The 56,076-nt window shown below is 69.1% G+C and carries 57 protein-coding genes and 1 tRNA gene (2 of these 58 only partly in view); 19 read left to right on the forward strand and 39 right to left on the reverse strand.

What is annotated here, in order from left to right; translation table 11 throughout:
• The 9 genes from ASG04_RS09170 to ASG04_RS09210 all read right to left on the reverse strand — a co-directional run.
• Positions 1–82, reverse strand: partial view of an HAD family hydrolase gene (locus tag ASG04_RS09170; RefSeq protein WP_056122798.1) — the 5' portion only. Its footprint begins 617 nt before the window's first position; the window shows 82 of its 699 coding nt (coding positions 1–82); its start codon is at positions 80–82; its stop codon lies off the left edge, out of view.
• An 81-nt stretch (positions 83–163) separates the two neighbouring features.
• The gene (locus ASG04_RS09175; protein WP_056122801.1) at positions 164–1,033 is read right to left on the reverse strand and encodes an SMP-30/gluconolactonase/LRE family protein; all 870 of its coding nucleotides are present in this window, start codon (positions 1,031–1,033) and stop codon (positions 164–166) included.
• A gap of 67 nt (positions 1,034–1,100) precedes the next feature.
• Positions 1,101–2,039: an ABC transporter substrate-binding protein gene (locus ASG04_RS09180; RefSeq protein WP_056122804.1), complete on the reverse strand. Its 939-nt coding sequence runs from the start codon at positions 2,037–2,039 to the stop codon at positions 1,101–1,103.
• Positions 2,039–2,818 (reverse strand): ABC transporter permease, encoded by a 780-nt coding sequence (locus ASG04_RS09185; protein WP_082518029.1) that lies wholly within the window; start codon positions 2,816–2,818, stop codon positions 2,039–2,041. The genes ASG04_RS09180 and ASG04_RS09185 overlap by 1 nt, the downstream gene beginning before the upstream one ends.
• Positions 2,819–2,820: 2 nt before the next feature.
• Positions 2,821–3,441, reverse strand: coding sequence for an ABC transporter permease (locus tag ASG04_RS09190; RefSeq protein ID WP_321164485.1), 621 nt, complete (start codon positions 3,439–3,441; stop codon positions 2,821–2,823).
• Positions 3,442–3,648: 207 nt separating this feature from the next.
• Positions 3,649–5,076 carry a glycoside hydrolase family 32 protein gene (locus ASG04_RS09195; RefSeq protein WP_056122809.1) on the reverse strand — a complete coding sequence of 476 codons (1,428 nt, stop codon included), beginning with the start codon at positions 5,074–5,076 and terminating at the stop codon, positions 3,649–3,651.
• Complete coding sequence (locus ASG04_RS09200) at positions 5,073–5,981, reverse strand: carbohydrate ABC transporter permease (protein WP_082517920.1); 909 nt, start codon at positions 5,979–5,981, stop codon at positions 5,073–5,075. The genes ASG04_RS09195 and ASG04_RS09200 overlap by 4 nt, the downstream gene beginning before the upstream one ends.
• Complete coding sequence (locus ASG04_RS09205; RefSeq protein ID WP_056122812.1) at positions 5,978–6,925, reverse strand: carbohydrate ABC transporter permease; 948 nt, start codon at positions 6,923–6,925, stop codon at positions 5,978–5,980. Before ASG04_RS09205 ends, ASG04_RS09200 begins: the two co-directional genes overlap by 4 nt.
• Positions 6,925–8,331, reverse strand: coding sequence for an ABC transporter substrate-binding protein (locus ASG04_RS09210; protein ID WP_056122814.1), 1,407 nt, complete (start codon positions 8,329–8,331; stop codon positions 6,925–6,927). The genes ASG04_RS09205 and ASG04_RS09210 overlap by 1 nt, the downstream gene beginning before the upstream one ends.
• 135 nt (positions 8,332–8,466) lie before the next feature.
• On the opposite strand from ASG04_RS09210, the gene ASG04_RS09215 reads away from it, so the two are divergent.
• Positions 8,467–9,522 (forward strand): LacI family DNA-binding transcriptional regulator, encoded by a 1,056-nt coding sequence (locus ASG04_RS09215; RefSeq protein WP_056122816.1) that lies wholly within the window; start codon positions 8,467–8,469, stop codon positions 9,520–9,522.
• On the forward strand, positions 9,519–10,991 hold the full coding sequence (locus ASG04_RS09220; RefSeq protein ID WP_056122819.1) for a glycoside hydrolase family 32 protein: 1,473 nt from the start codon (positions 9,519–9,521) through the stop codon (positions 10,989–10,991). Before ASG04_RS09215 ends, ASG04_RS09220 begins: the two co-directional genes overlap by 4 nt.
• Positions 10,992–11,004: 13 nt before the next feature.
• On the opposite strand, the gene ASG04_RS09225 is transcribed toward ASG04_RS09220, so the two are convergent.
• From ASG04_RS09225 to ASG04_RS09265, 11 genes are all read right to left on the reverse strand, one after another.
• Complete coding sequence (locus ASG04_RS09225) at positions 11,005–11,367, reverse strand: hypothetical protein (protein ID WP_156463592.1); 363 nt, start codon at positions 11,365–11,367, stop codon at positions 11,005–11,007.
• A gap of 270 nt (positions 11,368–11,637) precedes the next feature.
• On the reverse strand, positions 11,638–12,219 hold the full coding sequence (locus tag ASG04_RS09230; RefSeq protein WP_056122825.1) for a hypothetical protein: 582 nt from the start codon (positions 12,217–12,219) through the stop codon (positions 11,638–11,640).
• An 11-nt stretch (positions 12,220–12,230) separates the two neighbouring features.
• Positions 12,231–12,962, reverse strand: a complete 732-nt coding sequence (locus tag ASG04_RS17385) for a hypothetical protein (RefSeq protein ID WP_156463593.1) — start codon at positions 12,960–12,962, stop codon at positions 12,231–12,233.
• A 69-nt stretch (positions 12,963–13,031) separates the two neighbouring features.
• On the reverse strand, positions 13,032–13,268 hold the full coding sequence (locus tag ASG04_RS18080; RefSeq protein WP_156463635.1) for an SHOCT domain-containing protein: 237 nt from the start codon (positions 13,266–13,268) through the stop codon (positions 13,032–13,034).
• Positions 13,204–13,569 carry a hypothetical protein gene (locus tag ASG04_RS09240; protein ID WP_056122834.1) on the reverse strand — a complete coding sequence of 122 codons (366 nt, stop codon included), beginning with the start codon at positions 13,567–13,569 and terminating at the stop codon, positions 13,204–13,206. Before ASG04_RS09240 ends, ASG04_RS18080 begins: the two co-directional genes overlap by 65 nt.
• Before the next feature lie 145 nt (positions 13,570–13,714).
• Positions 13,715–13,918 (reverse strand): LacI family DNA-binding transcriptional regulator, encoded by a 204-nt coding sequence (locus ASG04_RS17090; RefSeq protein ID WP_082517921.1) that lies wholly within the window; start codon positions 13,916–13,918, stop codon positions 13,715–13,717.
• Positions 13,919–14,072: 154 nt separating this feature from the next.
• Positions 14,073–15,977 carry a glycoside hydrolase family 127 protein gene (locus ASG04_RS09245; protein ID WP_056122836.1) on the reverse strand — a complete coding sequence of 635 codons (1,905 nt, stop codon included), beginning with the start codon at positions 15,975–15,977 and terminating at the stop codon, positions 14,073–14,075.
• A gap of 101 nt (positions 15,978–16,078) precedes the next feature.
• On the reverse strand, positions 16,079–19,966 hold the full coding sequence (locus tag ASG04_RS09250) for a DUF5695 domain-containing protein (RefSeq protein ID WP_156463594.1): 3,888 nt from the start codon (positions 19,964–19,966) through the stop codon (positions 16,079–16,081).
• A gap of 28 nt (positions 19,967–19,994) precedes the next feature.
• Positions 19,995–20,897: a carbohydrate ABC transporter permease gene (locus ASG04_RS09255; protein WP_082517922.1), complete on the reverse strand. Its 903-nt coding sequence runs from the start codon at positions 20,895–20,897 to the stop codon at positions 19,995–19,997.
• Positions 20,894–21,670 carry a carbohydrate ABC transporter permease gene (locus ASG04_RS09260; RefSeq protein ID WP_056122845.1) on the reverse strand — a complete coding sequence of 259 codons (777 nt, stop codon included), beginning with the start codon at positions 21,668–21,670 and terminating at the stop codon, positions 20,894–20,896. Before ASG04_RS09260 ends, ASG04_RS09255 begins: the two co-directional genes overlap by 4 nt.
• A 184-nt stretch (positions 21,671–21,854) precedes the next feature.
• Positions 21,855–23,117, reverse strand: coding sequence for an extracellular solute-binding protein (locus ASG04_RS09265; protein WP_056122848.1), 1,263 nt, complete (start codon positions 23,115–23,117; stop codon positions 21,855–21,857).
• 193 nt (positions 23,118–23,310) lie between these two features.
• Here ASG04_RS09265 and ASG04_RS09270 point away from each other — a divergent pair, with 193 nt between their 5' ends.
• The 3 genes from ASG04_RS09270 (at position 23,311) to ASG04_RS09280 (ending at position 26,259) form a co-directional block, all read left to right on the forward strand.
• The gene (locus ASG04_RS09270) at positions 23,311–24,825 is read left to right on the forward strand and encodes an alpha-N-arabinofuranosidase (protein WP_082517924.1); all 1,515 of its coding nucleotides are present in this window, start codon (positions 23,311–23,313) and stop codon (positions 24,823–24,825) included.
• Complete coding sequence (locus tag ASG04_RS09275) at positions 24,822–25,868, forward strand: LacI family DNA-binding transcriptional regulator (protein WP_235515497.1); 1,047 nt, start codon at positions 24,822–24,824, stop codon at positions 25,866–25,868. Before ASG04_RS09270 ends, ASG04_RS09275 begins: the two co-directional genes overlap by 4 nt.
• A 136-nt stretch (positions 25,869–26,004) precedes the next feature.
• Complete coding sequence (locus tag ASG04_RS09280) at positions 26,005–26,259, forward strand: hypothetical protein (protein ID WP_056122854.1); 255 nt, start codon at positions 26,005–26,007, stop codon at positions 26,257–26,259.
• 240 nt (positions 26,260–26,499) lie between these two features.
• Here ASG04_RS09280 and ASG04_RS09285 read toward each other — a convergent pair.
• Positions 26,500–26,571: transfer RNA gene (locus ASG04_RS09285), tRNA-Gln, on the reverse strand.
• Between the two features lie 78 nt (positions 26,572–26,649).
• Between ASG04_RS09285 and ASG04_RS09290 the strand changes: the two genes are divergently transcribed.
• From ASG04_RS09290 to ASG04_RS09300, 4 genes are all read left to right on the forward strand, one after another.
• Positions 26,650–27,144, forward strand: coding sequence for a MarR family winged helix-turn-helix transcriptional regulator (locus tag ASG04_RS09290; protein ID WP_056122857.1), 495 nt, complete (start codon positions 26,650–26,652; stop codon positions 27,142–27,144).
• Positions 27,145–27,368: 224 nt separating this feature from the next.
• Entirely contained in the window at positions 27,369–28,571 is a 1,203-nt protein-coding gene (locus tag ASG04_RS09295; protein ID WP_235515498.1) for a D-alanyl-D-alanine carboxypeptidase/D-alanyl-D-alanine-endopeptidase, read from the forward strand.
• The gene (locus tag ASG04_RS17985) at positions 28,492–28,719 is read left to right on the forward strand and encodes a hypothetical protein (RefSeq protein ID WP_268750890.1); all 228 of its coding nucleotides are present in this window, start codon (positions 28,492–28,494) and stop codon (positions 28,717–28,719) included. The genes ASG04_RS09295 and ASG04_RS17985 overlap by 80 nt, the downstream gene beginning before the upstream one ends.
• A gap of 23 nt (positions 28,720–28,742) precedes the next feature.
• The gene (locus tag ASG04_RS09300) at positions 28,743–29,192 is read left to right on the forward strand and encodes a VOC family protein (protein ID WP_056122859.1); all 450 of its coding nucleotides are present in this window, start codon (positions 28,743–28,745) and stop codon (positions 29,190–29,192) included.
• Here the strand turns inward: ASG04_RS09300 and ASG04_RS09305 are convergent.
• The 6 genes from ASG04_RS09305 to glp form a co-directional block, all read right to left on the reverse strand.
• Positions 29,189–31,069: an ABC-F family ATP-binding cassette domain-containing protein gene (locus tag ASG04_RS09305; protein WP_056122863.1), complete on the reverse strand. Its 1,881-nt coding sequence runs from the start codon at positions 31,067–31,069 to the stop codon at positions 29,189–29,191. The two genes, ASG04_RS09300 and ASG04_RS09305, sit on opposite strands and share 4 nt — an antisense overlap.
• Before the next feature lie 235 nt (positions 31,070–31,304).
• On the reverse strand, positions 31,305–31,700 hold the full coding sequence (locus tag ASG04_RS09310) for a PLDc N-terminal domain-containing protein (protein WP_056122866.1): 396 nt from the start codon (positions 31,698–31,700) through the stop codon (positions 31,305–31,307).
• Positions 31,701–31,745: 45 nt separating this feature from the next.
• Positions 31,746–32,186, reverse strand: coding sequence for a molybdenum cofactor biosynthesis protein MoaE (locus ASG04_RS17705; protein WP_056122869.1), 441 nt, complete (start codon positions 32,184–32,186; stop codon positions 31,746–31,748).
• Positions 32,183–32,695, reverse strand: coding sequence for a molybdopterin-binding protein (locus tag ASG04_RS17710; RefSeq protein ID WP_056122873.1), 513 nt, complete (start codon positions 32,693–32,695; stop codon positions 32,183–32,185). Before ASG04_RS17710 ends, ASG04_RS17705 begins: the two co-directional genes overlap by 4 nt.
• Complete coding sequence (moaC, locus tag ASG04_RS09325) at positions 32,692–33,204, reverse strand: cyclic pyranopterin monophosphate synthase MoaC (RefSeq protein ID WP_056122876.1); 513 nt, start codon at positions 33,202–33,204, stop codon at positions 32,692–32,694. Before moaC ends, ASG04_RS17710 begins: the two co-directional genes overlap by 4 nt.
• A complete protein-coding gene (glp, locus tag ASG04_RS09330) occupies positions 33,201–34,460 on the reverse strand; it encodes a gephyrin-like molybdotransferase Glp (protein WP_056122880.1) in 1,260 nt (419 codons plus the stop codon). The genes moaC and glp overlap by 4 nt, the downstream gene beginning before the upstream one ends.
• A gap of 97 nt (positions 34,461–34,557) precedes the next feature.
• Here glp and ASG04_RS09335 point away from each other — a divergent pair, with 97 nt between their 5' ends.
• The 6 genes from ASG04_RS09335 to ASG04_RS09360 all read left to right on the forward strand — a co-directional run bounded on the left by ASG04_RS09335 (position 34,558) and on the right by ASG04_RS09360 (position 39,193).
• Entirely contained in the window at positions 34,558–35,451 is an 894-nt protein-coding gene (locus ASG04_RS09335; RefSeq protein WP_056122881.1) for an MTAP family purine nucleoside phosphorylase, read from the forward strand.
• The gene (locus tag ASG04_RS09340; RefSeq protein ID WP_056122885.1) at positions 35,448–36,518 is read left to right on the forward strand and encodes an NAD-dependent epimerase/dehydratase family protein; all 1,071 of its coding nucleotides are present in this window, start codon (positions 35,448–35,450) and stop codon (positions 36,516–36,518) included. Before ASG04_RS09335 ends, ASG04_RS09340 begins: the two co-directional genes overlap by 4 nt.
• A gap of 215 nt (positions 36,519–36,733) precedes the next feature.
• On the forward strand, positions 36,734–37,507 hold the full coding sequence (locus tag ASG04_RS09345) for a glycosyltransferase family 2 protein (RefSeq protein ID WP_321164486.1): 774 nt from the start codon (positions 36,734–36,736) through the stop codon (positions 37,505–37,507).
• Positions 37,504–38,154: a DUF2064 domain-containing protein gene (locus tag ASG04_RS09350; RefSeq protein ID WP_056122891.1), complete on the forward strand. Its 651-nt coding sequence runs from the start codon at positions 37,504–37,506 to the stop codon at positions 38,152–38,154. The genes ASG04_RS09345 and ASG04_RS09350 overlap by 4 nt, the downstream gene beginning before the upstream one ends.
• Positions 38,151–38,819, forward strand: a complete 669-nt coding sequence (locus tag ASG04_RS09355; protein WP_056122893.1) for a class I SAM-dependent methyltransferase — start codon at positions 38,151–38,153, stop codon at positions 38,817–38,819. Before ASG04_RS09350 ends, ASG04_RS09355 begins: the two co-directional genes overlap by 4 nt.
• Before the next feature lie 128 nt (positions 38,820–38,947).
• Positions 38,948–39,193, forward strand: a complete 246-nt coding sequence (locus ASG04_RS09360) for a hypothetical protein (RefSeq protein ID WP_156463595.1) — start codon at positions 38,948–38,950, stop codon at positions 39,191–39,193.
• Between the two features lie 10 nt (positions 39,194–39,203).
• On the opposite strand, the gene ASG04_RS09365 is transcribed toward ASG04_RS09360, so the two are convergent.
• From ASG04_RS09365 to ASG04_RS09390, 6 genes are all read right to left on the reverse strand, one after another.
• Positions 39,204–39,797 (reverse strand): contact-dependent growth inhibition system immunity protein, encoded by a 594-nt coding sequence (locus ASG04_RS09365; RefSeq protein ID WP_056122900.1) that lies wholly within the window; start codon positions 39,795–39,797, stop codon positions 39,204–39,206.
• 240 nt (positions 39,798–40,037) lie between these two features.
• Positions 40,038–40,493, reverse strand: coding sequence for a hypothetical protein (locus ASG04_RS09370; protein ID WP_056122902.1), 456 nt, complete (start codon positions 40,491–40,493; stop codon positions 40,038–40,040).
• Between the two features lie 439 nt (positions 40,494–40,932).
• A complete protein-coding gene (locus tag ASG04_RS09375) occupies positions 40,933–41,274 on the reverse strand; it encodes a hypothetical protein (protein ID WP_056122905.1) in 342 nt (113 codons plus the stop codon).
• A complete protein-coding gene (locus tag ASG04_RS09380) occupies positions 41,271–43,064 on the reverse strand; it encodes an RNase A-like domain-containing protein (protein ID WP_056122908.1) in 1,794 nt (597 codons plus the stop codon). The genes ASG04_RS09375 and ASG04_RS09380 overlap by 4 nt, the downstream gene beginning before the upstream one ends.
• Positions 43,061–43,450: a DUF6507 family protein gene (locus ASG04_RS09385; RefSeq protein WP_056122911.1), complete on the reverse strand. Its 390-nt coding sequence runs from the start codon at positions 43,448–43,450 to the stop codon at positions 43,061–43,063. Before ASG04_RS09385 ends, ASG04_RS09380 begins: the two co-directional genes overlap by 4 nt.
• Positions 43,447–44,298 carry a DUF6177 family protein gene (locus tag ASG04_RS09390; protein WP_156463596.1) on the reverse strand — a complete coding sequence of 284 codons (852 nt, stop codon included), beginning with the start codon at positions 44,296–44,298 and terminating at the stop codon, positions 43,447–43,449. Before ASG04_RS09390 ends, ASG04_RS09385 begins: the two co-directional genes overlap by 4 nt.
• Before the next feature lie 102 nt (positions 44,299–44,400).
• Between ASG04_RS09390 and pgm the strand changes: the two genes are divergently transcribed.
• Entirely contained in the window at positions 44,401–46,020 is a 1,620-nt protein-coding gene (gene pgm / locus ASG04_RS09395; protein ID WP_056122917.1) for a phosphoglucomutase (alpha-D-glucose-1,6-bisphosphate-dependent), read from the forward strand.
• 217 nt (positions 46,021–46,237) lie between these two features.
• Positions 46,238–48,643: an MDR family MFS transporter gene (locus ASG04_RS09400; protein ID WP_056122921.1), complete on the forward strand. Its 2,406-nt coding sequence runs from the start codon at positions 46,238–46,240 to the stop codon at positions 48,641–48,643.
• Between the two features lie 90 nt (positions 48,644–48,733).
• Here the strand turns inward: ASG04_RS09400 and ASG04_RS09405 are convergent, their stop codons facing one another.
• The 3 genes from ASG04_RS09405 to ASG04_RS09415 are packed head-to-tail and all read right to left on the reverse strand — an operon-like array spanning position 48,734 to position 52,913.
• Entirely contained in the window at positions 48,734–49,321 is a 588-nt protein-coding gene (locus ASG04_RS09405) for a hypothetical protein (protein WP_156463597.1), read from the reverse strand.
• Positions 49,318–51,576 (reverse strand): alpha/beta hydrolase, encoded by a 2,259-nt coding sequence (locus ASG04_RS09410; protein ID WP_156463598.1) that lies wholly within the window; start codon positions 51,574–51,576, stop codon positions 49,318–49,320. The genes ASG04_RS09405 and ASG04_RS09410 overlap by 4 nt, the downstream gene beginning before the upstream one ends.
• The gene (locus ASG04_RS09415; RefSeq protein WP_056122930.1) at positions 51,573–52,913 is read right to left on the reverse strand and encodes a hypothetical protein; all 1,341 of its coding nucleotides are present in this window, start codon (positions 52,911–52,913) and stop codon (positions 51,573–51,575) included. The genes ASG04_RS09410 and ASG04_RS09415 overlap by 4 nt, the downstream gene beginning before the upstream one ends.
• Before the next feature lie 72 nt (positions 52,914–52,985).
• Between ASG04_RS09415 and ASG04_RS09420 the strand changes: the two genes are divergently transcribed.
• Positions 52,986–53,270 (forward strand): GNAT family N-acetyltransferase, encoded by a 285-nt coding sequence (locus tag ASG04_RS09420; RefSeq protein ID WP_056122933.1) that lies wholly within the window; start codon positions 52,986–52,988, stop codon positions 53,268–53,270.
• A 24-nt stretch (positions 53,271–53,294) separates the two neighbouring features.
• On the opposite strand, the gene ASG04_RS09425 is transcribed toward ASG04_RS09420, so the two are convergent.
• The 3 genes from ASG04_RS09425 to ASG04_RS09435 form a co-directional block, all read right to left on the reverse strand.
• Complete coding sequence (locus ASG04_RS09425) at positions 53,295–53,630, reverse strand: hypothetical protein (protein ID WP_056122936.1); 336 nt, start codon at positions 53,628–53,630, stop codon at positions 53,295–53,297.
• Between the two features lie 152 nt (positions 53,631–53,782).
• Entirely contained in the window at positions 53,783–54,832 is a 1,050-nt protein-coding gene (locus tag ASG04_RS09430; RefSeq protein WP_056122939.1) for a biotin/lipoate A/B protein ligase family protein, read from the reverse strand.
• A gap of 9 nt (positions 54,833–54,841) precedes the next feature.
• The gene (locus ASG04_RS09435) at positions 54,842–55,711 is read right to left on the reverse strand and encodes an alpha/beta fold hydrolase (RefSeq protein WP_056122941.1); all 870 of its coding nucleotides are present in this window, start codon (positions 55,709–55,711) and stop codon (positions 54,842–54,844) included.
• A 79-nt stretch (positions 55,712–55,790) separates the two neighbouring features.
• On the opposite strand from ASG04_RS09435, the gene ASG04_RS09440 reads away from it, so the two are divergent.
• Positions 55,791–56,076, forward strand: partial view of an inorganic phosphate transporter gene (locus ASG04_RS09440; RefSeq protein WP_056122944.1) — the 5' end (the start) only. It continues 860 nt past the right edge of the window; only the first 286 of its 1,146 coding nucleotides appear in the window; it begins with the start codon at positions 55,791–55,793; the stop codon falls past the right edge of the window.

The raw sequence follows: 56,076 nt of genomic DNA on the forward strand, positions 1-56,076 counted from the left end.
GGTGGAAGGCGCTCGCGCCGTGCACGAGGGTGTTGTCCACATCGAAGAACGCGATGGCTGACGACGTCGCTTGCTCGCGCATGATCGATCCAGGCTACGCGACCGACCTGACGGACAGGAGGCTCGTGGCGGCGCCGCCACGGGCCTCCAGTCCGTCATCTGGTCACGGACCGGGGACCGTCACCCGCACTGCCGAGATCCGCCCGGCGCGCGTCCGCGCCGTCGTCGCCGGGTCGTAGCTGTCGGCGGTCGCCAGGTAGAGGGTCCGCCCGTCGGGGCCGCCGAGGGCGCAGTCGACGGCGCAGCGTCCCGGTGCGTCGATGCGGTCGGTGACCTCGCCGCCCTCGACGACCCGGAGGAATTCGCCCGTGTCGACGGAGCACACCCAGACGGCGCCCTCGGCGTCGACGGTGCTGCCGTCGGGCGTCACACCCTGCGGCAGCACAGCCCACTCGCGGCGGCCGGTCAGAGATCCGTCGGCCTGGATGTCGAACGCGGTCAGGCGACCACCCCAGGTCTCGCTCACGACCAGCGTGCGCGTCCCCGGCAGCACGTTCGCGCTGTTCGGGAAGACCAGGCCGTCCGCTGCGAGTCGGACGGCGCCGTCGGGCTCGACGACGTACAGCGGGCCGGGCCGGAGCTCCTCGCCGCCGTACAGGTCGTAGCCGAAGGCGCCGATGTAGGTGCGACCGGTCACGTCGTCGACGACCAGGTCGTTGACGAGCGACGACTCGATGCCCGACAGGTCGGCGAACACGCCCTGCGACCCGTCCAGCTCGACCGCCACGATCGTGCGGGACTCCATCGCGCTGACGACCAGGCGGCCGTCCCCGAGCCAGCCGAGGCCCGACGACTGGCCGTCGACGCTGGCCTCGAGGCGGGGCGCGTCGATCGTGGCGGGGTCGATCGAGAAGACCTCGCCCGTGTGCATGTCCGCGTACCAGAGCCGCCCGTCATGCCAGCGGTTCCCCTCGGGGAAGCGGATGCCGGTGACGACGTCGGTCGCGGTCGTGGGGTCGAGGGTGATGTGCACGGGACCAGGATGCCAGCGGCGACCTGCACGACGGAGCCCCGCCGAGACGGGGCGCCGTCCCTCGGTGCTACTTCAGCAGCCCTTCCTTGGTCAGCCAGTCCTTCGCTGCGGTCGTGGCCTGGGCCTTCTCGCTGCCCTCGACACGGTTGCGCAGTTCGATGAGGTCATCGGTCGTCAGCTTCGCCGAGATCTTGTTCAACACCGACGCCAGCTTGGCGCTGTAGATCTTCTTGTTCAGGAACGGCAGGACGTTCTGCGCCGCGATCAGGTTCTCGGGGTCCTTCAGCACCTGCAGCTTCTCCGTCTTCAGGTCGGGCGACGTCGTGTAGATGTCGGCCACCTGCACCGTGTCGTCGACGAGCGCCTTCACGGTGTCGGGCCCGCCGTAGTCCTCGATCGACTTGAACGTCACCTTGTCGACGCCGTACGTCGACTTGAGCCCGGGGATGCCGTAGGGCAGCGTCCCGAACTGCGGGTTCGCGCCGAGCGTGAACGGCTCGATCTTCGACAGGTCGGAGATCGACGTCAGGCCCTTCTCCTTCGCCAGCGCCTGGGTGACGACGTAGGCGTCCTTGTCCTGGGCGGGCGACGGCTCGAGCACCTGGAAGTCCTTCGGGACCTCGGTCTTCAGCGCGGCGTCGACGTCCGAGGTCGTCTTCGCGGCGGCCTTGGTGTCGTAGAAGAAGAGCAGGTTGCCGTTGTACTCCGGCATCAGGTTGATCGACCCGTCCTTGAGCGCGGGGATCGTGGTCTGGCGGGGGCCGAGGTTGAACTTGGTCGTCACATCGAACCCGGCGTCCTTGAGCGCGAGCGCGTACATGTTGCCGAGGATCTCGCTCTCCGGGAAGTTGAACGACCCGACGACGATCGGCGTCTTCCCCGAGCCGGAGTTGCCGTCGGAGGTCGCTCCGGTGGGGTCCGCGGAGGAGCACCCGGAGAGCGCCACGATCGCCCCGATCGCCACCGCCCCCGCGAGGATGCGTGTTCTGGTGCCTGCTGTGAACATCAGTGTGCCCTTTCGTCGACGGTGGATGCCGTCACCGCGCGGCGCCGGGATGGCAGCGCACGGAAGCGTGTGCGACGGCGGCGGATCTGACCGTGCAGGCCGCGTCGGGTGAGGAACTGGACGAGCGCGAAGAGGCCGTCGATCACGAGCGCGAGCGCCGTCACGAGCAGCGCACCGCCCAGGATCAGGTTGTTCTCGTTCAGGCTGATGCCGGTCGAGATGATCGCGCCCAGCCCGCCGAGCGAGACGTACGACGCGATCACGACCGTCGCGATGACCTGCAGGACCGAGGCGCGGATGCCGCCGATGATCAGCGGCAGCGACAGCGGGACCTCGACCTTGAGCAGGATCTGCAGTTCGGTCATCCCGACCGAACGGGCGGCGTCCACCGTCACCGGGTCCACGGACTCCACCCCCGCGTACGCCCCGGCGAGGATCGAGGGGATCGCCAGCACGACGAACGCGATGATCGACGCGATGAACGCCGTCTGGGTGAACGGCACGGTGTAGCCGATGATGACGAAGAGCGTGCCGAGCAGACCCAGCGTCGGCAGCGCGCGCATGGATCCGCTGAAGCCGATCACGAAGCCGCGGCCGCGTCCGGTGTGGCCGATGTACAGGCCCAGCGGGAGCGCGATCACTGCGGCGATGGCCACCGAGATGAACGTGTACAGCAGGTGCTCGACGAGCCGGTCCTGGATCGGGAGCGGCGTCTGGAGTCCGGCCTGGTAGTTGGCGGGGTCGAAGAGCCACGCCACGGCGCTGAAGAAGAACTGCACGGTCAGGCCCCCGGTTCGATCGTCGCCAGCGTCGCTCGGAGCCGCGGCGACCGCCGCGAGGGCCGACGCGACCACGGCATCAGGACGCGACCGAGCAGCACCAGGAGGGTGTCGAAGACCAGGGCGATCACGAGGCTCGCCGCCACCCCGACGAGGATCTCCTCGAGGAACTGTCGCTGGCGTCCGTCCGTGAACAGGAAGCCGATGTTCGCCGAGCCGACCAGGGCACCCACCGAGACCAGGGCGACGGTGCTGGCGGAGACCACGCGCATTCCGGCGAGGAGCACGGGACCCGCCAGGGGGAGCTCGACCGACCAGAACCGCTGCCACGCCGAGTAGCCGACCGAGGTCGCCGAGTCGATGGTGTCAGCGGGAACGGCGGCGAACGCGTCGGATGCCAGTTTCACCATGAGGGCGACCGCGTAGACGGAGAGCCCGACCACGACGTTCACGGGGTCCGTGATGCGGGTGCCGAGCAGGTACGGGAGGATCACGAACAGCGGCAGTGACGGGATCGTGTAGAGCAGACTGCCGCCGCCGACGATGACGGACCGGACCAGCTGGAACCGGTTCGCCACCCACCCCAACGGCACCGCCACGACGAAGCCGAGGACGATGGGCACCGCGGCGAGTGCCGTGTGCGTGACTGTCAGACTCCAGATGAGACTGAAGTTCGCAGTGATCCAGTTCAGGTCAGCATTCCAATCCTCGTCGGACAGCCTGCGGGTGGTTCGTCCCGCAGGACCGCTGCCTCGGGCCCAAGGATAACCGCGCGGCGTCGTCCTGGGCCGGAATGCGCTTCTCGTCTCGGCGTGGGGCCGGTGGAACCGTCAGTGCGGGGTTGCCTCGGCAGGGATCGCCCCGGCGGTCGCAGCCGGGGTCGAGACGGTCTCGTCGAGGCTCCAGACCACCGTCTGCTCGGGCGCTTCGACGCGCCAGGGCGGAGGCTGTGTGGGGTAGACGCGTGTGGTGACGGAGCGGCCGGCACTGGTGAACAGCTCGACCACGGATCCGTCCAGGAGCAGCCGGACCGCGGGCCGGTCCGCCGACCGGTCGAACGGAGCACGGACGACCGCGGGGGTCGGGTCAGCGCGGTGGTCGGTGCTGGCGGACGCCCGGTCGACCGTGAGGGTGTCCGCATCGACGTCGATGCGGATGTCGAGGTGCTCGGTCTCGGAGAACCGCACACGGATGCACCCGGTGACGGGCACGGGCAGCACGACCTCGGCCTGCGCGCCGATCGTCGCACCGTGCGCTGGATGCGCCGAGCCGGTCCGGAGCGCCGTGACCGCCGGGTGGGGTTCGGTCGCCAGCCGACCGTCCGCGAGCCACGCATGCCGCGGGAGCGAGATCGCGCCCGACCAGCCCGCCTGTGCCGCCCACTGGTCGGTGCGGCCCTCGGTGATCCACCCGAACAGGACCGGACCCCACGAGCTGGTCCGCATCACGGATGCCGCGTAGAAGTGCTGCCCGTCATCGACCCTGGACGGCCGCGGCGCACCCGTCAACGGGATCGCGATCACGTCGCCAGGGCCGTCCGCATGGGACCAGGACCCGACGACGGCGAACTCGACGCCGTCCACCTCGAGGATCTGGGGACACTCCCACCCCTCACCCGTGTCGACGCCGTCGACGGTGTCCCGCGCCATCGCGACCAGGTCACCGACGGAGGCCCAAGTGATGCCGTCCGTGGATCGGTAGTGGCGAACGGAGGCCGTCTGGTCGGCCGCGGCGGCGCCGACCGCCATCGACCACCCGGCACCGTCCCGCCAGACGAACGGATCGCGGAACATCGTGATCGCCTCGTCGGTGGACGGGTCCGCCAGGACCTGTACCGGTGGCCCGAACGTGGCGCCACCGTCGGTGGAGACCGCCATGAGCACCGACTGGAACGGACTGTGGTCGACCTTGCCCGAGTAGTAGGCGCGGATCGTGCCGTCGTGCGTCACCGTGTTGCCGGACCACGCGCCTCCCGAGTCGGCGCCGCCGGGGACGGGGACGATCGCCGGTCGCTGCAGGGTCCAGTGGACCAGGTCCTCGCTGGTGGCGTGCCCCCACTCGACCGGGATGTCGAGGTCGACCAGCGGCCGGGACTGGAAGTACAGGTGCGCCTGCCCACCGATGTCGATCGGTCCGTTCGGGTCGTTGACGTAGCCGCGCGGAAGCCGCACGTGGAACTGCGGGAGGTGGTGGTCAGCGGTGGTCACGATCGGTGCTGCTCCCTGGTGGGCTCTGGGGTCGAGTCGGACGTCGGTCATCGGGAGGACCCCGCGGTGACGCCTTCGATGAAGTACCGCTGCGCGACGATGAACAGGATCACACTCGGGATCATGGTCAGCACCACGCCGGCGAGCACGACGGAGATCGACCCGGTACCCAGGTTGCCCTGCAGACCGACCAACCCCAGCGGCAGGGTGAAGGAGTCCTGCTGGTTGAGGAAGATCAGCGGCCGGTAGTACTCGGCCCAGAACCCCGAGAAGTTCAGGATCGCGAGCGTCGCGATCGCCGGGCTCGCCATCCGGGAGTACACGTGCCAGAACACCCCGAACTGCGTGGCGCCGTCGATCCGCGCCGCTTCGCCGAGTTCCTTCGGCATCTGCATGAAGTACTGCCGCATCAGGAACGTCCCGAACGCACTCCCGAGTGCCGGGACGATCAGCGACGCGATGGAGCCGGTCAGCCCCATGTCCTTCAGGATGACGAACACGGGGATGATGATCGTCTGGATCGGCACCATCATCGTGGCGAGGAAGACCCCGAAGATCGTGTTCTTCCCGGGGAAGCTGATCATCGCGAACGCGTACCCGGACAGGGTGCACGTGATCGTCTGGCCGACGACGATGAGCAGCGTCACCAGGACGCTGTTGACGAAGAACTGGCCGATCGGGATCTGGTTGAACACCGCCGCGTAGTTGCCGAAGTCCCATGAGAGCGGCAGCCACTGGGGCGGGTTCTGGAACGACTCCGCCGGTGTGCGGAGGGACGTGGTGACCGTCCAGAGCAGCGGGCCGAGCGCGAACACCGCGGCGATGACCAGGATGACCAGCCCGACGACGCTGCCGACGGTGGCCACCGGCTTCCGACGGCGGACGATGTGGGTGGCCTCCGGCTGCGCGGCGGTCTCCGGGGCGTGCAGCGGGTTGAGGGTGTCGGTGGTCGTCATTGGTAGAACACCAGCTTTCGTGCGGCGAGGAACTGGATCCCGGTGATGATGCCGATGATGACCAGCAAGAGGATGGCGATGGCGGATGCGAATCCGAACTGCAGGTTCTGGAAGCCGGCCTGGTACAGCGAGATGGTCGCGGTCGTCGTCGCGGTCCCCGGCCCGCCCTTCGTCATGATGAACGGCTGGTCGAACAGTTGCATCGCGTTGATCATGGCGATCACCGTGGCGAAGAGGATCGTCGGGCTGATCAGCGGGATCTTGATCCGGAAGAGCGTGCGCCACGGACCCGCACCGTCGATCGCCGCGGCTTCCTGCACGTCCACCGGTACCGACATCAGCGCGGCGACGAACAACACGAAGGTGAAGCCGACCTGCTGCCACACCACCACGAGGACGATCGTGACCTTCGCCCAGAACGGGTCGTTGAGCCAGTGCGCCCCGGGCAGCCCGATCTCGTTCAGGTAGTAGTTGATCAGTCCGAACTTGGTGTCGAAGATGTAGCCCATGAAGATCGACACCGCGGCGGTCGATGCCAGCAGTGGCAGGTAGAACGACGTCCGGAAGAACACCCGGGTGGTGTTGCGTCTGCGGTTGTTCGCCAGGACGGCGAGCAGCATGCCGAGGGAGATCTGCAGGACGACGATCGCCAGCGCGAGGATGACGGTCACGCCGAACGACGCGAGCACGGGTCCGTCGGTGAACAGCCGTACGTAGTTGTCGAAGCCGACGAACTTCGGGCTGCTGATCACGTCCCACGACGTGAAGGACAGGCCGAGCGAGGCGAGGATGGGGATGAGGGTGAACACGGCGACGAAGAGCACCGCGAGCCCGATCATCAGGAACCCGAACGTGGACTCGCGTCGGCGTGCACGCTTGGCAGCCGGTCGGCGGGCTGCGACCTCGGCAGCCCGCCGGATGGGTGTCTCTGTTGCTGCGGTCATCACGAGGCCTGTGACGCTGCCTTCTCGATGTCTGCTTGCAGACCGTCGAGTGCCTTCTTCGCGTTGCCGGACGAGATCGCCTGCGTCGTGCGTTGGTTCAGGGCCGTCGCGAGCGCGTTGTAGTACGGCGGTGCGGAGATCGGCACCGAGTTGTCGAGCTGGTCGTAGAACACCGACCAGTGCTCCGGTCCCGTCGTCTTGTACCGTTCGGCCGTCATCAGCGACTTCTGCGCCGGGGTGGTGACGTTCCCGGGCCAGAGGGCGTCGAAGCTCTCCGGCTGCACCATGAGCTTGATGACCTCGAACGCCAGGTCCTTCTGCTTCGACGAGTTGAAGATGCCGTAGCCGCCGGCACCGAAGAGCGACCTGTTGCTCTTCCACGTCGGGAACTCGACCACGTCGAAGCTGCCGTCCTTCATCCCTGCGTTGTGGAGACCGCCGGCCCAGAACCCGCCGCCGATCGTCATGCCGATCCGGCCGGAAGCCATCAGCCCCTGCAGGGTGGCACCGCCGCCGACGTCAGGTGACGGAGAAGCGCCGGACTTCTGCAGGTCGATCACGTACTGCAGTGCCTCGACGGCCGCGTCCGAGTTCGCCGTGGGGTCACCCCACTTCCAGCCGCCCCCGCGCCCGGAGACGCCGATCGGGTTGTCCGAGAACGCCTTGCTCTTCCACAGCCAGTCGCCGCCGGAGTACTTGCCCTCGTCGAGCAGGTTCCCGTCGTTGGCGTAGAGGAACGACGTCCAGCTCCCCCAGAGACGCACCACCCAGTCGAACGCGTAGGTGCCGCCGCCGACCTTGGCGAGGCTCTCGGCCGAGGAGTGGAAGTCGTCCATGGACCACTTGCTCGTCGGACGCGACACACCGGCCTTGTCGAACAGGTCGGTCGAGTAGAACATGCTGCCCGCGTTGAAGCTGTCGGGCAACGTGTAGAGGTGCCCCTGGTACATCGTCGACTCGAGCAGCACCGGGTGCGCGCCGGTGAAGTACGTGTGCAGGTCCGACAGGTTCTTCGTGACGTAGTCGTCGAGCGGGGTCAGGAGGTTCTTCGACGCCAGCAGCTGCTGGCCCTCCGTCGCGACGCTGACGATGTCCGGGACGTCGCCCGAGGCGATCTGCGTGAGGACCTTGGCGAGGAAGTCGTTCCAGTCCGTGCCGTTGATCGCAGTGACCTGCAGGCTCGCCTTCTTGTCGAGCCGCTTGATCTTGGGCTCGATGGCCTTCTGCAGCGCAGTGGCGGCGCTCTGCTCACCGAAGTAGAGCATCTTCACCGTGCCGGAGCTGCTGCTCCCGCTGCCTGCGGTCGAGCACGCGGCCAGCGATCCGATGCCGGCCAGGGCGAGCCCGGCCCCACCGAACTTGAACAGCGTGCGCCGATCGATCGGGGTGCTGAATCCGTTCGTCATGGGTCGCTCCTCTCTGAGCGATCGTGGCTCCTCCACCGAAGCCAATACGTATTTGCAGGGCGAGCGTACACAGCGGCGGGAACAGACGCAATACGTATTTGCTTCTGGCATGATGAGACGGACGAAGGAGGGTCGATGGCGAGCCGCAACAGCACGACGCAGTCACAGCGCGTCACCATGAAGGACGTCGCGCGCCACGCCGGGGTGTCGCAGCCGACGGTGTCGTTCGTGCTGAACGACCGCCGCGACGTCTCGATCGCAGCCGAGACACGCGCACGCGTGCTGGAGTCCGCGAAGGCGCTGAACTTCCGACCCAACCGCGCCGCACAGTCCCTGCGATCGAACCGGTCGTACACGGTCGGCGTGATCGCCGACCGGCTGGTCTCGCAGCCCTACGCCGGGCACATCGTGCTGGGCGTGCAGCAGGCCGTCCAGGAGGCCGGGTACGTCTGCTTCGTGGTGGAGACGGCGCAGACGACCGACGGTGGCAAGGCGGCGGTGGAGAACCTCGTCCAGCAGGGGGTCGCCGGCCTGGTCTACGCGGCGCCCGGCCCCGAGTACGTCACTCCGGTCGACGGGCTCGACGCCGTTCCGACGGTCTTCGTCAACTGCTTCCCCCAGGGCGACGCGCCGGCCGTCACCGTGCTGGCCGACGAGTTCCAGGGCGGCCACGACGTCGCGGAAGCCGTCTTCGCCGCGGGCCACACGGACGTGGCGTTCCTCGGCGGCCCGGAAGACGACTACGCCTGTCGGGAGCGGAAACGCGGGCTCGACGAAGCCGCGACGGAAGCCGGCGTCGACCCGGAGGCCATCCGCGTGCACTTCGGCACCTTCCAGGTCGGCTCCGGCTTCGACCTGGCGATCGAGGTGTTGACCGGGAACCGACCGTCCGCCGTGATCTGCGGCAACGACCGCATGGCCGTCGGGGCCCTGATGGCGGCGCAGTCGCTCGGTCTGCGCTGCCCGGAAGACGTCAGCATCGTCGGGTTCGACGACCAGCCCGACCTCGCGGACCAGATGCACCCACCGCTGACCACCGTCGCACTGCCGCATCAGCAGATGGGGTTCGAAGCCGGGACCCTGCTGCTGGCAGCGGGCGAACAGCCCGGCCGGCACCTCGTGCCCTGCGAGTACGTCCCCCGGAGCTCGCTCGCAGCGCCGCGACCCGCTGACCCGAAGGAACCCGAGTGACTCCCCCACCCAGCACGCACTTCCAGCCGCCGAACGGATTCGTCGGTGACGTCATCCCGTACGAGCACGACGGGACTGCATGGCTGTTCTACCTGCTCGACGAACGGCCAGACGCTCCGCCGCTCGAACGTGCGACCGGCATGCCCTGGGCGGCCGTCACGACGACCGACTTCGTGACCTTCGACGACCAGGGCGTCGTGCTGCCCTCCGGCGGCCCGGACGCCAGCGACCACGACTGCTACACCGGCAGCGTCGTCCGCGGGGACGACGGCACGCTGCACCTGTTCTCCACGGGCCACAACCCCCGCATCCGGACCAGCACCGATGACGACGCGAAGGATGCCCAGGTCGTCTGCCACGCCACCTCCGACGGCGACCTGACCGCGTGGACCAAGCACCCCGAGTGGGACCTCCCCGCGCTCGCCGGCTACTCCCCCGAGGACTGGCGGGACCCGTTCGTGTTCCGCCCACATGCGGATCGGCCGTGGCAGATGCTGCTGGCCACGCGCCGACCAGACGAGCCGTACCGCCGGTCCGGACTCGTCGCCCGACTCGAGTCCGACGACCTCGTGACCTGGCGAGACGCCGAACCGCTGTGGGAGCCACACCGCTTCATCACCCAGGAATGCCCGGACGTGTTCCAGTGGGGTGACTGGTGGTACCTGGTGTACTCCGAGTTCTCCGACGCGTTCTGCACGCGCTACCGCATCGCGACGTCCCCGGACGGCCCGTGGACCGCGCCGGCCGACGACACGGTCGACGGCCGCGCGTTCTACGCGGCGAAGACGGTGGCCCTCGACGGCGCTCGGTACTTCGTCGGCTGGATCGCCTCGAAGGACGGACGGCGTGACGCCGGCCCCTGGCAGTGGGCAGGGACGATGGCGACCCTGGAGGCCCACCAGCGTCCGGACGGCTCGTTGCGGTTCGACCTCCCCCACACCCTGCAGGCGGCGTACGCGCACACGACCGACGTCACGGAGCAGCTCGAGCCGCGCAACGGCGCGGCTCAGGCGGTCGGGACCGGAGCGGTGACCCGGTACGCGTCCTGGATCGGACCAGAGCTCCCGTCCGAGGCGCTGGTCACCGTGGACGTCGACCTCGCACCGGACACGGGGGCCTTCGGCATCCTGCTGCGGACGACCGACGACGGCGAGCACGGCTACGCACTCCGTCTCGAACCCGCTCGCAACCGCCTCGTGCTCGATCGATGGCCGCGCGGCACCACCGGGACCGAGCAGTGGCAGGTCCTCGGCGACGTGCCGCACGCGGTCGAACTCGAACGCCCGGTCGACCTCGCACCGGGCCGACACCGGATCGTCGTGCACCTCGACGGCGACATCTGTGTGGCTGTCGTCGACGGGGCCGTCGCGCTGAGCACGCGCCTGTACGACCGCGCGGACGGACGGGTCGGTCTGTTCGTGCAGGACGGCGCGTTCCGTCTGGACCGGATGACGATCAGGACACGCTGACGCCGACGCGGGCTCAGCCGGATGGTTGCGCCTGTCCGACGACGACGAGGCGCCAGGTGCTGGTCCTGTCGCTGTCGAAGGCGCTGCAGGCAACGCTGTCGATGGCGGCGGGTGGCCCGTCGGGAACCGCGATGCGGTGCGGGCTGTCGCGGCAGCGCATCGCACCGACTGTGGTGTCTCGGCTTCCGGTGTCGGTCGCGGTGCGGATCACGGCGCGCATCTGCCCGTTGCCGAAGCAGGAGAACTCCAGATGGTCGACGGGTTGGGATGCTGGGAACTGCAGTCGGACGCCCGGTTCCACTTCCTGCGGCGCCTGTTCGCCGGCGTCGATGTTCGAGACGAGCACACCGAGGACGCCGGGGTTCGCCTCGGCCACCCGGTCCTGCTGTTGCTGCCAGTCGGCGAGCGTCCCGCTGTCCACCGACGTGGCCGAGCAACCGGTGAGGGCGATGAGCACTCCGGCGAGGGCGGGGACGACAATCGCGTGGACTCGGCGCACGTCGTGAGCCTAACGGCGACTGATGCCGTCGAGCCCCCGGCGAGGTGTTCGGTCTATTCGCGGATGCCAGTGCTTGCGCGGATCGCCGATGCCAGTCGTGACGGGCGTTCCACGGGTATCGGGATTCTGTTCCATGGCACCGCGACGTCAGCCGTTGTCGGCCGCCTTTCGAACGCGGAGCTGCGCCAGTCCGGCTCCGACTCCCGCGACCGCGCTGGCAGTGAGGCCAGTCGCTATCAGCCCGGCTGCGGCCGCGATGCTGGTCATGAGCACTCTGAGGTTCCCGCGTGGCTTGCGCGGTGAGTGTGCGCGGACCGCGTTTTCGAACCACGACGTTGGCACTTCGCCGATGTGCCAGTTCGCGATGCGGCTGCTCGCCTCGAGGGCGACCTTGAAGACCTGATTCTGGGTGGACGCGGCGTTCATCAGGTTCACCTGGGTGGCCAGCCATGTGGCGATCGCCCTGTCGTGTTTGGACAGTCCAACGAGGAGTCGTGGGACGAGGAGCGCGTAGTCCAACTCTGGCTTGTGCCAGAGCCTCGCCACAGTCGGCCAGGTGCGGCGCCTTGTGATTCGGTCGAGTGCGTCGAGTACTTCGAGCACGGCCGCCTCCCGCGCCTGCGACCGGCCGGCGCGCATCGTCGTCACTTGCGTGTACGTGAAGAGCCCGACTGTGACGACGATGGAGATGAGCGCTGCAAGTTGTGCAGCCGCCGCGACCCCTGTCAACGCTCGTAGCCTCAGCGGTCGAGCTCGTTGAGCGCGAGGATCTGGTCGTGGGTGAAGTGCCCGAGAGGTGCTCCGTCTGAAGCCACTGTGGCGATCGACTGCACGGACGGCCTGATTCGATTGCCGACCGCGTCGTTGAAGGCGATCGGGCTGGCTACGAAGCTCGCGAGGTTCGGGAACGGGTTGAAGTAGTCGAACTGGTCCCTCGTGATGCCGGCCTTGGCAGGGTCGAAGGTCACCTGCACAATTCCGCCTTCGAAGCGCACTTGGGAGACGGCTTTGGCGAGGACGACGCCCTTGGAAGAACGCTCGGCGAAGTAGTCGTTGAAGACTTGAAGCACCTCGGCGTCAGTCACAGCTGGGCCATTAGCCGAGGCGGAGGCGGCTGCAGCCCCTGCAGTTGCAGTGGCCGACGGTGTCGGCACGGCAGAGGTGGTTGCTCTTGCGGAGGCTTCCGGCCTCGCGACCGCGGTTGCCGTCTCGACAGGCGCAGGATCACCCTCGGTAATCGCTCCGATGATGATCCCGATGACTGCTATAGCAGCTACGGAACCGCCGATGATGAGCGTCTTCTTCGGAAGCGGCTTCTTCGGCCGGCGGAAGACGAGACTTGACCGGAGCGCTCCCTGGTTCTGCTGGACGAGTTCCCACCCGTCCTTTTCCATCTTCGTTCGCGTCTTCCCTTCAAGACCGCGAATGGCGTTCACGGTCTTCGTTTCGTACCGCACGTGTTCGTCGTTCAACGACTGTCTCCTTGCTCACGATCAACTGTTTCTCTTCCGCTCGCAACGCAGGGCGCCAGCGGCTGCTCATCACTGGCCGATCAAGCGAGTCTTTGCGCTGGCGAACTCGTCGTCAGAGAGCACTCCAGCGGTTCGGAGGTCAGCGAGTTTCTGGATCTGCTCGGCCAGCCCATCGGTGCGGCCCGCGCAAGCAACGGACGCACGCCCGTTCAGGTGCTGTTCGGCAGCGCACTCGGGGTCGTCAAATGGCGACGAATCCGCTGTCTCGGTAGGAATACCCTCCCGGTCCGGGTTCTTGCGTCGAATTCACCGCGTGGTCGAGGTGAATGGCCAGCAAGCTGAAGGCAGCCAGCTCCGGGAGGTCGTCTGTCGTGTTGGAGGTAAGGGCGACTGCCGCGCGCTGCAAATACGGCCACGCTGCTGCGAGTTCGGACTCGAGGACTTGTACTCGTACCACCTTCTGCCACGGAGAGCCGTCGGCCTTCGTTCTCGGTGTGGGCGTCAGAACGATCGTGCTCTCCTGGTAGTGCACCTCCATGGCGTCCGGACGGGCGGCGAGCCAGACGAACAGTTCGCGATGGATGCTCTTCAGGGACGGTTCGCTCACGGTGCTCCCAATCTGTGCCGACCTGTTGATTGTCCCGCACACCCACTCTGGGCGGAGGTGCCGGTGGGTGGGGTCCGCGTTGGTGTCGCCAGCGCCCGACTTCTCCGCTCCTGCAGGGAGCGGAGGCCGGACCACCGGCGGTGTTTCAAGTCGGTTTCTTTGCTCTTCGGCCGAGCTGGGCTGCTTCTGCGTTTCGTTGGTACCCCAGGTAGGCGATGACCGCCAACACTCGGTGCCTCGTGGTGGGAGCGACGCTCGTGGGGTCGTTGAGGACGCGTGAGACAGTCTGGTGCGAGACGCCTGCCACCGTCGCCACGTCGTAGATGGTGGGTGCACCAGCTTCAGCCATCTGCTTTCACCTGATCTGTCCGTGTCGCCGCGGCCGCGAGGCAAGACAGGCGGTCTCTGATTGCCCAGCTGGTGCACCCATCCGCGAATGCAATCGGTCGCCTACGAAGGCTGGCGTTCGCGTCATAGCGCTTCCTCTCCCGCTTCCAGCGGCGTCATTCAGTGGGGAGGAACACCCGCATCGTCGATGGACCTCGATTCCCCCAGGTCGAATAGGGGACGAGCCGCACTGTGTCGATGAACGTCGTCTCTGTGACTGCGGCTCCGTAGGGAAGCGGTGATCCGGTCTGCGCTTCTCGTACCGCGATCCCGACCCGGACGTCGTCTGGGCCGTCGTCCTGCAAGGCGACTTCGTCGAGGAGGACGACATCGTTGATCGCTCTTCCGAGGTCCGTGGACTCCAAGGCGTAGACGAGGGGGCCCCGCTCGATGGCGACGGTGCCGCGAAGAGCATCGATGCGCGGATCGGGGTGCGTGATCCGGGCCCGATTGGGTGCCGTCAGCGTCACCCTGTCTCCCCGGTTGAAGATCCGATCGACGGCGATCGACGTGCCACCCGCCACGCGGTGGTGGCCGTCCGGCGTGTCGAGCTCGGCGGTCGTGGCCCAGGCCGGCACTCGGAGTCGAAGCTCGAGCGGTGTCTCACTCGACTTGGTCGCCGTGACGATCACTTCGCCGTTGAACGGCCAGCCGGAGCGGACCTCGAAGCCTGCCGTGCCGCCGCCCGGGAGGTCGACGTCGATGTCGTAGTCGCCGTACTGGTGCAGCTGGAGTCCGTGCTCGGTCATCGTTGCGAAGACTGATTCCACGCTCGCGAGGGTCCGGGCGAGGTTCGTCGGGCAGCACGAGACCTCGAACCAGGGTGCACGCAGACTCGCGAGCGCTCTGGCACTCACTTCGTCCTCAGGTGGGACTGTTCCCTCGACACGTTGGTGCAGCGTGTTCGCGTAGAAGAACGCGCGGCCATCCTCTCGGGGCGCCACCATCACCGCGTTGTAAAGGGTGCGTTCGATGAGGTCTGCGTACTTGGCGTCCCCGGTCTGGAGCAGCAGGCGCCACGACAGCATGTTGGAGGCGATCGCCGCGCAGGTCTCGCCGTACTCGCGGTCCGACGGCAATTCGAAGTCCGCACCGAAGGATTCGTCCTGGTGATGCGAGCCCATTGCACCGGTGAGGTAGGTCCGCCGTGCGACCGTGCGCTCCCATTGCAGTTCGGCAGCGCGTAGCAACTCGGCATCGCCGGTTTCCACGGCGACGTCGACGGCGCCCGCCGCGAGGTAGAGCGCTCGGACGGCGTGCCCACGCATCACGTCCGCTTCGCGGAAGGGAAGCTCGTCTTGGAAGTACTCCTGCCCGAACTCGATCGGTTTCAGGAGACCGTGCCCACGTCGTTCGACGAACAACCGCGCGAGCTCGGTGTACCGGTGGTCGCCGGTGGCCCGTCCGAGTTCGACGAGGGCCGGTTCGATCTCCGGGTGCCCACATACCGCCTGTCGCCCGTCGGCACCGAACACCGCAACGAGATGGTCGGCGACGCGGACGGCGACGTCGACGAGGGGTCCGCTGCCGGCGGTCCGAATTTGCGCCACGGCAGCCTGAATGAGGTGGCCCATGCTGTAGAGCTCGTGACCCCACTCGAAGTTCGACCACCGAGCAGGTTGCCCGGGACGTCCGAAACTCGTGTGCAGGTAACCGTCCGGGGACTGGGCAGCAGCCACTCGTCTCACGAGGCGCTCGTACCGGCTCGCGAGATCCGGGTCAGCGCTCCGTCCGAGTTCCCAAGCCATCGCCTCGAGCAGCTTGTAGACCTCGGAGTCGACGAATTCGATGCCCGAATGTGTGAACGGCTCGCCCGCCGCGGCGGCGTCGAAGTTCCCGATCCACCCGATTCGCTCCATCCAGTCTTCGCAGTGCTGCAGGATCGTGTGCGCGTTCCGGTCCTGCCATTCTCCCCAGTACCCACCGGCGAGCCGGAGAGCCCCGAGAGGGAGCGGGCGCAAGAGAGAGGAAGAGGGCAGCACCGGGCCGTTCCTGGGTGCGGTCCTGTTGGTGATTGGCATGGGAACCTTCGCGGTGAGGAAGACGGAACGTTGGCGTGCGGGCGGTTGTCTGGGTGCTGCTGAGGTGCGGGCCGGATCCCGATAACCCGGCCCGCACCGGCTCAGCGGACGTCCCCGTGGATCTCGAAGGTGTCGATCGTGCCCTTCAGGTACGGGTCCGGGAACTGGGACTTGCCCAGGTAGTCACCTGTGGTGCGGCCGAGGTCCTTCGGCGCCACCTTCATGGCCGTGTTCTGACCGATCTGTGTCCCGTCCGCGTAGAGCGTGCCGGTCGTGGTCCCGTCAGAATTCGGTTTGAACGTCAGCTTCAGCGTCGTCCAGGTGTTCGCCTTCATGGTGTAGTCGCTGGTGATCTGGGTCTCCGCGCCGTTGCCCGCGTTGCTGATGGCGAAGCCGACGTGACCGTCACCGAGCGCTGGCGTGAGGAACATGTACTTCGTGGTGTTGCTGCCGAAGTCGAAGATCCTGCCGAACGTCTGCACCGAGTCCACCTTTAGTCTCGTCGAGATCGTCATGGACGTTCCGCGCGAAACGATGTCGTTCGGCAGCTGCAGGTAGGAGCCGTCTGCGCCGTCGAGTCGGAGTGCGCTCGTGCCAGCGTCGCTGGTCACTGCCGCGGTGCCGTTCAGCGTTGCGTTGTTGCCGCTCCCACTCGTGTCGGGCACCGTCTTCCCACTTGCCGTGGCGAAGGTGTAGTTGACCCAGTTCGTGGGCATCGGTGCCGGGGCTGTGACGGTCACCTTCACGCTGTCGGTGGACTGCAGCGATCCGTCGGACCCGGTGAGGGTGAAGAGGTAGTTGCCCGCTCCGCTGACCTTCACCGTCGGGTGCAGGCTCTTCGGGTCACTGATCGTCGCGGTGGCTCCGGAGGGTTTCGTGTTCACCGTCCAGGTTGAGTTGAGTGTGCCGTTCGGGTTGCCGAGTCCGTCGTCGGTGGCCGAGCCGCTGAGGGTCACGTCATCCAGCCCGTTGACGATGCCGGTCTGATCCGCGCCGGCGTTGACCTTCGGTGCCGTGTTGGCATCCGGAGTGGCCGTCACGAGGCGGACGGTGTAGCTGGACCCTGCCGGAACCTGGTACGTCACGCTCGTGGGGGCGCGGAGCGTTCCGGCGGCGGCCGCCGGCGTGTACACGTTGATCTTCCGTTGCGCTTGTCCGTTGACGAGCACCGAGTACGTGCCCTGGGCCAGCCCTGTGACGTCGAACGAACCGGTGTGTGCTGCCCCGGAGACGTTCGCCAGGTCGAGGCGGAGGTCGGCGCTGTTCTTGCCGACGACGGCCTGCGTGTAGCGGTCGGAGTTCAGGTCGACGGAGAGCTGCTGGCTGACCAGGTTGAGCTTGCGCTGCACACCGTCGGTGGGTTGCACCGTCGTCGATGACTGATCGGAGGAAACTGTGGCGCCGTAGCCGATGGTCCCGAAGATCGGGTCATCGGTCACGACGTCCGCGCTCATGTTCTGCAGTGCGCCCCAGAGGTTGAGGTCGCTCTCGCCGGTCATGCCCCGCCAGCCGTTCAGGAGCTGCACGTTGGTGCCCCCGCCGACTCCGAGGGTGCCGAGGTTGCCCTTCTCCGACTGGTAGGACCATGCGGAGGCGCCGATGTTCGCCGGCACGTTGCTGATCTGTCCGGAGTTCACGTTCGCGATCGCGCCGAGCTTCGATGCGTAGTTCAGTCGCTGCAGTTCGGCCCGCTCCGTCGGAGTGACCGCGTCCGTGCCGGTCTCAAGCGCGGAGGTGTGGTTGATGTAGTCGTCCATCGTGTACCCCGCGAGGGCGATGCTGTACTGGAACTGCCACCAGTTCTCGCCGGTGATGGTGGTGGGGTCGGCGTACCAGTACCAGACGGGCATCTGTCCTCGCGCTGCGCGCGTCTTCGCCACGATGTCGCGCATCATCCGCAGCGCGTTCGCCTTGTCGGCGTTGACGTTGAGCTTGGCGAGTGTGTACACCGCCTCTTCGCCGGTGTTGTCGTAGCTGTACTCGGAGCCGTACGGGTACTTCTCCGACGAGAAGTTCTTGTACTTGACGGCCATCTTCGCTTCGATGTCGTTGGCCTGCTGGGTCATGCCCTCGGTGCGCAGCGCATCGATCAGCGCGGGCGTGGTGAGCTCACCCATGAGACCGGTGTTCCAGTTGTATGCGACTGGGCCGTCGTAGAGCTCCTTGAACACCCCGTACGCCTGCGTCAGGTACCACTTCGACGGGTGGCTGTAGCTGATCAGGCCGGGGTTCTGCTTCGCGATCTGGTACATGCTGAAGAACGTGTTGTAGATGTGCGGGTAGGCGTACCCGCGGTAGCTGGGTGTCGTGTTCGCGGCACCGGGCTTGCCCTGCTCCCAGAAGTCGTAGACGAGGTAGCTCGGCTTCGTCGTGTCGGCGGTGTTGCCCATCAGGTGCTCCCAGACGGCCTTCTCGAGGTAGAGGTCGAGGGACTGTACCTGCGTCTTGACGGGGTCGAGCGCGTTCTTCGCCGCGAGGAACTCTCCGTGTGGAAGCCCCCAGTCGTCTCCGAGGCCGTAGTAGCCGGCGTACTCGTTGCGTTTGCCTTCCGGCGCCTTCGTCGACGACGGCAGCGAGCCGTCCGCGGCGTTCATCATCCAGTCGTCGTAGGTTCCGTACCGGATGTCGTCGGTGGTGATGCCGTCGGCGGTCGTCCACTGCTGGTTCTTCACCATGAAGTCCGCATGCGCGTTGAGGGCGTTCGCGACCTTGTCGGTGACGGAGAACTGCAGCACGCTGGAGCGGGATCTCCCCGCCGCGTCCGTGTAGTTCACGGTCACCAGGTTGGTTCCCAGTTGGGTCTTGTCGAAGGCGATGGAGTAGATGCGGTAGTCACCGTTGGCGCGTGAGAACGTCACCTTCGGGTTCGTCGGGTTGGCGCCGCCGAGGTCGTTGTTGTTCTTCGCCGTCACCGAGGTGATCGTCCCCTTGATCCGGAACGCGGCCTGCGCGGTCTGGTCGTACGGCACGACGAGGCCCGGGACGACGGTGGTGTCGAGCAGCCCCTGGTTGTAGAGCACGTCTTGACGGTCGTTGTCACTGGTGAACTTACTGATGTGGAACGTAAGCGTCTTGCTGGCTCCGGCGGCGAGCGTTGTCGCCGTGGATCCGAGGTACCCGCGGTTGGTCGACTGGATTGCCGTGGAGTTCGGGTAGTAGACGTTCAGGCCCTTGATGTTCGAGCTCTCGCTGTCCGAGTTCCACGCCCACGAGGTGTCGCCGACTTCCTGGGTGCGCCAGCGGTCCTGGTACTCGAAACCGGAACCGGTGCCCGTGTCAGCAGTGATCATGATCCCGGGGCCTTGACCGCTGGGGCGCTGCAAGGTCAGGTACGAGCCGTTCTTCCCCACGTAGGAGTGGGTGAGGACGCGGGTCTCGTAGATCGAGTCGCCACCCTTCCAGAGTTCGTTCGCGGGGATCGGGAGTCCCCAGTCCCCGAGGACGAGTCGCTGGCCGGAAGTGTTCTCGACGTTCTGCTTCCAGGTGATCGATCCGTCGGCAGCGACCGTGTACGTCTGGGTGAACGTGAACCCCTTCACCCCTTCGGCGTCGGTCGAGTTCTTGTAGGTGACGGTGACCGTGTTGCCGTTGACGCTGACAGTGCGACCATCAGCGGACTCCGTCGTCCAGGCCTTCTTCCACGGCGTCGTTCCGACACCGGTCTTGCTGATGGTTCCGTTCCCGGTCGCGTAGCTGAACATGACGTTGCCGAGCCACTGCTTGTACTTTGCGTTCGTCTCGGCTGCCTGCTCGGGAGCAGTGTCGGGATTCATCACGTACTGGGTGTCGTACGTGTCCCCTGGGATCTTCAGCGACTGGATGCTGCCGTCGCTGGCGAACCCGGCCGCGAGCTTGGTGGAGCTGATCGTGTTCGCGATCTGCGTCGTGGCGGTTGCCGACCCTGGATGGGCCAGGACCGCCACCGCGGCTGCGGTCGCGATCGCGACCACCCCGGCGGTGAGTCGTGAGCGTGATCTCGAGAGCAGCATCATTGCCGCCTTTCGGTGAGGGAGGAACTTACTTGGTGGACCCGACCGCGAGACCTTCGCGGAGGAGACGGAACGAGGCGATGTAGACGACCAGGAGCGGGATCGACGAGAGCACGGCCAGAGCCATCAGGCCCGGCCAGTTGATGCCGTACCCCGACGTCTGCTGTGCGATGAGTGCACTCATCGGGTAGTTGACCGGAGAGATGAGGAGGTTGATCGCGTAGAGGAACTCGCCCCACGAGACGAGGAAGATCAGCGCAGCCACGGTCGCGATGCCGTTGCGAACGATCGGGATCACGATGCTGATGAACGTCCGCAGGCGTCCCGCACCGTCGATCGACGCGGCCTCTTCGATCGCGTCCGGGACACCGGCGAAGAAGGGACGGAGCAGCAAGGTGGCCCACGGAAGCAACATCGCGCCGTTAGCGAGCACGAGGCTCATTGTGGTGTCGAGTAACCCGACCCTGCTGAAGAACGTGTAGAGCGGGATGATGTTCGCCGTCTGCGGGACCATCTGCAGGAAGATGAGCAGCGCCAGCACCACGCTCGCTGCGACGCCGTTGACCCGCGCGAGCGCGTAGGCAAGGGGCACCCCGAGCAGCGCGACGAGGACGGTGGTCCCGACGGCGATCTGGGCGGACTGCAGCAAGGCCGTCGACAATCCGGCGTTCGCGATCGCGTCGCGGTAGGCGCCAAGTGTGGGAGTGAACAGGGCGAAGGGACTCCCGCCGAGGACGGCTCCCTGCTGCTTCAAGGACGTCAGCAGGATCCACACGAGGGGCAGGCCGTAGACGACGTACAGCAGGGTCCGAACTGTCGCTGCGACTGGTTCACGGGCAGGGCGCCGTCGTCGGTTCGGATGCCGAGGAGCGGTGACCACGGCTGCCATCGAGAGCGGGGCCTGGCCGTGGCGTGGAGCGGTGGTGGTCATTGGTTCTCCCGCCGGACGGACCGGACGTAGACGAGTGCGAGGACGGCGACGATGACCAGGGCGATGACACCCGTGGCGGAGCCAAGGCCGTAGTCGTGTTCGATGAAGGCCTGCGAGTAGCTGAGGAACGGCAACGTCGTGGTCGACGTCCCTGGTCCGCCCGCCGTCATGACGTAGATGAAGTCGAAACTCCGGAACGCGTAGACCACCGTCAGGATCGCGAGGATGACTGCGGTCGGTCGTGCGGCCGGTATCAGGACGTACCAGATCTCCTGCAGCTTGCTGGTGCCATCGAGGGATGCAGCTTCGAGGACTTCGGGATCGATGTTGAGCAGCGCAGCACGGAACACGAGCGCGTTGAACGGGATGACAGCCCATGCATTGACCGCGGCGACGGACAGCAGCGCCAGGTGGGGGTCGTAGAGGAACGGCAATCCTTGCGGAGCGATGCCGAGCCCTCGGAGGACGCCGTTGACCAGTCCGTCGTCGGCAAGGAGGAACTTCCAGATGCTGCCGTTCACGACCGGTGGGAGCGCCCAGATGAACACCATCATCCCGAGCAGGATCGAGCTCGCAGGCCGGGATGAGCGGACGACCATGGCGACGCCCAGTCCACCGATGATCCCGATGAGCGTGACGATCGCGACGAACAGTGCCGTGTCGAGCGCTGCCGGTGCGACGCTCGGCCCCTGAAACAGCGATGCGTAGTTCTGCAAGCCGACGAAGGGCCATGCCTGGTTCAAGGTCCCGGTGCTGACCTCGCTGACGCTCATCTTGAGCAGGAGGTAGATCGGGTAGATCGAGAAGACGGCAAGGACCGCGATCCCAGGGGCTGCGAAGGCGAGCCGGCTTCGCCCTCGCAGCCCCCGCCGCCGTGGGGGCACCCGCTCGCTGGCGGACCGTTCAGGGCGGTCAGTGCGGAGAGATGATGCTCCCACGGTGGTTTCTCCAGTCCTGCTACTGCTTGAGCAGCGGCTCGAGCTTGTTCAGCAGGTCGCTGCTGATCTGATCGGGCGTGCCGGTACCCGCGATCGCGGCGCTCCAGGACTCGCCCACCGTCTGCAACACGGTCGCGACGTTCTTCGACGGGATGGCCCGGTCCGGAGAGGCGTGACCGTTCTTCGCAACGATCGACGAGAACACCGAGAGGATCGGGTCGTCCTTGACCTGCGGAGCTTCGGCAACGTCAGCACGTGCGGGGATCGAGCCGAAGGCCTTCAGCAGTGTGAGTTCACCCTGCTTGGAGAAGAACTCCTGCTCGAGGTACTGCTGAGCGAGCTCCTTGTTCTTCGAGAAGGCGCCGATGTTCTGCGCCTCACCGCCGAGGTAGATCGAGCCCTTGTCTCCGACGGGGATCGGCACGACTCCGTAGTTGAACTTCGCCGACTGCTTTGCCGACGCGATCTGCCAGTTACCGTTGACTGCGAACGCGGTGTTGCCAGCCGAGAACTGCTGGAACGGAACGGTCTGGTCCCAGGTCGAAGCTTCCTTCGTGAGGTAGCCCTTCGCTGTCCAGTCCTGCATCAGCGAGAACGCGTCTTCGAGGGGCTTCTTCTCGGGCTTCGCGTAGTCCCATCCGGCACGGGACAGCCAGGGGAACGCCTGCCATTCACCCTCTGAGTTCGGCTTCCCCGTGAGGGTGATGCCTTCCTTGCCGGCCGCCTTCGCGAGCGCCAGGTCCTTCTCGAGCTCGGCGAAGGTCGTCGGCGGCTTGACGCCGAGCTGGTCGAGGATGTCCTTGTTGTACCAAAGCCCGATGAGGTTCACGAAGCCCTGCACGCCGAGGGTCTTGCCGTCGACCTTCTGGATCACGGAGTCCGGGAACTGGTCCTTGTCCGCGAAGTCATTCCACCAGGAGTCCATCGGTGCGATCGCGCCGGCCTTATCGAGCGTGTACGTGTCCGCTGCGTTGTACACGACGACGTCCGGACCGCTCTTGGTCCCCGCGGCCTGCACCAGCTTGTTGGTGAGCTGGTCGAACGGCACGTACACGTTCTTCACCGTGACACCGTCGTGCTTGGCCTCGAAGTCCTGACCGAGGGAGTCGAGCCCCTTCGTCTGCCCTGGGACCGAGTAGTAGTGCCAGACCGTGAGGGTCTTCGTCCCACTGCTCTCGCCACCTGCGGCTGGAGCCGATGACGGCGTACAGCCAGCGAGACTCGCGACGGCGGCAATCGTGGCGATCGTCGCCGCCAAGATCTTGTGTGTGCGACGCATCATGCGCCCTCTCTTTCGGGTGTGTCTTCGTTGACCGCCGCTGGCCCGAGGGAGGGGATCGTGGGTTTCATCGATGAAATCCTGGGGTGCACGACCGCGGCAGGCTGAGCATAGGCAGGTTGGCGGGAGAACGTCAACCATGCTTCACTGGGCGTCACCAGCACCTCGGGATAGCCACGGTCGCTCTTGTTCATCGATGAAACGGATACTCATGTCCTCACAGGGATCAGCGAAGATCACCGTCCACCCGGAGTTCGTGGTGGGAACCGTCGACCACCGACTCTTCGGTTCATTCGTCGAGCACCTCGGGCGGGGCGTGTACGGCGGGGTCTTCGATCCGGACGATGCAAGGAGTGGCGCCGAGGGTTTCCGGGAGGATGTGCTTGCGCTCGTCCGTGAGCTGGGAGTCTCCACGGTGCGGTACCCGGGCGGGAACTTCGTCTCCGCCTACGACTGGCGGGACGGCGTCGGGCCGGTGAGCGAGCGACCGGTCCGCCTCGATCCCGCGTGGCACTCCGTCGAGACCAACCGCTTCGGCACGGATGAGTTCCTGTCGTGGTGTCGGCGGGCCGAGGTCGAGCCGATGCTCGCGGTGAACCTTGGGACGAACGGCATCCGGTCTGCTCTGCAGCTGCAGGAGTACGTCAACCACCCGTCCGGGACGACCCTCGCTGATCTCCGGAAGGCGAACGGCCATCCGGAGCCGTGGGCGGTCCGGACGTGGTGTCTCGGTAACGAGATGGACGGCCCCTGGCAGATCGGGCACATGCCGGCTCGGGAGTACGGGCGCCTGGCAGCGGCGACCGGGTCGGCGATGCGAGCGGTTGACTGGGATCTCCGGCTCGTCGCCTGCGGCTCGAGCAACGACCGCATGGAGACGTTCGGGACGTGGGAGCGCGAGGTGCTCGAGGAGTGCTGGGAGGTGATCGATCACATCTCGTGTCATCAGTACGCGCGGTACGACGGCGACCTTGCCCGATTCCTGGCATCCGGCGTCACGATGGACCACTTCATCGCCACCGTCGCCGCAACGATCGCTCATGTGGGCGCCGTTCGCCGCAGCAAGCGGGAAGTGACGATCTCGTTCGACGAGTGGAACGTGTGGGACTACACGGCGCACGATGCACGCGTCGCGCAGGGCCTTGGCTGGGACGTTGCGCCGCGGTTGTTGGAGGACGTCTACAGCGTCGCCGACGCAGTCGTCGTTGGCGACATGCTGATCAGCATGATCAACCGAGCCGATGTTGTTCGTGCGGCGAGCATGGCGCAGCTGGTCAACGTCATCGGGCCCATCATGGCCGAGCCGGGGAAACCGGCCTGGCGCCAGACGACGTTTTTCCCGTTCCGGGACGCAGCGGCGAGTGCCGGAGGGGAGGCCCTCCAGGTCGCCATTCAGGCGCCGACAACGGAAGCAGAAGCGCCGGCAATCAGCGCTGCAGTGGTTCAGCGCACGGACGGAACGCTGCAGATCATGCTCGTCGGACGCCACACCGCAACAGCGATCTACGTCGAACTCGACCTGAGCTCCTTCGGCCCGGTGGCGGGGGCGGCCGGGACAGTGCTGTCCGATCCGGACCCGTTCGCTACGAACGACGCGTCCACGCCGGAGCGGGTGCGACCACAGTCGCTGCCGGTCGATATCCTCGGCACGGGAGTCCGGGTGCAGATCCCTCCGGTTTCCTGGAGCGTGATCACGGTCACCTTCTCATGACCCTCGAGAGGACGATCGTGCCGACATCGCAGCCGCGGCGTTCCGCGACGATGGCGGACGTCGGTGCGGCGGCGGGGGTCACCGCGCGCACCGTGTCGAACGTTCTGTCCGGAAAAGTCGGCGTTCGCGATGCGACACGGGATGCTGTCCTGAAGGCAGTCCGCGACCTCGGCTACCAAATGAATGTTTCGGCACGGGGGCTGCGTACCGGGCTGACGGGCATGATCACCCTGGCGATCCCGGACCTGAGTATCGACTACTTCGCGCAGCTCGCGAATGGAGTCATGCGCGAGGCCGAGGCGCACGGATGGACAGTGATCATCCAGCAGACGGGTGCGCGGCGAGAGACCGAACTCGCGATCCTCTCCGGAGCGGCACGGCAGCTGTCCGACGGCTTGATCTTTCAACCGCATGCCCTCGGACCTGGAGACGAACGGCTCATCACAGGAGATCAGCCCTTGGTACTGCTCGGCGACCGGATCTTCAACGGGCCGGTCGACCACGTCGCCATGGCCAACGCGGAGGCTGCTGACGCAGCCACCACCTACCTGATCGACCGCGGTTGCCGCAGCATTGCGGTGGTTGGGGCCAATCCGGCGGGTGGATCAGTGAGTGCAGCAGCGCTCCGGCTGCAGGGGCACGCCCGGGCTCTCGAGCGAGCCGGCCGAGGACTCGACGACAGACTCGTTGCAACAGCCAGCGAGTGGCATCAGAACGACGGCGCCGTTGCCGCTCATCGATTGCTCAACAGCGGGGTCGCGTTCGATGGTCTGTTCTGCTTCAACGACAACTTGGCAATCGGAGCGATGAGTGTGCTGCTGGAAGCGGGCCTGGAGATTCCCAGAGATGTGCGCGTCGTCGGCTTCGACAACGTTCCTGCCGCTGCGTTCTCCTATCCCTCATTGACAACCATCGATCCGGGACTTGCGCAGATCGCAAAGACGTCGACCGATCTCCTTGCCCGGAGAATCTCGGACGGGCCTCCAGCGCAGCCCTCAGAGATCGTCGCGAGTTTCTCGCTCGTAGCCCGCCGAAGCGCCTGAGGGGTCGACGGCCTCGTCGGGTGACGCTGGACGTCTGGGGGCCACGGAACTCAGGCAGCGTGCCTGGTTCGGCCAGCGCAACAATGTCGAGAACGGCAACTCGCGCCTCAAAGACGCCGATCGCGAAGCCCTCGGAGTGGCTACGAAGCGTCGCGTCCGCGGACCCTGGTTCGTCGAGCTCGCTGCCGCATTCGCAGCTGCAAGCGCAAACCTCGCTCGCATCATCGAGTGGCTGAAGGAGCGACTGAGCCTCGCGCCCATCAACCGCATGAACAACACCAGCCCCGCCCTGTTCGAGGCCGGCCTGAGCACCCTCACCCTCGACGAGCACGACACTCGAAACGGCTTCAACGCAATCGCGCAGCTACCAGAGTTCCAACTACTGGACTGACGAGCCCGCGCCTCCAAACTTCATAGACCCTGAACTCCCCCTCGCCACGTCCGGCAGGGGGTATTCGTCGTTCCTCGAAGCGAACGCAGACCAAGGCACGCGTCGCGGTACGCTCCCCAGCGGTCGTCGGGACAGGACGAGCGACCCTGGGAGCGGAGCTGAGCGCGGTTTTCCACCTCGGCCTGCTGTCACGCTCGAATATTCCGACTGAGATCGCCGAAAACTCCGAACACCCCCCGGCTCCGCCTCCAGGATTCGAACCCGGACCTAACGGCACCAAAGGCCGTCGTGCTGCCATTACACCAAGGCGGAACGCGCACGCTGGCGCCCGTCCATCTTCCCATGTGCCCGGTGGTGGTCGTGCGCGCACGCTTCGGCCAAGATGGGGGGATGCCGGACCAGGACGAAGTCGATCGCATCGTCGCGGCGTGGGGACGGCAGCGCGACGACCTCGACTTCGCCCCGCTGCAGGTGCTCTCCCGGGTGGACCGGCTGGCGCGGCACCTCGACCGGGCACGGCGGGCGGCGTTCGACGCGAGTGGCACCGAGCCGTGGGAGTTCGACGTGCTGTCGGCGCTGCGGCGCGCGGGTGAGCCGTTCGAGCTGAGCCCGAAGACGCTGCTGCAGCAGACACTGGTGTCGAGCGGCACGATGACGAACCGTGTCGACCGGCTGACGGCACGCGGACTGGTCGCACGTCGGACTGACCCGAAGGACGGGCGCGGCATCCTCGTGTCGCTGACCGAGTCCGGGCGGGCAGCGGTGGACTCGGCGATCGCCGACCTGCTGCGGGCTGAGCGCGACATCCTGGCGGGGCTGTCGGCCGGCGAGCAGGACCAGTTGGCCGGGCTGCTGCGACGCCTGATCCTCGGTCTGGGCGACTGAGCCGACCACACGCCGAGCGCTCCCGGGCTGCGCCGACCGCACCGCGAACGCTCCGAGACTGCGCCGACCGCACGCCGAGCGCTCCAAGACCGAGCCGACCTCACCCGAGCGACCGAACGAGATCCGCTCACTTCAGCCCTGGGGTCGATGTCGCGCCGACGGTCCCTCGCGACGATGGTCCGGTGACCGATCACCGCTCCTCCCTCCGCCGCTACCCATACGTCGTGGCATTCACGACGGTGCTCGTCCTCGTGCTCGGCGGCGTCGCCGTCGGGACGGCCGTGATCGGCGACCGCGAGGGCCGAGCTGCCGCCGCCGAACGCCGGTGCACCGCAGACGACCTCGCCGGTCGCTGGACCTCGGGCACGCTGTTCCTCGACGCCCGGTCGGTCGACTCCGGGAACTCCGTGCTCTCGGTCCGGGGCGACGAGCCGACACAGACGGGCAGCACGATGAAGCTCATCACCGCCTCGGCGGCGCTGGCTGCGCTCGGACCTGACCACCGGTTCACCACGACGGTGGTCGCGGGGACCGAGTCGGACAGCGTGGTCTTGGTCGGTGGCGGCGACCCCACGCTGAGCCGACTGCCGTCCGGGCAGGACAGCGTCTACCCGGGCGCCGCACACCTGGACGACCTGGCGCGCCAGGTCCGCGCCGCGCATCCCGGGCGGATCGCCGTGGTCCGGGTGGACACCGACCTGTTCGACGGCCCGGCGTGGCACCCGAGCTGGACCGAGAGCGCCCGCACGAGCGGCAGCGTCTCGAACATCACCGCGCTCATGGTCGACGGTGATCGCGACGACCCGACCGAGGCGTACTCGCTGCGCAGCTCCGGCGCGGTCGCCCGCGCGGCGACGTCGTTCGCGGCGCTGCTCGGGCCGGACGTCCGTGTCGAGACGACGTCCGTGACGCCACCCGCCGAGGCCAGGACGCTCGGGACCGTGCGGTCGGCCACGGTGGCCGAGCTGGTCGGCACGCTGCTCACCCACTCGGACGACACGCTGGCCGAGGTCCTTGCCCGACACGTCGCGATCGCCGAAGGGGCTGGTCGCTCGTTCGACGCGGTCCAGGTCGGCACCACGAGGGCGCTCCACGAGGACCACGTGCCGACCGACGGGCTGCGCCTGGTCGACGGCTCGGGGCTGAGCCCGGACAACCGGGTACCCGCGGCCACGCTGACGACCCTCATGCGGGCGGTGGCGACCCACCGCGACGGACTCGAGCCGGTGGATCGGGGGCTTGCGATCGCGGGCCGGACCGGCACGTTGGACGAACACGGCCGCTTCACCGGCGCGGCACGGGATGCCCGGGGGGTACGTCCGCGGCAAGACCGGGACGCTCGACGACATGTTCGGGCTCACGGGCGTCACCGACGAGGTCGCCGGGGACCGCATCGCGTTCACGGTGTTCGCCGAGGGGACGAGTGACCCCGCGGCGCGGCACGAGATCGACGTGCTCGCGGCCAGCCTGTGGCGCTGCGGCGGGCTCGCAGCCACTGAAGCACAGGAGCAGCGACCAGCGCAGTCCGAGCGGGCGTCGGACACGGTCAGGCCTCCGGGCACCCGGCACCGGTGAGCGGCCCGGCGTAGCCTCCGGCCATGCACGCCATCACGCTCGCGGTCGCCGACGTCGAGCGGTCGGCCGCGTTCTACCGCGCGCTGCTGGGCATCGAGGGCAGCGGCGTCATCGGCACCGAGTACCCCGCGACCGAGACGACCCCGGGCGGGACGACGGCGATGTTCACGCTCGACGACGGGCTGGTCGTCAGCGTCTACGGTCGCGACGACATGGCGAAGGACTCGGGCGTCATGCTGGCGATCACCCCGAGCAGCACGATCGGGCACTTCGTCGGGTCGCAGCAGCAGGTGGACGACTTCCTGGAACAGGCCCGCGCGGCCGGTGCCACGATGCTGCAGCCGCCGTACACACGACCCTGGGGCATGTACTCCGGCTTCTTCCAGGACCCGGACGGCCACCTGTGGGAGGTCGTCGCGAACCCGGGCGGCGGCGATCCTGCGGATGCCGGCCCCGAGGCGACGACCGTCTAGACCCCGAGCTGCTCCGCGACCTCGAGCCAGCGCTCCTCGAGCTGCTCGATCTCCACCTCGAGTTCCGCGAGTTTCGTCTGCAGTTCCCCGAGCCCGGCGTAGTCGGACTGGTCGTGCCCGGCGAACAGGTCGAGCAGCGTCTGTCGGTCGGCCCCGATGCGTGCGATCCGGCGGTCGAGGGCCGACATCTCCTTCTCGGCGGTGCGACGCTCGGCACCCGTCAGGCCGGATCCGCCGGCCGCAGCCGACCCGCCGGACGCACCCGCGGTTCCGGAGCCGCCCGCAGCACCGGCCGAGCCGGTCCCGCCAGCGGTGTCGGGCCTCCCGGCCGTCGCGGCGGCAGCCGCTGAAGCGGTCCCGCCACCGGTCCCGGCTGCACGCAGCCGCATGTACTCGTCGACCCCGCCCGGCAGGTGACGGAGGTGCCCGCCGAGCACGGCGTACTGCTGGTCGGTGACGCGCTCGAGCAGGTACCGGTCGTGGCTCACGACGAGCAGGGTGCCCGGCCAGGTGTCGAGGAGGTCCTCCAGGGCGGCGAGCATGTCGGTGTCGAGGTCGTTGGTGGGCTCGTCGAGGATCAGCAGGTTCGGCTCGTCGAGCAGGATGAGCATGAGCTGCAGCCGGCGCTTCTGGCCGCCGGACAGGTCCTTGACGGGCGTGGAGAGCTGCTCGGAGGTGAAGCCCAGGCGCTCCAGCAGCTGCGAGGGCGTCATCTCCTTGCCGTCGGCGACGTAGCTCGTCTTCTTGCGGGCGACGACCTCGCGCACGCGGTCGCCCGCGTACTGCGCCAGGTCGGCGAGCTGCTGGTCGAGGACCGCGACCTGCACGGTCTTGCCCGTCTTGACGCGGCCGCTGGTGGGCTGCAGGCGTCCCGCGATCAGCGAGAGCAGCGTCGACTTGCCCGCGCCGTTGGGACCGAGGATGCCGGTGCGCTCCCCCGGCGCGATGCGCCACTCGATGCTGCGGATGGTCGGCTCGTCGGCACCGGGGTAGGTGACGCCGACGTCGAGCAGGTCCACGACGTCCTTGCCGAGCCGCGCCGTGGCGGTCTTCGACAGCGCGACGGTGTCGCGGAGTGGGGGGACGTCGTCGATGAGCGCGTTGGCCGCGTCGATGCGGAACTTCGGCTTGCTGGTGCGGGCCGGGGCGCCGCGGCGGAGCCACGCGAGCTCCTTGCGCGCCAGGTTCTGCCGGCGCTGCTCGCTCGCCGCGGCCTGCCGGTCACGCTCGACGCGCTGCAGGATGTAGGCCGCGTAGCCGCCCTCGAAGGGCTCGACGATGCCGTCGTGCACCTCCCACGTGTCGGTCGACACGGCGTCCAGGAACCACCGGTCGTGCGTCACGACGACGAGGCCGCCCTGGTTCGCCGGCCAGCGGCGGTTGACGTGCTCGGCCAGCCACTGGATGCCCTCGACGTCGAGGTGGTTGGTCGGCTCGTCGAGGAACAAGACGTCCCAGTCGCCGACGAGCAGCCGCGCGAGCGTCACGCGCCGCCGCTGCCCACCGGACAGGTCGTCGACGAGTTCGTCCCACGGGATGTCGGACACGAGTCCGCCGATCACGTCACGGATCTTCGGGTCGCCAGCCCACTCGTGCTCCTCGCGGTCGCCGACGACGACCGCGCCGACGGTCTGGCCCGCGGGGAGGGCGTCGCGCTGGTCGAGGACGCCGACGGTCACGCTGCGGCGGTGCGTCACGCGGCCGGTGTCGGGCTCGAGCCGCTTGGACAGGAGGCTCAGGAGGGTCGACTTGCCGTCACCGTTCCGGCCGACGACGCCGATGCGATCGCCCTCGTCGATGCCGATGGTGACGCTGTCGAAGACGGTGCGGGTGGGGAACTCGAGATGCAGGTTCTCGGCGCCGAGGAGATGTGCCACCCGTCAAGGGTAGGCGGCGCGCGGGCGTGCGCGGTGCGGGCGGGTGCGGGAGGGGCTGCGCGGGGCGGGCTGCGGGGCCGCCTCGCACCGTGCGAGGTCAGCGGCCGGTGCGAGGTTCGCGGCGTGGTGCGGCGCTGTTTCCTCGCACGACACGATCAACGTCGCACGGGCCGCGAACCTTGCACCGTGCGACACCGCGAACCTCGCACCGTGCGAGGTTCGAACCAAGCGCGGATCAGTTCGCCGGGGCCGCGTCGGACTCCCCCGCGGTGTCCTGCGCTCGCTCGAGTCGGGCCTTCGCCTGCCAGAACTCGATCTCGCGGTCGAGGTCGGCGAGCTCCTGCTCGGTGGTCGTCACGCGGCGGTCGCCATGGGCCGCGCGGGCATGTCCGAGCGTGGGATGCCGGTCCTGGTCGCGGTTCGGCTCGAGGTACCGGCCGTGGTTCCGCTCACCAGGGGCCCAGTCGTGACCGACGACGAACCAGACGATGCCGCCGACGACCGGGACGAGCACGACGAGGATGACCCACGCGATCTTCGGCAGGCCGCGGATCTGGTCGTCCGTCTTGGTCAGGATGTCGATCAGGGCGAACACCGTCAGCAGCACGGTGACCACGGGCAGGACGATCATGTCCCGGATCCTACGGCCAGGCTGTGGACCGCCGCCATGCCCGCGTCAGAGGGACGCGACCCACTCGTCGGAACCGTCGGTGAACTCCTGGTGCTTCCAGATCGGCGTGCGTTCCTTCACCAGGTCGATCAGCGCGGCGCACGCCGCGAACGCCTCGGCCCGGTGCGGCGAGGACACCGCTGCGGCGAGCGCGACGTCGCCCACCACGAGGTCCCCGACGCGGTGCAGGACGGCGATGCGGACCCCGGGGTGGTCGGCTGCGATCGAGCGGGCCACCTCGGCGATGACGTCACCGGCACTGGGGTGTCGTTCGTACCCGAGCGCCGTCACGCCCTTGCCGCCGTCGTGGTCGCGGACGACCCCGGCGAAGGTGACGACGGCTCCGTCCTGGTCGGTCGCCACCGCGGCGGAAACGTGCTCGACCGAGACCACCGTGTCGACGACGTCGGCGAGCACGACCCGGTCAGCCGCCGTCAAGGCACTCACGAGTGGCTCCGACGTGCGTGACCCTCGCCGTGCACCTGGGCCAGCACGTGGTCGAGCAGCCCGTCGAGCACGGCGAGCCCGTCGGCGACGCCCCCGCGCGACCCGGGCAACGTCACGACGAGGGCCCCGGTCGAGGCGATGCCCGCGACACCGCGGCTGAGCAGGGCGGTCGGTCCGGCACCGGCGAGGCCGCGTCGACGGACCTCTTCGAGCACACCGGGCAGCTCGAGGTCGAGCAGCGGGGCGACGGCTTCGGGGGTGCGGTCGGTCGGGGTGACTCCGGTGCCGCCGGTCGTGATAACCACGCGGGCGTCGGCGAGCAGTCCGGCGGTGACGGTCGCCGCGACGGGACCGCCGTCGGGCACGATGACCGGCTCGTCGACGGTGAAGTCGTGCGCACGGAGCCACGCAGCGATCGTGGGGCCGGTGGTGTCGAGCGCGGGGTCGGCGGCGGCCGAGGTCGACACGACGACGACCACCCCGCGTCCCCTGGTCGGCTGCGAGGTCATCGTGCGCTCCAGTCCCCGGACCGGCCGCCGTGCTTCTCGAGCACCCGGACGTCCGTGATCGTGGCCGTGCGGTCGACGGCCTTCACCATGTCGTACACGGTCAGCGCGCCGACGCTCGCGCCGGTGAGGGCTTCCATCTCGACGCCGGTGCGCGACGTCGTGCGTACCGAGACCTCGACGACGACCCGGTCGTCGGCGCCGGTGATGTCCACCTGCACGCCGGCGATGGGGAGCGGGTGGCAGAGCGGCACCAGGTCCGAGGTCTTCTTCACCGCCATGATCGCCGCGATCCGGGCCGTGCCGATGACCTCGCCCTTGGGCAGCGAGCCGTCGAGGATCCGTGCGACCACGTCCGGACGGGTCACCAGGGTGGCGGTGGCGGTGGCGGACCGGGCGGTGACGTCCTTGTCGGAGACGTCGACCATGTGGGCGCTGCCGTCGGCGCGGACGTGGGAGAGCTCGGTCTGTGGCTGCTCGGTCGTCGACAGCGGGGCGGGGTCGTCGGTCATCTCAGGCTCCAGACAGTCAGGGGGTCACCGGGTGCGACGGCGGCGGTGCCGACCGGCACGTGTACCAGGTGTGTGGCGTCGGCGTAGTGGGCCAGCAGGTGCGAGGACGGGCCCCCGACGAAGTGCACGAGCCCGTCGACGACGCGACCCCGGCGGACCTGGTGCTTGCCCTCGGGCGACTCGGCGGCGGACGCAGCCGGCAGCACCTGGCTCGGACGCGACTCGTCCATGCCGGCGGCACGGGCGAGGACGGGGCGCAGGAACACCTCGAACGAGACGAGTGCCGACACGGGGTTGCCCGGGAACGCGACGACGGGCACGGGGCGTCCGGCGAGCTGCACGGTGCCGAGCGCCTGCGGTCCGCCGGGCTGCATGGCGACCGGGGTGACGACGAGCCCGCGGGGTTCGAGGGCCTGTCGCACGACCTCGTACGCGCCGGCGCTGATGCCGCCGGTGGTCAGCACCAGATCGGCCCAGTCCCCGACGGCGTCGTCGAGGGCGGCGAGGAACCGGGCTTCGTCGTCGGGGACGCGGACGGTGCGGGACTCGACCCCGACCTCGGCGAGTGCCGCCCGCAGCGCGATGCTGTTCGCGTCGTTGATCCCGGCACTGCCGGCAGCGCTGCCAGTACTCCCAACACCAGTCAGCTCGGACCCCGTCGACACGACGAGCACCCGCGGCCGCCGGACGAGTTCGACGCGGGAGACCCCCGCCGAGGCCAGCGCCCCGAGCACGGCGGGCGTCAGCAGCGCGCCCGCTCGGACGACGGGTGCGTCGAGCGCCAGGTCCGACCCGGTCGTCCGCACGAAGGTCCCCGCGCGCAGGTCGGCCGGCACGACGACGGTGGTCAGCGCCAGCGCGTCGGGGAAGGACCCGGGGGGCGTCGCCTCGACCGGGAACACCGCGTCGGCATCCGCCGGGATCCGTGCTCCGGTCATGATCGGAGCCGCAGCACCCACCGGCAGCGGCGCAGGCCGCACGCCCGCGGGGATCGGTGCGACGACGCGCAGCATGGCCCCGGCGTCGGCGGCCCGCACGGCGAAGCCGTCCATCTGGCTGTTGTCGAACGGCGGCAGCGGGATCGGCGAGCCGACGGCCCGTCCGAGCACGCGGTGCCCCTGCCCCGCCCCGGTGTCGGCAGCGAGGTCGTCGACGAGCCGAGCCTCCAGGTCGACGTCGGCCGGACCCGCCGACCCCGGCAACGCCGGCGCGACCAGCGCACGCACCGCGTCGCGGTGCTGGGCGATCGTTCGCAAGGGGGCCTCCGAATGGGTTCGTCGTGCAGCGCCTGGGCATCGCGCATCAGTAGCGTATCCAGCGCGCGGCACGCGCCCACGACGATACGGAGGACCTGTGGAGAACGACCGACCGCAGCACGACGGAACCGCGACCATCGGTGTGATCGGGGGCTCCGGCCTCTACGAGCTGTTCGCGCCCGGCACCGCTGACGAGATCGACGTCCCCACGCCGTTCGGGGCGACCTCGTCCCCGATCACGGTCGGGACGATGGCGGGGAAGCGCGTTGCGTTCCTGACCCGGCACGGCCGCGCCCACTCCGTGGCACCGCACCGGATCAACCACCGCGCCAACCTCTGGGCACTGCGTTCCCTGGGCGTCCGCGCGATCGTCTCGTCGAGTGCGGTCGGCGGGCTGCACCCCGACTACGCGCCGGGCACCTTCGTCGTCACCGACCAGCTCATCGACCGCACGTGGGGCCGCGCCGACACGTTCTTCGAGGACCAGGTCCAGCACCTGTCCTTCGCCGACCCGTTCGACCCGGTGCTGCGGCGCGCAGCCATCGACGCCGTCGCAGCGCTCGACGTGCCGTTCCGCCCGACCGGCACCTGCGTCGTGATCCAGGGCCCCCGCTTCTCGACGCGCGCCGAGTCGGTCTGGCTGCGCGAGGCCGGCGGCCACACGATCAACATGACGATGACGCCCGAGGTGCCCCTCGCCGCCGAGCTCGGGATCGGCACCGTGAACCTGTCCTACGTGACGGACGCCGACGCAGGCCTGGCCCCCACCGAGGACGAGGCAGCAGCGAGCACCGAGGAGCCCGTCACGCACGGCATGGTGATGGAGCGACTGGCCCGCGCGAACGAGGTCATCGTCCGCGCGATCGGGTCGATCGTCGCCGCGGTCCCCGACGACTACGCGCCGCGCGAGCTGGTTCCCGCCGCGGCGAGCGCCACGATCCTGCAGCGCGCGAGCCAGAGTACCCAGCACGAACAGGGTGCAGGGGCATGAGCCGCCTGCTCGTCACGGGCGGCGCGGGCTTCATCGGCTCCGCCATCGTCCGCCGTGCCCTCGCCGACGGGCACGAGGTCCGCGTGCTCGACTCCCTGCGCGCCGACGTCCACGGCGACCCGACCGCCGTGCTCCACGAACTCGAGCACGCCGGCATCGAGGTCGTGCACGGCGACGTCCGTGACCGCGTGGCCCTCGACGCCGCACTCGACGGCATCGAGGTCGTCTGCCACCAGGCCGCCAAGGTCGGTCTCGGCGTCGACTTCCAGGACGCGCCCGACTACGTCTCGAGCAACGACGCCGGCACCGCCCACGTGCTCGCCGCGATGGACCGCGAGGGGATCGGCCGCCTGGTCGTCGCCAGCTCGATGGTCGTCTACGGCGAGGGCGCGTACACGACCGCGTCCGGCGAAGCGACCCGCCCGCCGGCCCGCCGCCGCGAGGACCTGGACGCCGGCCGCTTCGACCCGATCGGCCCCGACGGCCAGCCGCTCGTCCCCGGCCTGATCGACGAGTCCGCGGCGCTCGACCCGCGCAACGTCTACGCGCAGACCAAGGTCGCCCAGGAGCACCTGGCCTCGTCCTGGTCGCGTGCCACCGGCGGCCGAGCGATCGCGCTCCGCTACCACAACGTGTACGGCCCGGGCATGCCCGCGAACACGCCCTACGCGGGCGTCGCGTCGCTGTTCCGGTCCGCGATCGCGCGCGGCGAGGCGCCCCGGGTGTTCGAGGACGGTTGCCAGCGCCGTGACTTCGTGCACGTCGACGACGTCGCCGGGGCGAACCTCGCGTCGATCGGCGCGACCGGGACCATGCCCGCCGACTCGTTCCGCGCGTACAACGTCGGCTCGGGCACCGTGCACACCATCGGCGACATGGCGGGGGCGATCGCCGGGACCGTCGGCCTGGAGCCCGTCGTGACGGGCGAGTACCGGCTCGGCGACGTCCGCCACGTCACGGCGTCCTCGGCGAGGATCGCCGACGAGCTCGGCTGGCGTGCCGAGGTCGATTTCGCGCGGGGCATGCGCGAGTTCGCGGACGCGCCGTTGCGCGCAGCGGTGCGCTGAGACACACCACAGGGCCACCAACCGGACGGGAGGCTCGTGGCGGGCCCGCCACGAGCCTCCCGTCCGTCGGGTGGTGACCCCCCGTTCGGGGTGAACCTGAACGGAAACCGGTCAGGGGGTACAGGCTCGCTGTGCATCGTCGACCGCGCTCCGGTTGCCTGGTGTGCATGGCAACGCCCTCCCGTCGAAACGATCGACCGCACCGAATGGTCGACATGAACGTCGACGTGATCCTTCCGTGCCTGGACGAGGCAGATGCCTTGCCGAAGGTGATCGGCCGGCTGCCCGACGGCTACCGCGCGATCGTCGTCGACAACGGCTCGACCGACGGCTCCGCCGACGTGGCGCGCGCCCACGGCGCCCTCGTCGTCACCGAGACCCGACGCGGCTTCGGATCGGCCTGCGCTGCAGGCGTCGCCGCTGCGACCGCCGAGTACGTCGCCTTCTGTGACGCCGACGCCTCGATGGACCCCGCTGAGCTCCCCCCGCTCGTCGCCCGCGTCGCCACCGGCTGCACGGACCTGGCGCTCGGCCGCCGCGTGCCGACGACCCCGGCCGCGTGGGCACCCCACGCGCGCTTCGCCAACCGCGTGCTCGCCGTCCTGATGCGCCGGGCGACCGGGTACAAGCTGCGCGACCTCGGCCCGATGCGCGTGATGCGCCGCGCCGACCTGGTCGCCCTCGACCTGCAGGACCGCCGCAGCGGCTACCCGCTCGAGATGGTGCTCGCCGCGCACGCCGCGGGGTGGCGCGTCGACGAGTCCGACATCGGGTACGAGCAGCGCATCGGCGACAGCAAGGTCACCGGCACGCTGCGCGGCACTGTCAACGCGGTGCGCGACATGTCCCGTCTGTTGCGGAAGTACCGACAGGAGGCCCGGGTGCGGACGGTCGCGCCGACCCCTGCTGTGCAGACCACGGCCGCTCCGGCCACGGCCACGGCTCCGGCTCCGGCTCCGGCTCCGGCTCCGGAAGGGACGAACGCATGACCGCCGTCGACGACGTCACGGTGGTCGTGATCGCCAAGGAGTGCCTGCCCGGCAAGGTCAAGACCCGCCTGGCACCGGCCATCACCGCCGAGGGGGCAGCGCGCGTCGCTGCCGCCAGCCTCGACGACACCCTGCGCACCGTGCAGGCGCTGCCCGTCACGCGCCGCGTGCTGTTCTTCGACGGCGACGTCGTCCCCGACGCGGCCGCTGGCTTCGACGTGCTGCACCAGCCGGACGGCGGCCTCGACGAGCGACTCGGCTTCCTGTTCGACACCATGACCGGTCCCACGCTGCTGGTCGGCATGGACACCCCGCAGCTCTCGGCCGACGACGTCGCGCCGGTGCTCGAGGCCCCCGAGCGCGACGCGTGGTTCGGACCCGCCGAGGACGGTGGCTTCTGGTCGCTGTACCTCCGCGACCCCGACGGCGCGTACCTCCGCGGCGTGCCGATGTCCCAGGACGACACCGGCGCAGTGCAGCGCGCACGCCTGGTCGACGCCGGACTCGACGTCGGCACCCTGCCCACCCTGCTCGACGTCGACCTGATCGACGACGCCCACCGCGTCGCCCAGCTCGCACCGGACTCCGCGTTCGCCGCGGCCCTCGCCGCCAGCCCGTCCGTCCTCACCACCGGAGGCTCCCGATGACCGACACCACCCAGACCGCCGTCACGTTCGGCACCGGCGGCGACGAGCCCTACGCGCGCGCCCTGCGTTCGGACGGGCGCCTGCGTCTGACCGACACCGACCGCCCCGACCTCGCCATCACGATGGACGTCGGCCGGTGGAGCGCCGCGGCCGACCGCGTCGACCGCTCGCTGCTCGACGGCGTCGACGGCCCGGTCATCGACATCGGCTGCGGCCCCGGCCGGATGCTCGTCGCCGCACGCGCACTCGGCATCCCCTCCCTCGGCGTGGACGTGTCCGCCGAGGCCGTCGCGATCGCGCAGCGCTCGGGCGGCCGCGCGGTGCAGGGCTCCGTGTTCGAGGCCGTCCCCGAGGAGGGCCGTTGGGACACCGCACTCGTCCTCGACGGCAACATCGGCATCGGCGGCGACCCCGTCGCCCTGCTCGCCCGCTGTCGCGACATCGTCCGTGTCGGCGGTCGGGTGGTCGTCGAGACCCACACCGACCGGGCCGCGGACCGCTCGTACCAGGCGCGCGTCGTGGACGCGGACGGCCACGAGAGCGACGAGTTCCCGTGGGCCGAGGTCGGGCTCGACGCGCTGCGCCGGCACGCGCTCGCAGCCGGGCTCGAGCCGCGGGCGAGCTGGACCGCCGCCGGTCGGAGCTTCTGCGAGCTCGTCGCCTGAGACCAGGCGGACACGCCGTTGTTTTGCATCGTGCAAGACAGCGGCGTACGGTGGTGGACACCAGTCGACGGCGCTCGGGGCGTCGGACCGGCGCCATCGACGGCGTCTCCACCCCCGAGGAGATCCCCATGACGACCACCACCTCCCCCTTCGGCGGCAGCTTCGTCTCCGGCGTCGCGGACCGCGACGAGCTCGGTACCTACGTCGGCGCCGGCACTCCTGCGTCCGTCGGGACCTACACGGGCGTGCCGGTCACCGGTCGGCTCGGTCGCTTCGTCGACACCCAGTTCCGTCGTGGCGGCACCGTGACCGCGTCGAACCGCACCGTCACCGGCTCGTTCCGCACCGTGACTGGGTCGTTCCGCACCGCCTGAGCGATCCCGGTCAGGCGGCGAGTTCCTGCTCGATGCGCTCCGCCACCTGCCGCAGCCATGTCCGGTCGTCCAGCCCGTCGTCCTCGGGCACGTAGTTGCAGTCGAGCTCCACCAGCCGTCCGCCGAGCGCCGCCGCGTCGGGCAGCGCCTCGTCGAGGTCACGCACGTCGGCCAGCAGCGCGCGCTGCTCGTCGGGCGAGCTGATCGCCAGGGAGTGTTCCAGCGCGTCCGGTCCGCCGTACGGCGCATCCGCCCAGTCCTGATGGAAGTAGGCACCGACGAAGTCGTCGAACGCCGCGAAGTTGGTCGCGGTGATGCTGGCCGGCGCCGGGTATGCCGTCAGCACGGTGTAGCCCGTCGGCCGGTCCGGTGCCGCGGTCAGGACCACCCGCACGGCGTCGAGGTCCTGGATCGTCCCGAACGGCATGCCGCGCCCCGTGACCCCACCGGGGACGGCGTAGATCCGGAGGGGTTTCGGACAGTCCTCGGCGACCCAGGCGCGGATCCGCAGGTGGTTGGCGTCGAGGGCGTACGCGACGATCCGGTTGGCTTCGTCCGTCCCGCCGGTGAACACCGAGGTCCCGGTCCTGACGCTGTGCGGCACGATGTGCTCCTTCTTCGTGGTGGAGTGGTGTGGGTCTTCGTCGCTGCCGGGATCAGCCGTCTGCGGGCAAGGAGCCATGGGCATCGAGTTCCCGTTGCACACGGAGTCGGAGGTCCGCGAGCCAGGTCGCCGGCGAACGCCCGGTGTCGAGTGCGCCGAGTTCGCGGAGGCGCCCGGGGGATGTCTTCACATGACCGCCGAGGTCCGGAGCGAGGGGAGGTCGATCCCCGAGGACGCCCGTCAAGTGCGTTCCAGACGCTCGACGAACGTGTCCAGCCAGCGTTTCGGCGACAGCCCCAGGTTGCGTCCGGGCGACGGCCCGGTTCCGACGTACCGCAAGTACTCCTGCACTGCGTGATCGTCGGACAGTTCCTTCTGCAGGACCTTGGCCTGCTCGGCCCAGTCATTCCGAGCGTCGGCGGTGAGACCGTCGAACACGTCGGCGTACGCCGCTTCGACGTCGGCATGGTCAAGCTCCCAGTCGTCGTTGAACTGGGCAGCCAGAAGGGTGACGATGCCGGGAGTTCGCCTGCCGAGTTCTTCCAGGGCACGAGTCGACTCGTTCAAGGTGTGTCTCCTGTCGTGTATGCGCACCGCTCTCCGCTCGAGATTGCCCCGCTCGTTGACGCAGTCGATGCCTGCCCGTAGCGTGTCGCATCTCATGCGGTCGGAGACGGCGATCCGCTGTTGGTGCATCCGAGCATCCAGTCGTGATTGAAGGACGCAGCCAACAGGCTCCGGATCCGCGGAACCCGACGGACGAGCGCCGCGAAGTTCCTCGCGGTGACGCTCGTCGACGCGGGGTACGCCCTGAGCACGGTGTAGCCCGACGGTCGATCCGGCGCCCCGTCAGGACCACGCGGACCGCATCGAGGTCCTGGACCTCGCCGAAGGGCACACCGCGTCCGGTGACGGTGCCCGGCACCGCGTAGAGGCGGAGCGGCTCCGGGCAATCCGCAGCGACCCAGGCCCTGATGCGGAGGTGGTTCGCGTCGAGGGCGTGGGCGACGATCCGGTTCGCATCGTCGATGCCACTGGTGAAGACCGAGGTCCCGGTCCTGACACCGTGCGGCACGGTGTGCTCCTTCTTCGTGGTGGTGGGTGCGTGACCCGGCCAACGCGTTCCCTCAGGCGCTCACTGCGGAGCTCCGGACCGACGTGCACCCTCGATGCGGCGCCGGAGGGCCGCGGGCCAGGCGGCGAGTGCCATCCCGAGGTCCTGCTCTGGTGCGAGCCCGGAGTACACGTCGTTGAGGAAGGCCTGGACCTCCGAGTCCGTTCGCAGCGCTCGTTCGAGCAGTTCGGCTTCACCGAGGTAGACCGCTCGTGTGCGCTCGTCGATGTCGTCGAACACGGCAGAGTAGACCGACTCGGCGTCGTCGTGGTCGAGGTCCCAATCCAGATTGAACTCGGCGCCGAGCACCCGTCGGAGCTGTGGCACCTGCCGCACCAAGTCACGGAGTTCCTGATCGTTCACGGGTCGATCCTCGCTTTCGGGTAGCTCGTGACGACACGGTAGGGCGGCTCCGACCCGGGGATCCAACGAAGCACGACGCGCACGACGGTGTCATCGTGCATCGGCGGAACTCGGCCGGGCACGTATCCTCGGCCCACTATCCGGTCCGCGGGCCAGTCGAACCCCTCGGTCGTCTTCGGCGTGACCGCTGAGCGGTTCTCGAGCAGCCAGTCCTGGATCTCGTCGTGGTTGAAGTCGAGGTTGTTCGCCACGAGACGGTCGACCTCCTCCACGGGGAGCGTGTACGCGCTGTTGACGGACTTCCCGCTGTTCCTGGAGCGGATCCAGTCGTCGAGCTCCTTCCCGTGCAGGTCCTCGTTCACGTGCCGCTCGAGCGTGTGCCCGCCCGCCTGCTCGGCGGCCTGCAGCCCGCCGGCATCGGTGAACGGCTTCGACTCGACCCCGTGCGGCAACGAGGCCTCGTCGTGCGGACGCAGCAGGTCGGGGTGCTCGTCCGCGAACTGGGCCATCTCGCCGCGCAGCATCTGGTCGAAGGAGCCGTCACCCTTGCCGAGCCCCGGCGTGAAGTCGTCGCTGCCCGCGTAGTCCCGGTACGTCCGGTCGACCAGGTCGTGCAGCGCGTCGACGCTCTGCTTCGACGCCCCGTTCTCGACCCAGGAACGGACGTCGCGGCTCAGCCCGTGCAGTCCGAGCTTGCCCAGCCCCTCGGCCAGCTCGGTCGCCTTCGCGGTGTCCTTCGCGAGTCCTCCGGGTCCGGCCAGGCCGAGCCCGAAGCCCATCGCGGCGGCACCCGCGGCGGCGCCCGGGTGCTCCTGCGCGCCGCTCCACCAGTCCCCGAGCGCCTTGCCAGCGGCGTCGTGCGCCGTCGCCGCGTCGCCCTTCGGGTCGAGCGCCGCATCGAGCCACGCGAACGGCGACAGGAACAGCCCGATGGTGGCCGCGCCGTCGACGACCCCGCCCCACGTCGACCCGAGGGTGTCGGTCGACCAGTCACCCTGGTTGTCGAACCCGAGCATGTGGATGCCGCTCTCGAGCGAGTTGAGCAGCTCGTCGGTCGCGCCCTCGGAGAACTGCTCACCACAGGTCTTGCCCTCGGCCGTGCCGGGCTTGCTCCACGGCAGGTCGACGCCGCGCGCGTTGAGGTCGTTCTCGGTGGGGGCGACGTAGGCGCCAGTGAGGCTGGCACCGGACGCGGTCTTGATCGCGGTCGCGCAGTCGGCCTGCGCCTGTTCGAGCAGCGCCACCTGCGTGTTGATCCGCCGGATGATGTCGTCGTTCTCGTGCTTCGTGACGATGTCCTTGTACCAGGGCACGGTCGTCTTCTCCGGTGGGGCGTCGGAGCGGGTCGCGCCGTAGGCGTTCCACGAGCCGTCGACCTGCGGCGCGGTCGTGGTCGTGGAGGGCGAGGTCGCCTTCGGCACGCCGCCCCGGACGCGGGCGACGAACGCCGCGGCCTCGATGCGCAGGTCGTCCAGCTGTTTCTTCGGTCCGGCCGCGTCGGATGCGTACGTGTCGAGCGCCTTGGCCACACCGCGGGCAGCGGTGCCGATCGTGTGGGTGTCGTCGACCACGGGGTCCATCAACGTCAGGACCTGGCCGGACTCGGGCGCCTCGTACACCCCGGCGAGCGCCTGCCACTTGCCGGGGATCTCGTCGGCAACGGTTCGCATCGCCTCGCCGCCGCCCGAGATCGTCGTCGCCGCGGCGGACACGCTCGTCAGGTCGAGCTCGGCGCCGGGGATCCCCTCGGGGTCGACGAGCCCGTGGTCGCCGATCGGGACGCCGCTCACCGGTCCGCCCCCGGAACCCGTGTCGAACCGTCGGTCGACGCGCTCTGCACGAACAGCGAGATGTCGTGGGTCTCGTGGGCCGTGGTGCCGACTCGCTGGAAGTCGGCTGCCATCTCGAGGTCGCCCTGCACGTAGGCGTTGACGGCCCCGCGCACGCCCTGCACCCCGCCGACGAGCCGGTACGTCACCTGGTCGACGTCGTCGCTGACCTGGTCGACGAAGGCACCGAGCGCTTCGTTCACGACGGCTCCGGCACCGCCCGATGCGTCGGCCACCCCGGTCTGCACTGACCGCAGAGCCGAGGCCGTGCCGTCGAGCGACGTCTGCATGCCGTCGAGCACCGTCTGCACCCCCGCCGGGTCGACCTTCCAGCTCCCCGTGCTCATCGAACCTCCCCCGTTCGCGTCCCATCGTCGCGTGACGACGTCGCCCGGTGCAAGTCAGTGGCGCGGACGCCGCGCGCGAGGTCGACCGCGGCCAACCAGCGCTGCGGCTCGTCGCCGTCGAACCAGAACAGTGCGCCCGGTGCCCGGACCGGCCCGACAGGCGTCCCGCCCAGCTGGTCGATCCGCCCGCGCAGACCCCGGGTACGCACTGCGCGAACGCCCGCGAACACGGCCAGCGGCGTCGTCGGCCCACGCAGGACCGGTTCCGTCACCCCGTCCAGGCGACCACGGCTGGTCGAGAACAGTCCCGACTGCGGGTGGCGACCCTGGCTGACGGCCTGGAGGCCCGCCTCCAGTCCGTCCCGCAGCACGCGCCGGTCGTCGATCGCGACCACCACGCGCAGCGTCTCGAAGACGGAGCGCGGCCCGCGCTCCACGACCAGCAGGCCGCCGACGGTGGCGTCCGGGCTGCTGACCACGAAGGTCGACGACGCGGGCGAGCGCCGCTCGGCGAGCGCCGTCAGCGCGGACGGTGACAGTGCCTCGGCGCCCTCGTACAGGGAATGGGTCACGGTGCGGTCGAACGCGGCCAGGAACCGGGCCGGCGTCGTCGCGAGCACCAGGCGCGGCGACGGGGCGTGCTCGATCGTCAGGTCGACGTGCAGTAGGTCGCCCACGGCGTCCGATGCGGGCACGGCACCCGAGGGCCGCCAGCGCCAGCCGTGCTCGGCCAACAGGTGCGTGGCCGCCCAGGACAGGACCGCTCCGGGGGCGGTCTCGACCACGCGCGTCGTGTCTCGGCGCACGCGGGCGACGAACGCGGCGTCCGCACGCACGACCTGCCCCATGGTCTCCCCCGACCCGCGGTGCCCTCCACCGCTCGCGCCGAGCGTACCGAGGGCCGCCGTCATCCTCGAACGACCCGGAGGTCGTGGTGCCAGGATGGGTCCATGAACGACCGCGCCGGCACCCCAGCGACCGCAGACGACCTCGTCGACCTCGACGAACTCGTCGCCGCCTACTACGACCGCGTGCCGGACGTGTCGGTGCCCGAGCAGAAGGTCGTCTTCGGCACGTCGGGCCACCGCGGTTCGTCACTCGACTCGGCCTTCAACGACACCCACATCGCCGCCATCACGCAGGCGATCGTCGAGTACCGGCAGTCGCAGGGCACCGACGGCCCGCTGTTCATCGGTCGCGACACGCACGCGCTGTCCGGCCCCGCCGAACGCACGGCACTCGAGGTCCTCGCCGCGAACGGCGTGCACGTCCTGGCCGACCAGGACAACGGCTACGTGCCCACCCCGGCGCTCAGCCACGCGATCATCCGGTACAACCGTGCCGGCAACCCGGACACGGCGGACGGCATCGTCATCACGCCCAGCCACAACCCGCCCCGCGACGGCGGCTTCAAGTACAACCCGCCGCACGGCGGACCGGCCGACAGCGACGCCACCTCGTGGATCGCGAACCGGGCCAACGCGATCATCGAGGGCGGCAACGCCGAGGTCCAGCGCACCGAGCACGCCAACCCGGACCGCTACGACTTCCTGCACACCTACGTGGCCGACCTCGAGAACATCATCGACATCGCCGCGATCAAGCAGGCCGGCGTGAAGATCGGCGCCGACCCGCTCGGTGGTGCGTCGCTGCCGTACTGGAACCTCATCCGCGACCACTACGGCCTCGACCTGACCGTGGTGAACCCGGACGTCGACCCCACCTGGTCGTTCATGACGCTCGACTGGGACGGCAAGATCCGGATGGACCCGTCGAGCCCCTCGGCGATGGCCTCGGTCCTGGCACACAAGGACGACTTCGACGTCCTGACCGGCAACGACGCCGACTCGGACCGCCACGGCATCGTCACGCCCGACGGCGGCCTGATGAACCCGAACCACTACCTCGCGGTCGCCATCGAGTACCTGTACGCGCACCGTCCGGCCTGGCGGGACGACGCCGCGATCGGCAAGACGCTGGTGTCGTCGAGCATCATCGACCGCGTCGCCGAGTCGCTCGGTCGCCGCCTGTGGGAGGTCCCGGTCGGCTTCAAGTGGTTCGTGCCGGGCCTGATCGACGGCTCCGTGGCGTTCGGTGGCGAGGAGTCCGCCGGCGCGTCCTTCCTGCGGACCGATGGCACCGCGTGGACCACGGACAAGGACGGCATCATCCTGGCGCTGCTGGCGTCCGAGATCGTCGCCGTCACGGGCAAGACCCCGTCGAAGCTGTACGACGAGCTCACCGAGCGCTTCGGCGCGCCGGTGTACCAGCGCGTCGACGCGGCAGCCAGCAAGGACCAGAAGGCGCGACTGTCGAAGCTCGACGGCGACGCCATCACCGCCGAGACCCTTGCGGGCGACCCGATCACGGCGAAGCTGTCGAAGGCGCCGGGCAACGACGCGGCCGTCGGCGGCGTCAAGGTCGTCACCGACAGGGCCTGGTTCGCGGCCCGTCCCTCCGGCACCGAGGACGTCTACAAGATCTACGCCGAGAGCTTCGTGTCGCAGGAGCACCTCGAGCAGGTCCAGCGCGAGGCGAAGGAGATCGTCGACGCAGCGCTGGGCGCCTAGCACGACGCAGCGCTGGGCGCCGAGCACGACGCCGCGCCGGGCGCCGAGCACCGCGGGGTCGCCCGCGGCGTACGGTGTGGGTCGACGCTGACGGACTGCCCACGACCCGTCCCCCGCCACGCTGCCGATCCGTACAGGAAGCGGCTGCCGCGTGACGCTGCACCTTGCGGCAGATGTAACTTTGCAGCCGACGCAAAGTTTTCGGGAGACCCTGCACATGACCCAGACGGCGACCGCCCCCGCGGCACCCACCACGGCATCCAACGTGGTGATGAACCACCGACAGATCCTGCTCGTGATCTACGGCCTGATGGCCGGCATGTTCCTCGGTGCCCTCGACCAGACGATCGTCGGCACCGCGATCCGCACCATCGGCGACGACCTGCACGGACTCGACCAGCAGGCCTGGGTGACCACGGCCTACCTGATCGCCTCGACGATCACGACGCCGATCTACGGCAAGCTCTCCGACATCTTCGGTCGGCGACCGCTGTTCCTCACGGCGATCGGCATCTTCATCGTCGGGTCGTTCCTCGCATCGTTCTCGAGCTCGATGCTCATGCTCGCCGGGTTCCGCGCGCTGCAGGGCCTGGGCGCCGGTGGTCTGATGTCCCTGCCGCTGGCGATCATGGGCGACATGCTCGCTCCGCGTGAGCGTGCGAAGTACCAGGGCTACTTCCTGGCCGTCTTCGGCATCTCGAGCGTCATCGGCCCGCTGGTCGGCGGGCTGTTCGCCGGCGCGAACCAGATCCTGTTCGTCGCCGGATGGCGCTGGGTCTTCCTGATCAACGTGCCCGTCGGCATCGTCGCCCTCGCGATGGTCCTGACGTTCCTGCACCTGCCGAAGTTCGGCGACCGCGGCAAGCCCCGCATCGACTGGTGGGGTGCGTCGCTCGTCATCGTCACCCTCGTCCCGCTGCTCCTCATCGCCGAGCAGGGTCGCGAGTGGGGCTGGGACTCCCCCGGCGCCATCGCCTGCTACCTGGTCGGCGCGCTCGGCCTGGTCGGCTTCATCATCGTCGAACGCGCCATGGGCGACGACGCGATCCTGCCGCTCAAGCTGTTCGGATCGGGCGTCTTCTCGATGGCCGCGATCCTGTCCGTCCTGGTCGGGTTCGGCATGTTCGGCGCGATGCTGACCATCCCGCTGTACCTGCAGATCGTCAAGGGCGTGACGCCGACCCAGTCCGGCTTCGCGATGCTGCCGATGGTCATCGGGCTGATGATCTCGTCCATCGCCTCAGGTCAGATCATCAGCCGCACGGGCAAGTACCGCCTGTTCCCGGTCACCGGCACGGCGTTCACCGCGATCGGCTTCACCGTCCTGACCTTCCTGACCGCCGACCGTCCGCTCTGGTTCCTCATGACGGGCATGTTCCTCATCGGTCTCGGCCTGGGGCAGCTCATGCAGACGCTGACCCTCGCCGCCCAGGGTTCGGTCTCGCCGCGGGACATCGGCGTCGCGACCAGCGCGGCGACGTTCTTCCGGCAGATCGGCGGGACGATGGGCACCGCCGTGCTGCTGTCGGTGCTCTTCACGCTCATGCCGACGAACATCTCCACGGCGATGCAGAACCGCTCCGACCTGTCGAGCGCCCTGAACGCCGCCCTGACCCCGTCCGTCGCCAGCGCGTCGGACAACAAGGGCGTCATGGACAAGATCTGGACGAAGATCGTCGACCCGGTCAAGCAGAACGTGCAGTCCGGGCTCGACAAGGGCGCGTCCCAGGCGAAGGCGGCCGCTGACCAGGCCGTCACCGAGAAGGTGACCTCGGCTGTCCAGGCCCAAGTGGCCGCAGGGACCGTCCCGGCAGCAGCCGCGCAGACGATCATCGACCAGCAGGTCGCGGACGCCACGCCCGCCGCCGAGCGACAGGCCCTGCAGACCGCGGCGAGCAAGGCGAACGCCGAGGTCGTCAACGGTTCGCTGCAGATCGACTACGCGAACGCGGACCAGCGGAAGGCCGTCGTCGACGAGGTCACGCCGACACTCGTCAAGCAGCTGAAGAGCGGCAACTCGGCCGCGAGCTCCTCGTCGAGCTCGGCCACGAGCGACACCTCGTTCCTGAACGGCGCCGACAAGCGACTCACGCGGCCGTTCCTGGTCGGGTTCAGCAGCTCGACGGTCACGGTGTACTTCGTCGGCCTCGGCGTGATCCTGATCGCGTTCATCCTGACGTGGTTCTTCCGCGTGCCGCCGCTGCGCAAGACCAGCGCGCTGCAGGAGCAGGCCGACACCGCCCGCGCCGCGGATGCCCAACGCGCCGGATCGGGCTCACCGGCTGCTCCGGGAACCGCCTCGGCGAACGACGTCCCCACCTCGCCCGACGTCCCGGCGCAGCCACGGTCCGCTCGGTCCGCCGGGTCCACCGGCGTCTCGGTGCTGCCGGACGACACCCGCGCACCCCTGCCGGACGCGCCCACGCACGGCGCCCACTCGGCAGCAGCACCCGTCGACGAACCGCCGACCACCACGGGTGCCATCCGCGCCCACCGTGCCGCGCACGCCGCGGTCGTTGACCGGCCGGACCAGACGTCGACCGGAACCGATGCTGCCCAGGCGAGCCGGGCCTCCCGCCTCGACGACGGTGGCCACACGCACGGCCGTCACTCGGCCGAGTAGCCGCCGCCTCCCGCACACGACGAAGCCGCTGTCAGCTGACAGCGGCTTCGTTGTCGTGTGCACCATGCCGGTGCGGCATCGGGTGTCCCGTCAGGATCGCTCCTGCTTCCGAAGCTGCGCGTAGTCGCCCGCCGCACAGGCCGACGTCCCGGTCACCGTGTCGCCGCCGCCCAGGTCCGACGAGCGGAACCCGATGTTCGCGATGGATGTCCCCTGGCCGTCGAGCCCCACGTACGACTCGTCGTCGGTCGCGAACCGGGTCGTCTCGAAGCCCTCGGAGCGCCACAGGTGCTCGAGGGTCGCGATGTCCCGGGGAGCGTCACCGCGCCCCGATCGAGCGGCGATGACCGTGTAGTTGACGCCACCCCCATCCCCATGCTCGTCCCGACAGGTGCCGAGCCTGGGTCCCACCTGCGTGGTCCACGTCCCACCCAGTGCAGTTGTCGCGTCGTCCACGAGCCGCTGGATGCTGCGCTTCGCGTCATCGGGCTGTCGTGTGGTTTGGGTCTGCATCTTTCCTCCTGCACATCCGGCTGCAGCGCCGAGGACCACGATCGTCACCGCCGCGAGCGCAATCCGTTGCTGCATCCCGAGCATCTTGCTTGGTTCTCCATCAGGTCGCTTTCGGCATCGTTGCAGTGCTGGCCGCAACTCGTCGGCTTCGGCTGCCAGCGTCACGGTGTCACACGATCTCCGTGACCGGTCGTGGTCAAGGCGATGTTCCGAAGCGATTCGGTTCCCGGGTCGAAGTACCCGCGGTTTCCGTCTGCGTGCACCCCATGATCCTTCACGCCGCGAAGCGCGCCGACACCGTTTGCACCGAAAGTCGTTGCGCCGAAGGAGGGACTCGTCGGGTCGATGCGGTTCGGGATGCTGAAGTCCCGTCCGATGTAGGCGTACTGGTCACCAAAACCGGGTATCCCCACCAAACTGTCCTGAGCCTGGCCGGCATAGACATGGTCCGCATGGATGTCTGCGGCCGTCGGGATGCCCTTGGGGACACCGGCCGATGCGGCCGACGTGAAGGTGTTGACGTGGACGCCAGTCTCGGTGAGGCCGAGCGACGCAGTTGTCGTGCCGTAGGAGTGAGCCAGGACGTTCGTGCGGATCGCGTCGCCGGAACGTGCAGCTGCGAGCCCGCGGATCGATGCGGCGAGCTTCGGCGCTCCTCGTTCGGCTGCCTTCGCGTTGAACACTCCGAGATCTGGCGGCAACGGAGGTGCCTCGTAGCCCATCCAAGCGATGACCGCGCGCTTCCCGGCTCCCGCGACAGCGAGTTGCTCGTCGGCGACGTTCTGCGCGGCCTGCACCCAACCAGACATGTGTTCGGTACTGGATCCCATCCCCGGCACCGCCCAGGTGACGTTGTCGGCGTGGTCCAAGTTCCCGATCGAGACTGCGGCGAGCGGAGGAACGTCCGCCGTCAACTCGATCAGCTGTCTGTCCCCACCGAGCGTCGACTCGATGTCCTCGAGCGCGGCACGCTCGACCGGAGCCAGGTTCTTGCGGGTGAGTCGCTCCCGGAGCACTTCCTGGTTCGCGACGTCGCGCGCCCAGTACGGAATCCCCTCCAGCTCGCCCAACATCGCTAGGACGTCGAGGGGTAGCGCCGTGACCTCTGCCTGCGCTGACGCCCTGAAGCCGAGGCCCGACCAGATCTCTGCAGCGTCAGCAGGACTGACGCCCGGCTCGAACAGCTTGCGAATCGCAGCCGGGATGTCTGCGGCGGCTGCGGCATCGAGCACCAGGTTGGAGAGGACGTGACCGCCGCCTGCCAGCTCGAACGCGTCCGCGACGCGCTCGATCCAGGCGGCGTCCTCCGCATTCTCCGCGATGAACCGGTCGAACCCGACGACCAACGTTGCCCGGGAGATCTCTGCCCAGCCGCACGCACTCGTGAAGCCCGACCAGGCCGCCCGCAGCCTCGAAGCTCCCTCCGAGAACGCCTGGTTCGAAGCGCGGGTCGACGACGCGAACGACCGGAGCCGCTCAGGATCTGCGGAGCTCTTGCCAGCGCTCGACCCACCTGCAACGCGCGGTCGATCCGATGCGGAGAAAGCGGCCGAGACAGGGGTCGGTCGAATCGGAGTCCGGTCGGGCTGAGGATCGAACACCGGCACGCTCACGATCCCCAAGGCCACCAAGTTCCCCGGATAGTCGTCGGCGCAGCGCTGGGTCTGTCGGGTCTGCCATGCAGCAAGCGCTTCGAGGCGTTCGCGTTCTCGTCGTGCCTCGCCGATGACAACGGCCACCGAATCCGCGAGCCGTCCGAGCGCGCCCGCAAGCCGGATGCGGTCCGACGCTTCGGCAGCGGCGGCCTCGGCGAACCGGTCAGCGTAGGCGCCAGAGAACTCCTCGCTAGCGGCCTCGGCCGCTGCCCGCCTGCCCGCACCTGCCGCCAGCAGTTGGATGTCGGCAGAAGTTGCCGCTGTGATGAGACGCTCTGCTGCGTCCTCGTCGAACTGGATCTTCCCCACCATCGCCCCCCTGAACCACCCCCGCCACCGCTCGAAGCCTGAGCGATATCTTACACACCAATGACAAGGGTGGCCGGCTGAGCGGTCTGTCAGGCGCCGACGGATCAGAGGGAGCACCACCGTCACCGCGCACGTGATCTGCACGATCGATGCGGTGCCGTCATCGTCCGGCACACCGCCAGCGATGACCGTGGCCGGCTCGCCGGCTCGCAGCTCGGCGCTCACCACCAGGTCGTGCGGGTCCTCGAGCGGCCGGTCGTCGACCGACCGGACCCGGCGACCGGAGCCGACGCCGCGGACGCGAGCCGGGCCTCCCGTCCGGACGACAGCGGCCACACGCACGGCCGCCACTCGGCCGAGTAGCCGCACCGCGAACGACGAAGCCGCTGTCGTCCGACAGCGGCTTCGTCGTTCGCGCTGGCATGCCCCGACGACAGCGTCGAGAGCGTCCCTCACCCCTCGCAGGTGACCGACGTGATCGAGGCGTCAGCCGGCTGCGTGCCGTGCGCGTAGGGCAGGAAGACCTCGTTCGGTGTCGTGCTGGTGCTGTCCGTGATCGCCTGCACCACGACGTAGTCCCTCGTGTGCTGGTCTGCCGCGACGTCGTCGATCGCCATCTGGATGGTCGCCGCGGGGCAGGCCGACTCCGCGACGAAGACGAAGCCGTCACAGCCCCAGTCGTCGCACGCCGCCGGGAAGTCGCTGTCCGGCAGGTCCGCTCCGCTGTCGTAGGTCGTGATCGGGTACGGCGACCGGCCCGACGGGACGCACTCGGGGTGGTCGAGGCCCGCGATCGTCTCGTCGCCGGCCAGCACCAGCGAGAGCGTCACGCCGGGGGTGAGCGCGACGAAGCGGGTCTCGGTGCGGCTCGACGGCCCGTCGGCGGTCGCGCCGAAGTGCGCGGTGACACGGGCCTCGCACGCAGCCGGGGCCGTCAGCGCCCAGGCCCAGCAGTGCGCCGGCCCGCCCCGCCCCTGGGCGACCTCGCAGTCGGCCTGCAGCGCCGTGCCCTGCTCGAGCTGGGCGTCGACGGGGATGGTCGAGGGGACGGCAGGCGAGGTCGGGTCGGTGTCCGGGGCCGTCGGAGCCGGGGAGCCGTCGTCGTCCGGGGCCGTCGGAGCCGGGGAGCCGTCGTCGTCCTGCAGCCCCACGGCCAGCGTCTGGCCACCTCCGACCGCGCCGACGACCGGCACCACCGCGAGCGAGGCGCCGACGATCGTCGCCACCGCCGCGGCGCCGGTCACGACCAGGACGGCGGTGCGGTGCCGACGCCGGAGCGGGGACACGGTGCGGACCGTCGGGGACTCGACGAACGGCAGCGCCTCCGCCGTGCCCCAGGCGTCTGCGGGGTCGACAGGAGCCCCGGCACGGTCGCCGCTCGCCTGGACCACCAGCCGTGCGAGCTCCGCGTCCTCGTCGGCGACGCGTCGGGCGACCGCGGTGACGGCGAGCGCGGCACCCACGGCGATCGGCACGAGCGCGAACACGGTCAGCCCACGGACCGGCCCACCGACACTGAGCACGACGACGGCCGCGACGACGCCGGCCACGAGCAGTCCGAGTCCGATCCGGACGAGGGTGCGCGAGGTCCCGGCCGCGAGTACACGCCGGTCGACGTCCCAGAACCGCCACCCCTGCGGTGCAGCCGGGAGGCCCGGGGCCGGCACCCAGCCCGGTGCGGGCTCCGCCAGGCGGTGACGGTCCACCCACGTGGCGGTCGGAGCGGGCCAGCCCGGCGGCGTTCGGAACCGGACGGGTTCGGTGGGGTGCTGCTGGGACGGCCGCTCGTTCACGAGACGACGCTAGTGGTCGGCCGACGAACGCGCACAGGCCCCTCTTCGGGGCCGCGGGGTAGCGTCGCCCGCATGGCACTCGACGTCCGGAACGACACCGACCAGCAGCAGTACTCCCTCGTCGAGGACGGCGAGGTGATCGGCTTCGCCGCGTACGAGGTCGACGGTGACGAGATCCGTTTCGTGCACACCGAGGTGGACCCGGCGCATCGCGGCGGCGGTCACGCGTCGACCCTGGTGCAGCACGCCCTGGACGACGTCCGCTCGGGCTCGTCGCGCCGCGTGGTCCCGCAGTGCAGCTACGTCGCCGCGTGGATCGAGCGGCACCCGGACTACCAGGAGCTCACGACGCGCTGAGGCAGCCCGCGGGGCCCGTTCGGATCAGTAGGAGCGGTCGTGCGTGCCCGGACGGGCTTCGTGACGCCCGGTGCGCGGGCTCCGGACCGTGGGGACCTGGATCAGCACGGACCCGCTGAGCAGGTCGTGGTCGTGGTCGCGCGGCGTGGGCGCTTCGCGGGGCAGACGGGACTGCCGTTCGTACTCGGCTTGCGTCTCGTGCCGGGTCGGCGCGAAGACCTCGTCCATCATCGAGCCGATGCCGCCGGATCCCCCGGTGCTGGTCGACTTGTTCGACAGGTCGATCCACCCCACGCGATCGGCGACCCACGTCACGACGACTGCTGCAGCCATCGCCCCCAGGAGGATCAACCAGTTCACGCAAGCGAGGCTACGTCGCGCTGTGAGACGGGACATCCGCCGCGCGGGTGATCCTCACGATCCACTCGGCTCGTTCTTGGGGATGACGCCGAGACTGATGTGACGGCGGTCGCGAGCCCCCCTCTCGCGGCCGCCGACCACGAACCGCAGGCTCAGGGCACGCGCTCGAGCCACTCCTTCGTCGCGAACTTCGACGCGACGAGCTCCTGCGCCCGCGCGCGCTCGTCAGGGGTCACCGCACCCGGCGTCGCCCGGTACCGGGCCGTGAACGTCGCGATGAGCGAGTCGATGATCTCCGCCCGCGACAACCCGGTCTGCGACCGCAGCGGGTCGACCCGCTTGGCGGCCGAGGTGGTGCCCTTGTCGCTCATCTTCTCGCGGCCGATGCGGAGCACCTCGACCATCTTCTCGCCGTCCATGTCGTAGCTCATGGTCGCGTGGTGCAGCAGCGCGCCGGTGCCCAGTCGCTTCTGCGCAGCACCACCGATCTTGCCCTTCGCCGAGGTGATGTCGTTGAGCGGCTGGTAGTACGCGTCAATCCCGAGGGACTTCAGCGCCTCGATCACCCACTCGTCCAGGAACGCGTACGAGTCGGCGAAGGTCATGCCCTGCACCAGGTCGGTCGGCACGTACAGCGAGTACGAGATGATCGCGCCCGCGTCCATGAACATCGCGCCGCCGCCCGAGATCCGGCGGACGACCTCGACGCCGTACTTCGCGGCGCCGTCCGGGTCGACCTCGTTCTTGAGCGACTGGAACGAACCGATGACGACAGCGGGCTGGTCCCACTCCCAGATGCGCAGGGTCGGCCGACGTCGGCCGGCCCCGACCTCTTCCGTCAGGACCTGGTCGAGCGCCAGGTGCTCGTTGGGGCTGATCGCACCCTCGTGGATGACCTCCCAGTCGTGGTCGAGCCACGTCGATGCACGCGACAGTGCTCGGCGCACGGCGACCCCGACGGACTCGGGCGTGAACCCGAGCAGCACGGCGTCCGCTGGCAGTGCAGCACGGACGGCGGCGGCGATGCCCGCGGCGTCGGTCGTCGCGGGCAGGCCCTCGACCGCGGCATCGATCAGCGGCAGTGCGTCGTCGGGTTCGAGGAAGAAGTCCCCCGCCAGACGGAACTGCCGGATGGTGTCGTCCTCGACCTGCAGATCGACGACGACGAGCTTGCCACCAGGGACCTTGTACTCACCATGCACGCCTGGAGCCTACGCCGCAGCGTGTCGCCCCAGCCATGCCACCAGGTCCGCGACGACCTCGTCGCGGTTCGTCTCGTTGTAGACCTCGTGGCGGGCGCCCTCGTACACCTGCACCGTCACGTCGGACAGTCCGCCGCGTCCGCGGTACGCCCGCGCCAGCCGCTCGACCGAACGGGGCCCGCCCAGGCTGTCGTCGGACCCGACCTGCAGCAGCACCGGGACGTCGCGCTCGATGTTCCGGCGGGGCACCCCGAGCAGCCGGAGCGCGTCCGCCAGTCCGAACAGCTTCATGACGTTCGCGTCGACGACGAGCGGGTCGACGGCCATCGCGTCGACGATCGCCCGGTCACGGCTGAGCCACTCGAAGCGCGTGGGTCCGGCACCCACGTGGCGTCGGTTCAGGTCCCCGCCGTTCATCGTCCCGGGCAGCCGGTACGCCGTCGCGGAGAGGACCACACCGTCGTAGGCCCGGCTCGAGGTGTTGATGATCCGCTGCGCCATCAGCGATCCCCAGGAGTGCCCGAGCAGCACGAGCGGGACCCCGGGTGTCTCCAGCCGGGCGATCCGCGAGGTCTGCTCGACAGCGGCGATCGCTGCTCGGAGCCCGCCGGGGCCGAGCCGGCCGAGCTTGGCGTGGTCGCCCTCCCACTGCCCGAGCCCGGTCCGGCCGTGCCCGCGGTGGTCGTTGGCGACGACGGTGTACCCGGCGCGGACGAGGTCCTGCGCCAGGCGCTCGTACCGCAGGGCGTACTCACCGACACCGTGGGCGATCTGGACGACGCCCTTCGGCCTGCCGGAGCGCCAGGTCGAGTACACGATCTCGATCCCGTGCGGATCGACGAAGGAGGAGTCGCCGCGGGCAGCTGAGAACGTGGGCACGTGAGCAGTCTCGCAGACCGCCGCACCTGTTCACCGGGCGTTCACCCGGCCGGTCCCGGGCGGGCCTAGCGTCACCGCCATGGACGTCTTCGTCATCGTCGTGCTCGTGATCGTGGTTGCCCTCGTGTTCGACTTCACGAACGGGTTCCACGACACCGCCAACGCCATGGCCACGTCGGTCGCAACCGGGGCGCTCAAGCCCCGGACCGCCGTGCTCATCTCCGCCGTGCTCAACCTGGTCGGCGCATTCCTGTCCACCGAGGTCGCCAAGACGGTCTCGCAGGGCATCATCCGTGAAGGCCAGGACGGCATCCACATCACCCCGACGATGATCTTCGCGGGTCTGGTCGGTGCCGTGCTCTGGA

Source organism: Curtobacterium sp. Leaf183, assembly GCF_001424385.1.
Classification (GTDB): domain Bacteria; phylum Actinomycetota; class Actinomycetes; order Actinomycetales; family Microbacteriaceae; genus Curtobacterium.

What these genes read in the sequence shown, in the direction of transcription:
- ASG04_RS09215 (WP_056122816.1), top strand. Translation starts at nt 8,467, where the DNA reads ATGGCGAGCCGCAACAGCACGACGCAGTCACAGCGCGTCACCATGAAG.
- ASG04_RS17985 (WP_268750890.1), top strand. Translation starts at nt 28,492, where the DNA reads ATGTTCGGGCTCACGGGCGTCACCGACGAGGTCGCCGGGGACCGCATC.
- ASG04_RS09290 (WP_056122857.1), top strand. Translation starts at nt 26,650, where the DNA reads ATGCCGGACCAGGACGAAGTCGATCGCATCGTCGCGGCGTGGGGACGG.
- ASG04_RS17090 (WP_082517921.1), bottom strand. Translation starts at nt 13,918, where the DNA reads ATGGCTGAAGCTGGTGCACCCACCATCTACGACGTGGCGACGGTGGCA.
- ASG04_RS09265 (WP_056122848.1), bottom strand. Translation starts at nt 23,117, where the DNA reads ATGATGCGTCGCACACACAAGATCTTGGCGGCGACGATCGCCACGATT.
- ASG04_RS09205 (WP_056122812.1), bottom strand. Translation starts at nt 6,925, where the DNA reads ATGACCGCAGCAACAGAGACACCCATCCGGCGGGCTGCCGAGGTCGCA.
- ASG04_RS09340 (WP_056122885.1), top strand. Translation starts at nt 35,448, where the DNA reads ATGAGCCGCCTGCTCGTCACGGGCGGCGCGGGCTTCATCGGCTCCGCC.
- ASG04_RS09300 (WP_056122859.1), top strand. Translation starts at nt 28,743, where the DNA reads ATGCACGCCATCACGCTCGCGGTCGCCGACGTCGAGCGGTCGGCCGCG.
- ASG04_RS09210 (WP_056122814.1), bottom strand. Translation starts at nt 8,331, where the DNA reads ATGACGAACGGATTCAGCACCCCGATCGATCGGCGCACGCTGTTCAAG.
- ASG04_RS09250 (WP_156463594.1), bottom strand. Translation starts at nt 19,966, where the DNA reads ATGCTGCTCTCGAGATCACGCTCACGACTCACCGCCGGGGTGGTCGCG.
- ASG04_RS09270 (WP_082517924.1), top strand. Translation starts at nt 23,311, where the DNA reads ATGAAACGGATACTCATGTCCTCACAGGGATCAGCGAAGATCACCGTC.
- ASG04_RS09275 (WP_235515497.1), top strand. Translation starts at nt 24,822, where the DNA reads ATGACCCTCGAGAGGACGATCGTGCCGACATCGCAGCCGCGGCGTTCC.
- ASG04_RS09195 (WP_056122809.1), bottom strand. Translation starts at nt 5,076, where the DNA reads ATGACCGACGTCCGACTCGACCCCAGAGCCCACCAGGGAGCAGCACCG.
- ASG04_RS09200 (WP_082517920.1), bottom strand. Translation starts at nt 5,981, where the DNA reads ATGACGACCACCGACACCCTCAACCCGCTGCACGCCCCGGAGACCGCC.
- ASG04_RS09420 (WP_056122933.1), top strand. Translation starts at nt 52,986, where the DNA reads ATGGCACTCGACGTCCGGAACGACACCGACCAGCAGCAGTACTCCCTC.
- ASG04_RS09390 (WP_156463596.1), bottom strand. Translation starts at nt 44,298, where the DNA reads ATGGGGCAGGTCGTGCGTGCGGACGCCGCGTTCGTCGCCCGCGTGCGC.
- ASG04_RS09255 (WP_082517922.1), bottom strand. Translation starts at nt 20,897, where the DNA reads ATGACCACCACCGCTCCACGCCACGGCCAGGCCCCGCTCTCGATGGCA.
- ASG04_RS09400 (WP_056122921.1), top strand. Translation starts at nt 46,238, where the DNA reads ATGACCCAGACGGCGACCGCCCCCGCGGCACCCACCACGGCATCCAAC.
- ASG04_RS17710 (WP_056122873.1), bottom strand. Translation starts at nt 32,695, where the DNA reads ATGACCTCGCAGCCGACCAGGGGACGCGGGGTGGTCGTCGTCGTGTCG.
- ASG04_RS09370 (WP_056122902.1), bottom strand. Translation starts at nt 40,493, where the DNA reads ATGCACCAACAGCGGATCGCCGTCTCCGACCGCATGAGATGCGACACG.
- ASG04_RS09245 (WP_056122836.1), bottom strand. Translation starts at nt 15,977, where the DNA reads ATGCCAATCACCAACAGGACCGCACCCAGGAACGGCCCGGTGCTGCCC.
- ASG04_RS09345 (WP_321164486.1), top strand. Translation starts at nt 36,734, where the DNA reads ATGAACGTCGACGTGATCCTTCCGTGCCTGGACGAGGCAGATGCCTTG.
- moaC (WP_056122876.1), bottom strand. Translation starts at nt 33,204, where the DNA reads ATGACCGACGACCCCGCCCCGCTGTCGACGACCGAGCAGCCACAGACC.
- ASG04_RS09350 (WP_056122891.1), top strand. Translation starts at nt 37,504, where the DNA reads ATGACCGCCGTCGACGACGTCACGGTGGTCGTGATCGCCAAGGAGTGC.
- ASG04_RS09355 (WP_056122893.1), top strand. Translation starts at nt 38,151, where the DNA reads ATGACCGACACCACCCAGACCGCCGTCACGTTCGGCACCGGCGGCGAC.
- ASG04_RS09260 (WP_056122845.1), bottom strand. Translation starts at nt 21,670, where the DNA reads ATGAGCGTCAGCGAGGTCAGCACCGGGACCTTGAACCAGGCATGGCCC.
- ASG04_RS09360 (WP_156463595.1), top strand. Translation starts at nt 38,948, where the DNA reads ATGACGACCACCACCTCCCCCTTCGGCGGCAGCTTCGTCTCCGGCGTC.
- ASG04_RS09180 (WP_056122804.1), bottom strand. Translation starts at nt 2,039, where the DNA reads ATGTTCACAGCAGGCACCAGAACACGCATCCTCGCGGGGGCGGTGGCG.
- ASG04_RS09310 (WP_056122866.1), bottom strand. Translation starts at nt 31,700, where the DNA reads ATGATCGTCCTGCCCGTGGTCACCGTGCTGCTGACGGTGTTCGCCCTG.
- pgm (WP_056122917.1), top strand. Translation starts at nt 44,401, where the DNA reads ATGAACGACCGCGCCGGCACCCCAGCGACCGCAGACGACCTCGTCGAC.
- ASG04_RS09385 (WP_056122911.1), bottom strand. Translation starts at nt 43,450, where the DNA reads ATGAGCACGGGGAGCTGGAAGGTCGACCCGGCGGGGGTGCAGACGGTG.